Annotated in this window: 44 protein-coding genes (1 of these 44 running past the window's edge); 20 read left to right on the forward strand and 24 right to left on the reverse strand. The window is 44.8% G+C overall.

The genetic code is table 11. The features are described 5' to 3' along the window. The 11 genes from FHS57_RS18375 to FHS57_RS18425 all read left to right on the forward strand — a co-directional run. A partial coding sequence (locus FHS57_RS18375) for a T9SS type A sorting domain-containing protein (RefSeq protein ID WP_183976256.1) occupies positions 1-684 on the forward strand: 684 nt, incomplete at its 5' end. A gap of 3 nt (positions 685-687) precedes the next feature. Continuing rightward, positions 688-1155: a hypothetical protein gene (locus tag FHS57_RS18380; RefSeq protein ID WP_183976257.1), complete on the forward strand. Its 468-nt coding sequence runs from the start codon at positions 688-690 to the stop codon at positions 1153-1155. 71 nt (positions 1156-1226) lie between these two features. Beyond that, positions 1227-4178: a sensor histidine kinase gene (locus tag FHS57_RS18385; RefSeq protein WP_183976258.1), complete on the forward strand. Its 2952-nt coding sequence runs from the start codon at positions 1227-1229 to the stop codon at positions 4176-4178. A 147-nt stretch (positions 4179-4325) separates the two neighbouring features. Continuing rightward, positions 4326-4706 (forward strand): hypothetical protein, encoded by a 381-nt coding sequence (locus FHS57_RS18390; RefSeq protein ID WP_183976260.1) that lies wholly within the window; start codon positions 4326-4328, stop codon positions 4704-4706. Positions 4707-4732: 26 nt separating this feature from the next. Further along, on the forward strand, positions 4733-5044 hold the full coding sequence (locus FHS57_RS18395) for a LytTR family transcriptional regulator DNA-binding domain-containing protein (protein ID WP_183976262.1): 312 nt from the start codon (positions 4733-4735) through the stop codon (positions 5042-5044). Positions 5045-5115: 71 nt separating this feature from the next. After that, a complete protein-coding gene (gene aroQ / locus FHS57_RS18400; protein ID WP_183976264.1) occupies positions 5116-5535 on the forward strand; it encodes a type II 3-dehydroquinate dehydratase in 420 nt (139 codons plus the stop codon). Between the two features lie 62 nt (positions 5536-5597). Next, a complete protein-coding gene (locus FHS57_RS18405; protein WP_183976266.1) occupies positions 5598-5948 on the forward strand; it encodes a four helix bundle protein in 351 nt (116 codons plus the stop codon). Positions 5949-5990: 42 nt separating this feature from the next. Continuing rightward, the gene (locus FHS57_RS18410) at positions 5991-7073 is read left to right on the forward strand and encodes an aminotransferase class V-fold PLP-dependent enzyme (RefSeq protein WP_183976267.1); all 1083 of its coding nucleotides are present in this window, start codon (positions 5991-5993) and stop codon (positions 7071-7073) included. Positions 7074-7123: 50 nt separating this feature from the next. After that, positions 7124-7486 carry a winged helix-turn-helix transcriptional regulator gene (locus FHS57_RS18415; protein ID WP_183976269.1) on the forward strand — a complete coding sequence of 121 codons (363 nt, stop codon included), beginning with the start codon at positions 7124-7126 and terminating at the stop codon, positions 7484-7486. 111 nt (positions 7487-7597) lie between these two features. Beyond that, positions 7598-8371 (forward strand): NIPSNAP family protein, encoded by a 774-nt coding sequence (locus FHS57_RS18420; RefSeq protein WP_183976271.1) that lies wholly within the window; start codon positions 7598-7600, stop codon positions 8369-8371. A 128-nt stretch (positions 8372-8499) separates the two neighbouring features. Further along, entirely contained in the window at positions 8500-10623 is a 2124-nt protein-coding gene (locus tag FHS57_RS18425) for a T9SS type B sorting domain-containing protein (RefSeq protein WP_183976273.1), read from the forward strand. A 347-nt stretch (positions 10624-10970) separates the two neighbouring features. On the opposite strand, the gene FHS57_RS18430 is transcribed toward FHS57_RS18425, so the two are convergent. Continuing rightward, complete coding sequence (locus tag FHS57_RS18430; RefSeq protein ID WP_183976275.1) at positions 10971-12257, reverse strand: acetyl-CoA hydrolase/transferase family protein; 1287 nt, start codon at positions 12255-12257, stop codon at positions 10971-10973. Positions 12258-12471: 214 nt separating this feature from the next. On the opposite strand from FHS57_RS18430, the gene FHS57_RS18435 reads away from it, so the two are divergent. From FHS57_RS18435 to FHS57_RS18455, 5 genes are all read left to right on the forward strand, one after another. After that, positions 12472-14826 carry a prolyl oligopeptidase family serine peptidase gene (locus tag FHS57_RS18435; protein WP_183976277.1) on the forward strand — a complete coding sequence of 785 codons (2355 nt, stop codon included), beginning with the start codon at positions 12472-12474 and terminating at the stop codon, positions 14824-14826. 86 nt (positions 14827-14912) lie between these two features. Beyond that, a complete protein-coding gene (locus FHS57_RS18440; protein ID WP_183976279.1) occupies positions 14913-15725 on the forward strand; it encodes an RpnC/YadD family protein in 813 nt (270 codons plus the stop codon). A gap of 124 nt (positions 15726-15849) precedes the next feature. Continuing rightward, positions 15850-17727 (forward strand): CocE/NonD family hydrolase, encoded by a 1878-nt coding sequence (locus FHS57_RS18445; protein ID WP_183976281.1) that lies wholly within the window; start codon positions 15850-15852, stop codon positions 17725-17727. Positions 17728-17731: 4 nt separating this feature from the next. Then, positions 17732-18292, forward strand: coding sequence for a pyridoxamine 5'-phosphate oxidase family protein (locus FHS57_RS18450; RefSeq protein WP_183976283.1), 561 nt, complete (start codon positions 17732-17734; stop codon positions 18290-18292). A 140-nt stretch (positions 18293-18432) separates the two neighbouring features. Continuing rightward, a complete protein-coding gene (locus FHS57_RS18455; RefSeq protein WP_229601395.1) occupies positions 18433-19533 on the forward strand; it encodes a TlpA disulfide reductase family protein in 1101 nt (366 codons plus the stop codon). A 131-nt stretch (positions 19534-19664) separates the two neighbouring features. On the opposite strand, the gene FHS57_RS18460 is transcribed toward FHS57_RS18455, so the two are convergent. From FHS57_RS18460 to FHS57_RS18495, 8 genes are all read right to left on the reverse strand, one after another. Beyond that, positions 19665-22361: a c-type cytochrome gene (locus FHS57_RS18460; protein ID WP_183976284.1), complete on the reverse strand. Its 2697-nt coding sequence runs from the start codon at positions 22359-22361 to the stop codon at positions 19665-19667. A 179-nt stretch (positions 22362-22540) separates the two neighbouring features. Next, entirely contained in the window at positions 22541-24049 is a 1509-nt protein-coding gene (locus FHS57_RS18465; RefSeq protein ID WP_183976286.1) for a RagB/SusD family nutrient uptake outer membrane protein, read from the reverse strand. A gap of 46 nt (positions 24050-24095) precedes the next feature. Next, positions 24096-27191 (reverse strand): SusC/RagA family TonB-linked outer membrane protein, encoded by a 3096-nt coding sequence (locus FHS57_RS18470; RefSeq protein WP_183976287.1) that lies wholly within the window; start codon positions 27189-27191, stop codon positions 24096-24098. 284 nt (positions 27192-27475) lie between these two features. Further along, positions 27476-28414 carry a sugar ABC transporter substrate-binding protein gene (locus FHS57_RS18475; RefSeq protein WP_183976288.1) on the reverse strand — a complete coding sequence of 313 codons (939 nt, stop codon included), beginning with the start codon at positions 28412-28414 and terminating at the stop codon, positions 27476-27478. A 155-nt stretch (positions 28415-28569) separates the two neighbouring features. Beyond that, positions 28570-29514 (reverse strand): ABC transporter permease, encoded by a 945-nt coding sequence (locus FHS57_RS18480; protein WP_183976289.1) that lies wholly within the window; start codon positions 29512-29514, stop codon positions 28570-28572. 121 nt (positions 29515-29635) lie between these two features. Next, a complete protein-coding gene (locus tag FHS57_RS18485) occupies positions 29636-31132 on the reverse strand; it encodes a sugar ABC transporter ATP-binding protein (RefSeq protein WP_183976290.1) in 1497 nt (498 codons plus the stop codon). A gap of 106 nt (positions 31133-31238) precedes the next feature. Beyond that, positions 31239-31694, reverse strand: coding sequence for a lipocalin family protein (locus tag FHS57_RS18490; protein WP_183976291.1), 456 nt, complete (start codon positions 31692-31694; stop codon positions 31239-31241). A gap of 778 nt (positions 31695-32472) precedes the next feature. After that, positions 32473-33261: a PhzF family protein gene (locus FHS57_RS18495; protein ID WP_183976292.1), complete on the reverse strand. Its 789-nt coding sequence runs from the start codon at positions 33259-33261 to the stop codon at positions 32473-32475. Positions 33262-33491: 230 nt separating this feature from the next. On the opposite strand from FHS57_RS18495, the gene FHS57_RS18500 reads away from it, so the two are divergent. Further along, the gene (locus FHS57_RS18500) at positions 33492-33722 is read left to right on the forward strand and encodes a hypothetical protein (protein WP_183976293.1); all 231 of its coding nucleotides are present in this window, start codon (positions 33492-33494) and stop codon (positions 33720-33722) included. Further along, positions 33701-34105, forward strand: a complete 405-nt coding sequence (locus FHS57_RS18505; RefSeq protein ID WP_183976295.1) for a type II toxin-antitoxin system VapC family toxin — start codon at positions 33701-33703, stop codon at positions 34103-34105. The genes FHS57_RS18500 and FHS57_RS18505 overlap by 22 nt, the downstream gene beginning before the upstream one ends. Before the next feature lie 614 nt (positions 34106-34719). Here FHS57_RS18505 and FHS57_RS31680 read toward each other — a convergent pair. From FHS57_RS31680 to tsaD, 14 genes are all read right to left on the reverse strand, one after another. After that, positions 34720-35235, reverse strand: coding sequence for a hypothetical protein (locus FHS57_RS31680; protein ID WP_221225670.1), 516 nt, complete (start codon positions 35233-35235; stop codon positions 34720-34722). Positions 35236-35244: 9 nt separating this feature from the next. Beyond that, the gene (locus tag FHS57_RS31685; protein WP_221225671.1) at positions 35245-35688 is read right to left on the reverse strand and encodes an HTH domain-containing protein; all 444 of its coding nucleotides are present in this window, start codon (positions 35686-35688) and stop codon (positions 35245-35247) included. Between the two features lie 53 nt (positions 35689-35741). Next, positions 35742-36512, reverse strand: a complete 771-nt coding sequence (locus FHS57_RS18515; RefSeq protein ID WP_183976297.1) for an HNH endonuclease — start codon at positions 36510-36512, stop codon at positions 35742-35744. Positions 36513-36886: 374 nt separating this feature from the next. Continuing rightward, complete coding sequence (locus tag FHS57_RS18520; RefSeq protein WP_183976299.1) at positions 36887-38047, reverse strand: Gfo/Idh/MocA family protein; 1161 nt, start codon at positions 38045-38047, stop codon at positions 36887-36889. A 107-nt stretch (positions 38048-38154) separates the two neighbouring features. After that, the gene (locus tag FHS57_RS18525) at positions 38155-39186 is read right to left on the reverse strand and encodes a sugar phosphate isomerase/epimerase family protein (RefSeq protein ID WP_183976301.1); all 1032 of its coding nucleotides are present in this window, start codon (positions 39184-39186) and stop codon (positions 38155-38157) included. A gap of 138 nt (positions 39187-39324) precedes the next feature. Beyond that, entirely contained in the window at positions 39325-40545 is a 1221-nt protein-coding gene (locus tag FHS57_RS18530) for a cupin domain-containing protein (protein WP_183976303.1), read from the reverse strand. A gap of 67 nt (positions 40546-40612) precedes the next feature. After that, complete coding sequence (locus FHS57_RS18535) at positions 40613-41680, reverse strand: aldose 1-epimerase family protein (protein ID WP_183976304.1); 1068 nt, start codon at positions 41678-41680, stop codon at positions 40613-40615. A gap of 5 nt (positions 41681-41685) precedes the next feature. Further along, positions 41686-42498: an alpha/beta fold hydrolase gene (locus tag FHS57_RS18540; RefSeq protein ID WP_183976305.1), complete on the reverse strand. Its 813-nt coding sequence runs from the start codon at positions 42496-42498 to the stop codon at positions 41686-41688. A 144-nt stretch (positions 42499-42642) separates the two neighbouring features. Beyond that, positions 42643-43470, reverse strand: a complete 828-nt coding sequence (locus FHS57_RS18545) for a sugar phosphate isomerase/epimerase family protein (RefSeq protein WP_183976306.1) — start codon at positions 43468-43470, stop codon at positions 42643-42645. An 11-nt stretch (positions 43471-43481) separates the two neighbouring features. Further along, positions 43482-44555, reverse strand: a complete 1074-nt coding sequence (locus FHS57_RS18550; RefSeq protein WP_183976307.1) for a ThuA domain-containing protein — start codon at positions 44553-44555, stop codon at positions 43482-43484. A gap of 32 nt (positions 44556-44587) precedes the next feature. Then, positions 44588-45439 (reverse strand): sugar phosphate isomerase/epimerase family protein, encoded by an 852-nt coding sequence (locus tag FHS57_RS18555; protein WP_028522643.1) that lies wholly within the window; start codon positions 45437-45439, stop codon positions 44588-44590. Positions 45440-45760: 321 nt separating this feature from the next. Further along, a complete protein-coding gene (locus FHS57_RS18560) occupies positions 45761-46492 on the reverse strand; it encodes a 3-keto-disaccharide hydrolase (protein WP_229601400.1) in 732 nt (243 codons plus the stop codon). A 379-nt stretch (positions 46493-46871) separates the two neighbouring features. Then, positions 46872-49265: a gliding motility-associated C-terminal domain-containing protein gene (locus FHS57_RS18565; protein WP_183976309.1), complete on the reverse strand. Its 2394-nt coding sequence runs from the start codon at positions 49263-49265 to the stop codon at positions 46872-46874. A gap of 125 nt (positions 49266-49390) precedes the next feature. Beyond that, positions 49391-50392, reverse strand: a complete 1002-nt coding sequence (gene tsaD / locus FHS57_RS18570) for a tRNA (adenosine(37)-N6)-threonylcarbamoyltransferase complex transferase subunit TsaD (RefSeq protein WP_183976311.1) — start codon at positions 50390-50392, stop codon at positions 49391-49393. A gap of 42 nt (positions 50393-50434) precedes the next feature. Between tsaD and FHS57_RS18575 the strand changes: the two genes are divergently transcribed. After that, positions 50435-55024: a translocation/assembly module TamB domain-containing protein gene (locus FHS57_RS18575; protein ID WP_183976314.1), complete on the forward strand. Its 4590-nt coding sequence runs from the start codon at positions 50435-50437 to the stop codon at positions 55022-55024. A 305-nt stretch (positions 55025-55329) separates the two neighbouring features. Here FHS57_RS18575 and FHS57_RS18580 read toward each other — a convergent pair whose 3' ends face one another. Next, positions 55330-56838, reverse strand: a complete 1509-nt coding sequence (locus FHS57_RS18580; protein WP_183976316.1) for a TlpA family protein disulfide reductase — start codon at positions 56836-56838, stop codon at positions 55330-55332. 326 nt (positions 56839-57164) lie between these two features. Here FHS57_RS18580 and FHS57_RS18585 point away from each other — a divergent pair, with 326 nt between their 5' ends. After that, positions 57165-57671, forward strand: partial view of a tetratricopeptide repeat protein gene (locus FHS57_RS18585; RefSeq protein WP_183976317.1) — the beginning only. The gene runs 2043 nt beyond the window's last position; the window shows 507 of its 2550 coding nt (coding positions 1-507); the start codon lies at positions 57165-57167; the stop codon falls past the right edge of the window.

The raw sequence follows: 57671 nt of genomic DNA on the forward strand, positions 1-57671 counted from the left end.
GTAGGTGCGGGTGTAGTCGTTTATTCAGACAAAGGCTTAAGTGCATCGACGAAATATGGTTACCGTGTACGAGCGAAAAACACGGCAGGAGTATCAGACGCTAGCCCGATGAAAGTTGCGACGACGCAAGCGATTAGTCAAACTGCATTAGCTGCTCCGTCAAACTTAGCTGTCAAACCAACCCCAATGGCATTGACGCTTACTTGGTTGGACAACTCACCAGACGAAACAGGGTTTGAAATATCTCGTTCTGTTAACAATGAAACAAGCTGGGAGGTAATTAAAGCAGATTTAGCAGCCAATACGACCGAATTTGTCGATAAAAATGTGCGCCCGACTTTTATGTATTATTACCGAGTACGAGGATTTAAAGGAGGGACTTTCTCAAATTACACGTCGGTTGTAGGGGCAAATGGCCCTGTAATTACGGCTACAAATGTGGGGAGAAATCAAACCGAAACATTGGTGTATCCGAATCCTGCCTCAGATGTTGTGTACATCACACCTCCCAATGGCACATTGGCAACGTACCAACTGTTGACTGTTGCTGGCAAAGTAGTATCAAGTTCCATCGTAGAACAGCAATCTCCGATTAGCCTGACAGGTTTAGAAACAGGGACGTATTTGCTAAAAATACACCAAAGCGATGAGAAAGTAGTAACAATTAAATTGTTTAAACAATAGATTATGAAAGCGTTAACCGTTCTGTTGAAAGCTACTGTACTTGTGGTAGGTGTTTTACTAGCTCCTGTCTCCTGCCGCGTTCGTAACCTTGCTGACGTTACTAGCAATGCCCTTTTTTCGGGAAGTTTTGTTGCCAACGTCGTCAAAGAGGGTTCGGTGGTGGTTTACCGAAGAGGGACAACGGGGAATTACATCCCAGGGTATTCAAAATTCCGAATTGAGTTTGTGGCGGGTTCTGAAAATAGGGTTCGATTTACCGAATACACAGGCGAAACGTTCGATGGGATTTGGAACTATTCGGAAGATAATTCTACCCTATCTTTTCGACAATTGGTACCAGTACCTTCGGCAGGTAATAGTATTATTTTTAAAGTAGAGAAAAAAGAAAGAAATGATTTTGTTTTGAGTAGTATTTCGCCTAATCCAAAGACAGGAAGTACCCTGAATCAGTACGTTTTGATTAGTGAATAGGAAGTTGTATTTGCAAGATTCCAAAGAAATCCTAATTTTGGAATTCATTCGATATCACTTCCTTAAATCAGTTGCGCTCACTATTTGTACATCTTTGGAGAAGTTTTTTGGTACTAATCGGCTTGGGTGTAAGCTTTGGTTGGGCGCAAAAAAAGTACCTCGTTTCTATTCTTGACGCCGACAAAGAGTATATTTCTGGCTCCATTTTTTGCCTTCATAAAGATAAAAAAGGCTTTGTTTGGATGGGAACACCTGGGGGACTTTGTCGCTTCGACGGTACTCAAATGCACTTCGTGCGCGATTCGGCCATTCGTGCGGTGGATTTGGTCAGAACCATTGTGGAAGACCCCAACAGCAATTTTTGGCTGGGGGTAAATAGAATTCCAAGTTTTTTTGAGCGGTACTCGACCGTTGCGTATTTTATCCGAAAAACTGAACGCTTTGTTCACCTTAAAGAGAAAACCAAGGAAGGATGGAGGCCGATGAAAGGACAGCCGCTGGGACTGCTTGGAACCCGACTTTGGTGTATATCGCCTTCAAACCAACAGCTGTTTTATTTCGATGTAGCGACTCGGCGTAAAACCGTTGTGTTAACTCAAGTGCCGTTTTTTGAGGATAATAACTTTTACGATCATCAATCCATGTTTGATGGGAAACGTTACCTCTGGATTCACCTCTTGGAGGGTATTTTAAGGTTCGACACGCAGACATTGGAAAGCTGTTATATTTTCAGTAAACATCCGTTGAACAAACTGGGCAATCCCACCTTTTTTAGCCATTTTAAGTTGACTGAAGAAGGGATTTATGCGGCAACAAAAGATTTTTCAGGTAGGCTGATTAGTAATGATTTACGAACGGTGAAACCGACGACGAAAACGCAGGAGTTTTTTGCGCCTCATCATTCGGTGTTGGCTTTGCCGAAGGCGGTGTATCCTTATTACCCTCATTACAAAACCTTTGGCGATGGGGTGCAGTGGCTTTGGAATTTTAACTATGGCTATAAACTTAACCCGTTGATTCCCAAGTTTCAAAAAGTGACAGCGAGTACCCATGAGGTACCCATGAAGCTTTCAAATCGAGGCTTTTTGGTACTCAATGATAGCTTGCTGAGGGTAAATTTGGACGACTATCAAGTGCTGTTGTACAATAAAAAAACGGATGGTTTGTTTGCTCCCAATCCCAATGATAAACTCAACAATACAGGGGGACGTACCTTCCGAAGTGCGGATGGAAACGTTTGGATTATGGCAAAAAATGGACTTCGCGTGTATGACTCATTGAGGAAAACAATACGAACGTTTGTGAATCCCGACACGCTCCAAAACGAGTCTAAATTTGCCAATACCGTTCGAGATGTCTTTGAAACAACTCCTACGACATTGGTTCTGAATACCGAATCGGGGATGTTTGTGTTTCATCGAAAAAATCTGACTTTTCAACGGATTCCTTTTTTTGGAACCAATGGACGCGTGTGCCTGCATGACAAAGAAGGGCGGTTCTACGTGGGTTTTAATGGGAAACTACACATTGGCTACCTTCAAGATACGGTTTGGCGGGCCACTACTGCCCCGATTACAGGGGCGATTTTCCGCAATGGCTACGACGATGTAGCTCACAATCAGGTGTTAGGGGCAAGTGCAACGGGATTGTTTGTTATTTCTAAAACTACGTGGAAAGTCACCAAATGGACTGCGAAGGAAGGGCTTGCCAGTGAGTATGTGTATGATGTGTTGACGGATAAAAAAGGGCATTTTTGGGTAAGTAGTACGCGTGGAGTTTCGAGGATAGACCCTTATCGCTCAAAAGTCGAAAATTTTAAACTCACCGATGGACTGCAAAGCAATGATTTTAATTCGCGGACGGCCTACCTTGCACCCGATGGGGAAATGTTTTTTGGTGGAAGTCAGGGTTTTAACCGCTTTTACCCTGAGGATATTACAAAGAACACGTATGTGAGTCAACCGTATTTGACGCAATTGACGGTCAAAGAAGCTCCCTACAAATTGCCCATGGTTATAAGTGAAGCTACGTCCATCACGCTGCCGCCCGATAGCAATTCGTTTGCCATTCAGTACAGCGTCATAGATTACGTGTCGGAAGGGGTCAATAGCTACCAATTTCGGCTTTTGGGGTCGGATAGTACGTGGGTTAACGCCAATAAACAAACCATCGCACGCTTTATCCAAGTACCAGCGGGTAAGTACGTTTTTGAGTTAAAAGCAGCCAATAGTGATGGCGTCTGGAATCCGATTCCTACCCGACTTAAAATCGAGATTCGACCCTATTTTTGGCAAACGCAGTGGTTCAAAGCCTTGCTATTTTTAGGGATGGTAATTGGCTTGTATTTCTTTGATAAATACCGTGTTCGGCAACTTTTGGCGCAGCAACGAAAGGAAATAAAGCTAATGGTACAGACCCAAGAAATCGAACGAAATCGCTTTGCCAAGGAGGTGCACGACGGCATTGGTGCCAACCTTACCGCCCTCCGAATCATGGTAGGCTTGTTGGGGAATGTCGATAGTGCGATGCTCAAAGCGAAGTTGGAAAATGTGCTGGAAACTACCTTCGATGATTTACGAGGACTAATCAATGACATGAGCCCCAGAAGTCTGAAAACCAAAGGGTTGGTAGGTGTGTTGCGTGAGCGGGCTACCCTTATCAATCAAACGCAGAAGGTATATGTAATTGTCAACGTGAGTCGTAAGTTCCCGAAACACTTGGCCGAGGAGTACGAGGTGAATTTGTATCGAATTGCTCAGGAATTGCTTCAAAATACCCTCAAACACGCAAGTGCCACCGAGGCGACTTTTTACCTTGATTACATTGGTAAGTGTTTGATTTTGAGTTATAATGACAATGGCGTGGGTTTTGATGTAGCTCAAGCCAAACACAAAAATGGGAATGGCCTTTCTAATTTGCAGGCACGAACCCAACTGCTCCATGGTACGATGGAAACCCATTCGGCATTGGAGCAAGGAATGGAAGTAACCATTAAAATTCCGTACGATTTTACATTAGAGTAATAGTTTTCCGAATTCAGTTGACCCCAAAAATCATGGTTTTCCATGAGCCAATATCATGGGAAACTATGAGAAGGAGTGTGGTAAAATAATGGGAAGTTTGTACCGAAGTAAAACCCTATTGTTTAAACCTTTCAGACCTTTTATTGTATGAAAACGAACACTTTTATCCTGATTGTAACGATTTACAGCCTTTTATTGGGCTTGCCAGCGATTGTTGCTCCAATAATGGCTTCCGAATACTTTGGCCAAGTGTCGCCAAATGCCAACGAACTTTCTTTGTTCAATTTTTTAGGAGGCTACCAACTAGCCATGGGTTATTTGGGCTATGTGGCGTACCGCTCAACCGACAAAGCGACCCGCAGGGGCTGGCTGTTGTCCATCGTTTTTCTAACCGTTTTGGCGGAAGTAGTCTATTATTACAACCTGAATGTGAGACACATGGCGCCTCATAAAACGATTGCGATGGACATGGGTATTTGGGCTGTTATGGCCATTGGTGCTTTGTATTTTTGGAATAAAGAGAAGTAAACCTGGATTTTAACCCCTTGCCAATAATGAACGCTTTATCTCATTTACCAAACTCAGGAAATTATTTGGTACTGCTACGTGGGCGTTTACGATTGCGTATAGCTGACATCGTTCGACTCGAAGCTGACCGAAACTACACCCGTTTAGTGCTGGCCGACGGTCGAACGTTGTTGATGGCGCGCACGCTTGGTTCTTTCGAAAAGGAATTACCCAATGTATTTTTTCGGGCCAACAAGAGTGTTTTGGTGAATCGTTTGTACGTAAAAGTTCTGATGAAAGATTGGGTAGAGCTAAAGGACGGTTTTGGGGTGACGGTGGCGAGGCGTCGAAAAATTTGAGGAACCAAAACAAGTTTTGAATGTACCACTGGAAGGTCGTAATATTGCAATTGAATCAAAACGACCATCCAGTGAAAAAAATACTTATCATCAACGGCCCTAACTTGAACCTATTGGGCAAACGCGAACCCACCATTTACGGAAGCCAAACCTTTGAAGATTACTTCCAAACCCTTCAGCAACTTTTTCCTGAAGTAGAGTTGCATTACTTTCAATCAAACCACGAAGGCGCTCTCATCGACAAAATCCACGAAATTGGTTTTACCTTCGATGGAATTGTTCTTAACGCTGGTGCATATACGCATACGTCGATAGCCATCGCCGATGCTCTTTCGGCTGTCACAACGCCTGCGGTCGAAGTCCACATTTCCAACGTACACGCCCGCGAGGCTTTTCGTCACCACAGCTACCTCAGTAGCCGCGTAAAAGGTGTCATTGTAGGATTAGGACTCAAAGGATACGAATTAGCGATTTGGTACTTTACAAATTGAAAATCCAATTGAACCGAAAAATGTAAAACTGCAAAACCGAAAAATGTAAACGAAACTGTAAAATGCAGCATAGGAAATTTGACTTGGAAGAACGTTTGATTGATTTTGGGGTTTTGATTATCGACGTGAGCGAAAAACTTCCTAAAACCGCAGCAGGAAGACATTTGGCCGATCAGCTTCTTAGGTCAGGAACTGCCCCTGCTTTGCTTTATGGGGAAGCACAAGCCGCTGAGTCCCAAAAAGATTTTATTCACAAAATGAAGTTGGCTCTCAAAGAATTGCGAGAAACATCCATCAACCTTCGAATGTTGCAGAAAGCAAAAATGTACTCGGATGAAAATCTGCTAGGTGAAGCTCGCCAATTGGTCGCAATTTTTCAGAAAAGTATCGATACCGCACAAAGTGGCACTTAATTTTACATTTTTCGGTTCATCAATTTTACAGTTTTACATTTAATGATAACCTTCTACCCTGGTCCATCCAAAATCTACCCTCAAGTCGAACAGTACTTGCAGGATGCCTACCGCTCGGGGATTCTGAGCATGAATCACCGCAGCCAAGGCTTCATGGACGTGCTGAAAGAAACGATGCGGTTGATGCGCGAAAAATTGGCGATTCCTGCCGATTATTCTATTTATTTGGTATCGTCGGCTACGGAGGCGTGGGAGATAGTGGCGCAGTCGTTGACGCAGCAACACAGCGCCCATCATTACAATGGCGCTTTTGGCAAGAAGTGGTTTAGCTACGCTACTCACATCGTCCCGCAGACCTCGGGCTCATTGTTCCCAATTAATCAAACTTTGCCGTATCATTTGTTTCAGGAAGGGGAGGAGCGTGCGGCTTTCAATCGTCAGCGTCTGAGCGATTACGAAGTCCTGTGTTTGACCCACAGTGAAACCTCCAACGGCACACAAATACGGATGCAGGAGTTGGCCGAAATTCGTTCGTTGACCCCTGCCCTGATTGCCATCGATGCTACTTCGTCGATGGGAGGGGTGGCGTTTGACTGGACGCTCGGCGATGTGTGGTTTGCGTCTGTGCAAAAGTGTTTTGGTTTGCCCGCAGGCATGGGGATAATGGTATGTTCGCCCAACGCCCTCGAAAAAGCGCGCCAAGTCAACGATATTTTGCGCTACAACAGTTTATTGTTTGTGCACGAAAACTTTGAAAAGTACCAAACGCATTATACGCCAAATACGCTTGGCGTGTATTTGTTGATGCGGGTCATGGAGCAACTTGAGCCAATTGCAGCGATTGACCAACGGACGGTAGAACGTGCTGCACATTTTTATCAATTTCTTGAAAATGAAACCAGTTGGGAGCCTTTGGTGACAAACAACGCGACCCGTTCGGATACGGTGATTGCGGTCAAAGGGGAGCCACAAGCGATTGCTGCGCTTAAAAAAGAAGCGACTTTGGCAGGAATTACCTTGGGCAACGGCTACGGTGAATGGAAAAATAATACTTTCCGAATCGCCAATTTTCCTGCCATTGAGGACGAGGAGATCGAACAATTGCGGTCTTTTTTACGGAAATGATAAGGTAGGAATCCAATAACTGGTGACTTTTGCTAATAAAAAAGTGAGTCATGGCAGAACGTAAATTAAATTCGACCAACTACCAAAACCAAGTTTTTCTGGAGGAAAAATGTGCGCTCAACGAACTGATTCACTTGTTGAGCAAGCGCTGGTTGACGGAAGTAATGTTCAGTATCGAAGAGGGAAATGTTCGTTTTTCGAACATCAAAGAAGACCTTAAATACATCAGTGACAATGTGTTGGCTGACCGACTGAAATTGCTCGAAAAATATAAATTGATTGTCCGTACGGAGTTTGCCAAAGAGTCGCCTACGCGGGTGGAGTACGCCCTCACTCAAACGGGAGAGACGTTGAGCGAATGGTTGGGGGTATTGTGCAATTTTGCCGAAAAAGACATGGATTTTTCGACCTAGTGCCGAGATGCTTAGAAAATTGTGAGTACATAAAAAGTGAAAGCGCTATTGATTAGGGTGTAGAAGGGACGTTATTTTGAGCTTTCAAAATCACCTAATCGTTCATGTAAGATGTTTAAATCAGTTATTGCATTTTTGACGCTTTTGCTCATTGGATTTACGGCCAATGCCAAGCGCGATTTTTACCAAATTAAAGTATATCATTTAAAAACCGAAGAGCAGGAAAGAAAAGTAGATGATTTCCTAAAACAAGCCTATTTGCCTGCACTTCACCGCCTTGGGATTGCGCAGGTGGGTGTGTTTAAGCCGATTCCCAATCCCGAAAAACCTGCCGACGAAAAACTGATTTATGTGTTTATCCCGTTTAAGTCGCAAGATGATTTTTTCAAATTAGAACAAAAATTAGCCGCCGACAAGGCTTACTGGACCGACGGAAAAGCGTATTTGGATGCGGTTTATACCGAACCCCCGTACGACCGCATCGAAACCATTTTGTTAACGGCGTTTGAAAAGAATCCGCGCTACAATTTGCCACAGTTGAAATCACCGATGAAAGAGCGCGTGTACGAACTACGTAGCTACGAAGGGCATACGGAAAAGATTTCAAAAAATAAGATTAAGATGTTCAACGACGGCGACGAAGTGGGGCTGTTTAAACGCTTAAATTTCAACGCGGTATTTTACGGTGAAGTAGTAGCAGGAAGCCGAATGCCTAACCTGATGTACCTTACTACGTTCGAAAATCGCCCCGACCGCGATGCGCACTGGAAGTCGTTTAGTGCAGACGAATACTGGAAAAAACTTTCGGCGATGCCTGAGTATCAAAAGAATGTGTCAAAAAATGACCAACGCCTTTTGTACCCAACTGATTATTCGGATATTTAGTCGATAGCAGTGAGTCGGGTTGCTCACAACCCGACTTACACCTGTATTCAAAAAAACTAATTCGTTACACTAAAACTTTCTCTCAAACGTTTTAAAAGGAAGGTATCACTTCTTTTGAAACGTTGAATATGAAAAAACGATTACGTGAGTTGTTGTTGTGTAGCCTACTGTTTTCTACACCTTATTGGGCTTTTGCTATCCACATCGTTGGTGGAAATTTTGGAATGAAATCGTTGCCTCAAAGAGGTTTTTACCAAATCAATTTGACGCTTTTTTTTGATGTAGAAGGCAGTGTCACTATTTCAAATGCCGAGACAACCGCCAGTTGTAGTATTCGTTCGATTGCCGATGGGCGCATTGTCCGAAGTTTTACCATGACCCGTCAACGGTTTGAACCTCTAGTGTATAAAAATGCCATCTGCGTGCAACAAGGCAAATTACGAACCGCAACGGGCTATTTCTCCCAAGAACTTTTTTTAGACCCTGCCGTTTACAACCAGCCACAAGGGTATTTGCTTATTTTTACCAATTGCTGTCGTAATCAAGCGATTTCTAATATTCAAAATCCTATTAATTCTGAAGGGGTAATCACGTTACAATTTCCCGCTATTATGCAAAATGGCGCGGAATTTCGTAACTCTTCTCCCGATTTTGGCCTTCCAAACGGTGATTATATTTGTATCAATAAGCCTTTTGATTTTAATTCGATGGCGACCGATGCCGATGGCGACGAACTGCGGTATTCGATGGTCACTCCTTACGGAAAAATAGACATAAACAATAGTTTTCAGGAGGTACGATGGGCGGCGGGATTGGGTTTGTCCAACGTGATTCCTGGGCCACGGCCTCCCGTAGTTAACCCTCGAACGGGCCTGATGTCACTGACGGCTAATCGGCCAGGCTTGTATGTTTTTACTATTTTGGTAGAAGAATACCGAGCTGGAAAACGAATCGGTTTTGTTCGGCGCGATTTTCAGTTGCCAGTGGTTGACTGTCAGCGTAGTACACTTCCTGAGCCTCCTATTTATACTTCTACTTCCCCCAATCAAACGGTTCAAGAGTTAGAGCTGTGCGAAGGGGCTTCGGTCACGTTAGCTACTGCGGAAAAAAGCGATTATGCGTACCAATGGCAAAGAGACAATGCCAATTTGACGGGAGCCAATTCGACTTCATTGCTTGTCACTCAGCCAGGAGATTATCGTGTTATTGTCAGCTCGGCCCTTGTGTGTGCAGGAGATACCAATTCACTGATTGTAAAGGTAAAAAAAGCGCCTTCTCCCATCATCCAACTCAGTCCGACGGATACATTGCGTCTTTGTGCGGCTGAAAATGGTGAATTGCGCGTAACGGAATCCTCCAATTATCAATACAAATGGTATAAGAATGGCGAAGTGATTGTAGGACAAGAAAAGTCAACCTTGAATGTCCAATCAGCAGGGACGTATAGTGTTCAGGTTACTACCCAACTTCGACCCAATTGCCCTGTTTCTGCTTGGGATACCGTGCAGGTGGTCACAGCGGCAATTGTTACTTTTGATTCCTTGGGTACAGTGTGTTTTAGCGATTCGGGAGTGGTGCCGTTGCGGGTATCTCCTGCGGGAGGCATTTTTGTTGGAAAAGGAGTGGAAGCCAACAGTATGAAGGTCAAAGACGTTGGAGTAGGGACACATACGGTAAGCTACGAGCTCAAAGACCCTGCTACGGGTTGTATTGGTAAGCAAACCCGTTCGTTGGTTGTGCTGCCCCTTCCCGAAATCAACCTTGCGACCTCTCAAAGCGTTGCTCAAGGCGAAAATGTTACGCTAAAACCCCAAACGAAAGACCCAATCAATGAACAATTTCAATGGTCTCCTGCGGAAGGGCTGGATGACCCATTTTCTCCAACGCCAACTGTGTCGGTGCAACAAAATAGGACTTATAGCCTTCGAGTGACTGATAAAAACGGATGTGTCAATCAGGCAGCAATTAGGCTTGTTTTTTCCAATCTAATTCTAATCCCCGATGTGTTTTCTCCCAATGGCGACGGGGTAAATGACCGTTTGGAGATTAAAAAGAATGGTGATTTTCCCAGCCTTGAGCTGTTTATTTACAATCGGTGGGGGGAGTTATTGTTTTATGAAAAAGATGCCTACCAAAATTCGTGGGATGGTACCTACCGTGAGAAGCGGGTTCAAGCAGGCATCTACAGTTATGTCATTCAAAACGTGGAAAAGGGGGTGAAGCAAGCGGGTCGCCTTTGGGTGCTGTATTGATGTATCAAAAATCAATATGTTCGTAAACCTCATCCAAACGCAACGTAACGCCTAGCGGATAGGTTGAGTGCATTGAAATAAAAAGCTAGTATTGATTGCTCCAGAGGAGCTACATCTTCGTAGCAAAAATGAATCAGGCCTTAAATCAAGCCCCATCGGGGTGGCATCTTTCACTGAACATCGGCCGCATTCTACTACAAAGGTTTCGCCTCTCCGAGGCTGTTTTTAAAAATGTTTAACCTGCCTAATAAACAAGGTTCTTTCGATTAGTTGGTGATTTTGTTCTGAACAAAAATCGGGTTGTGAGCAACCCGATTCACTTGTTACTAGCAACCCGACTCACTTATTTACAACGCTTTAAATCGCTCAAAACAGGCTTTTTCAAGCCCTTCGCGGTCGTCAGGATGGGCAATGTCGATGAGGGCTTTGGCACGTTGACGGAGGTTTTTGCCAAACAAATAGGCCGAACCGTATTCCGTAATGATGTAGTGCGCATGGGCGCGGGTCGTGACCACACCAGCCCCTTGTTTGAGGAAAGGAACAATGCGCGATACGCCTTTTTGAGTCCGCGATGGCAGGGCAATAATGGGTTTCCCGCCCTGACTCAACGCTGCTCCCCGCATAAAATCCATTTGTCCACCCACGCCCGAATACTGATAAGTACCGATGGAATCAGAGCAAATTTGCCCCGTTACATCCACTTCCACGGCGCTGTTGATGGCTACTACTTTGGGATTTTGTTTGATGATGTGCGGGTCGTTGACAAAGTCAATGTCTAAAAAAGAAAAGGCAGGATTGTCATTGACATAATCATATAACCGCTTGGTACCCAAGGCAAAGCCCGTGACGGTTTTGTTGGGATTGATGACCTTGAATTTGTTGTTGATGATGTCTTTATCGAACAAATCAATCAACCCATCGCTGAACATTTCGGTATGAACGCCTAAATTTTTGTGGTGGTAGAGGCATTGCAAGACGGCATTGGGAATTGACCCAATACCCATTTGCAGGGTGCTACCGTCGTCAATCAATTCGGCGACATATTGGCCAATTTTTTGGTCCACTTCCGTCACTGCGCCTCCAAATTTTCCTTCGTGCAAAGCGTCTTCGCAATATACCATGGCGTGAAAACGACTGGCGTGAATCATGCCATCGCCGTGGGTGCGGGGCACGTTGGGGTTGACTTGTGCAATGACGTAGCGGGCGTTGTTGACGGCCGAACGGGCGATGTCAACCGATACCCCTAAGGAGCAATAACCGTGCTGGTCGGGCACCGAAACGTGGACGATAGCCACATCGACGGGTAGAATTTTTTGGTTGAATAGCTCAGGAATTTCGCTCAAAAAAACGGGTACATAATCCGCTCTACCTTCGTTGACGGCTTTGCGAATACTTTCTGAAACAAACAACGAATTGATGTGAAAATGCCCTTCAAATTCGGGTTTATCCACGTACACATCGCCATAAACGGTAATTGACACAATTTCTAAGTCGTGCAGACGAGGGGCTTCTTGGGCTAGATGACGAAGTAAAAACGTGGGCGTTTGGGCACTTCCGTGAACAAAGACACGGTTGCCAGACTGAATGCAAGAAAGGGCTTCTTGGGGCGAGACGTAACTGATTTTAGGTCGCAAGGTGTGAGTGAGTTGGTTCTTGGAACAATGCTAATTACCTATCGTTGCTAAAAAAATGATGTTGGTCAGAACTACTCTTTCCAAAGCCGTTTTTCGACTTTTTATCTACGCAAAGCCCAAGTAGGTCATCATTTTGTAAAAGAATGGGTAATTTTTGTTTGTTTTGGTAATTTAACGTCCCTATTCAAACACTAACTCTTCATCTAATAACCCTATGAGCCAAATTTTCCGCGCATTGTCACTTTGTTGCGCTGTTGTGGTGAGTTCATCTTCGTTGTTTGCCCAAAAACTCGCCCCCCTTTCTGTTGAAAAAATCATGCGTGACCCCAAATGGATGGGTGTAGCGCCTACCAACCCAGTGTGGAGCGAAGATGGTAGCAAAGTTTACTTTAGCTGGAATCCAGACAAGACCACCAGCGATTCGTTGTATGTCTATGAAGTCGCCTCAAAACAAACCCGCAAAGTAACGCCCCAAGAGCGTCGCGCTTTGCCAGGCCAATTTGGGGGAGCATACAATCGGGCGTTTACCCAAAAATTATATGCTAAAAATGGTGATTTATTTTGGTTGGATATCAAAACAAACCAAACTCGTCAGTTGACCAATACCGTTGAAAATGAGTCGGGTGTGACTTTTAGCGGTGATGAAACCAAAGCCGTTTTTCGCCGTGGATTAAACTTGTTTGCGCTGACGTTGACTACAGGAGAGTTGGTACAATTGACCAATTTTCAAGCAGGCAACAAACGTCCAGAAGCCGCAACTGGTGAGCAAGAAAAATGGCTAAAAGCTGACCAATTGGCGATGTTTGAGATTTTAAAAGAACGTTCAGACAAGAAGAAAGAAGGCGATAAAATTGCTAAAGCCGACCTGCCAAAACGCCCGAAAGAAATTTACACGGGAGAAGCCCAGGTCGATAATGTAACGCTTGCCCCTAAGAGTAACTTTATTACGTATCGTACCGTAAAAGCAGCGGCAGGAACGAAGCCGACGATTGTGCCCAACTACGTTACTGAATCGGGTTTTACCGAAGATATTTCTGCGCGGACGAAAGTAGGGGTGGCCCAACCAACGTCGCAATTGTTTGTCTATAACATCGCGCGCGATACGGTTTTGGAGGTTTCGACCAAAGACCTGACGGGTATCAACGATAAACCCGACTATTTGAAAGATTACAAACAAGACACCACCAAAGCGAAAAAGCCAGCGGCGCGCAAAGTGAATTTTATGAGCTTGTCGTGGTCAGAAGATGGCAAGTATGCGGTCGTGATGGTGCGTTCGCAAGACAACAAAGACCGCTGGATTGCGTTGTTGGATCCTGCAACGGCTAAATTAAAAACCCTTGACCGCGTTCGCGACGAAGCGTGGGTGGGTGGCCCAGGAAGTTTTTGGTTAAATTGGATTGACAATGAGACGATTGTGTTTCATTCGGAAGCGAATACTGGTTACTCACATTTATACAGCGTCAACGTAGCCAACGGTACGCGTAAAACGTTGACGTCGGGGAAATTTGAAGTGCAGCAAGCACAACTCTCGCGCGATAAAAAGTCGATTTATTTTACCTCAAACGAAGTCCACCCTGGCGAGCAGCATTTCTACAAAATGTCGGTAGCAGGAGGTGAGCGCACGGCACTGACCAAAATGACAGGCAGCAACGACGCAACGCTTTCGCCCGATGAGTCTAAACTTTTGATTCGTTTTTCGTCGAGTACACAGCCTTGGGAGCTGTATTTGCAAGATAACCAGCCCAGTGCGACTCCTGCCAAAATTACCAACTCCACTTCGGAAGAGTTTCGCAGCTATGCTTGGCGCGAGCCACAGATTGTGACGGTTAAAGCCACCGACGGTACCGACGTATATGCACGTTTGTACGTTCCGAAAAAGAAAAACGGCGCGGCGGTGATTTTCGTGCACGGTGCGGGTTATTTGCAAAATGCCCACAAATGGTGGAGCCAATATTTCAGAGAGTATATGTTCCACAACTTGTTGGTGGACATGGGTTATACGGTGCTTGACATGGATTACCGCGCTTCGGCAGGCTACGGCCGCGACGTGCGCACAGGGATTTACCGTTTTATGGGTGGAAAAGACCTTGACGATAACGTGGACGGCGCCAAGTATTTGGTTGAAAAACACGGTATCAATGCCAAACGCATTGGTATTTATGGCGGGTCGTACGGTGGTTTTATTACGTTGATGGCGATGTTTACCAAGCCTGGTGTTTTTGCGGCAGGCGCAGCGCTTCGTCCCGTGACCGATTGGGCAGCCTATAATCACGGTTATACGGCCAACATCCTAAATGAACCCCAAACCGATTCGTTGGCGTACCGTCGTAGTTCGCCTATTTACCATGCCGCAGGTTTGCAAGGACATTTGTTGATTTGCCACGGAATGGTCGATGTCAACGTGCACATTCAGGACTCGTACCGTTTGGCGCAGCGCTTGATTGAGTTGAAAAAAGAAAACTGGGAAATGGCCTCGTACCCGATGGAAGACCACGGTTTTGTAGAACCCACCAGCTGGATGGACGAGTACAAACGTATCTTGAAGTTGTTTCAGGAGAAGTTGAAATAGGGGTTCAAATTAGCCTCGGCGAGGCGCCACGTTTGTAGCATCTCGCCGAGGCACAACATTTCAATTATTTATGATAGTTTTGTTTTATGAATTCAAAACGTAAACCAAGCAGACGACAATCCTCACAGTACGATAAAGTTTTTAAAGAAAATATTGAGGCCGTAATATCAAGTATCATGCAAAACTTACTTGGCATTACGGCCGTTTCTTTAGAAGAGCTGCCCGACGATATTCAACATACCAAAGAAAGAAAGCCTGATGTACTCAAAAAAGTGACAGATAGTCAAGGGAATGTTTTTGTACTTCAAATAGAATTTCAGGTAGTTGATGAGCCTGAAATGGTTTATCGTATGCTTGAATATAAGGCTATGCTTTTGAGAAAATACAAAATTAATGTTGAGCAATTTGTTATTTATATTGGAAAAGGAGAGCCTAGAATGATGACTCAATTCAAAAGTAAAGGAATTGATTTTGAGTATCAACTTCGTTCAATTAAAGCGGTTGATTATCAACTTTTCCTAAAATCGAGTAAGCCAGAAGAAATTGTATTCGCTGTATTGAGCAATTTTGGCGAAGATAAGCCTAAAGTTGCTATCGAAAAGATAATTGAGCGGCTTGAAGAAACTATTGAAAACGATTTATCGTTAAAAAAGTACATCAATCAGTTACGGATATTAGCGGAATTGCGTAAATTAGACCTTAAGATAGATGAAATCATGGAAAGCATAGCCAAGTACTTGAATGAAGAAAATGACTACTTTGTCGTTAAAGCCAAAAGAAAAATGGTTGAAAAATTATTGACTAAAACAAATCATACAATAGCTGAAATTGCAGAGTTTGCGAGTGTGACGATAGACTTCGTAATTGGTATCAAGCAAAAACTCTCAGCCGATAAGTAATTGGCCTTGACAGCATTCTTCCTACTGGCTGTATACTTCTGATAGTAAATACACATTAAAATCGCTGGTACTTCATCTTTAAATGAGTGAAGTACCATTTTTGTTTTATCACCAAACTAATCACATGAGAAAACTCAATTACCTTCTCGTTGTCACACTTCTTGTTTCGCTTGGCACCAGAGCGCAGGATGAAATCTTAAAAAAACTCGAAGCCATAGCGGTCATCGACCAAAAAGTGATGATGCCCATGCGCGATGGCGTTCGGTTGGCAACCGACATTTATCGTCCCAAAGGCGATAAACCCGTCCCCATTATTTTTTCACGAACACCCTATAATTTTAACTCGTGGGGGAACGGTGAAATGCGTACAGGAACCTACCAAGCGGCCTACGAAGCTGTTCGCAGAGGATATGCGTATGTGGTTCAGAATGAGCGCGGTCGTTTTTTCTCGGAAGGTACGTGGGACATTTTAGGTACACCGCTGACGGATGGCTACGACGCTTTTGAATGGATGTCGAAACAACCGTGGAGCAATGGTAAAATCGGGACGTTGGGTTGTTCTTCTACGGCGGAATGGCAGATGGCCGTGGCGTCGCTCAACCACCCTGCTCATACCGCCATGATTCCCCAAGGATTTGGCGCGGGAGTGGGCAAAGTAGGAGAATTTTGGGAGCAGGGCAACTGGTATCGTGGGGGAGCGCAACAAATGCTGTTCACGGCTTGGTTGTACGGTACTCAAAACGACGTCATTCGCCCCGAATTTCCTAAAAATGCTACCCAAGAGCAGCTCGTGCGCGTATCACGCTATTTTGATTTAGCGACCGAAATGCCTCCCGTCGATTGGTCGAAAGCCCTGCGTCACTTGCCCGTTTCGGACATTATCAAAAACGTGAATGGACAACAGGGTGTGTATGAAAACATGATTCGCCGCAAACCCAATGACCCTGAGTGGTTTAAAGGTGGGTTGTATCACGATAATATGCCGTTCACTAAGCCAAGTTACTGGTTTGTGTCGTGGTACGATGTGTCGTCGAGCCCAAATTTGGCGTTGTTCAACCACGTTCGTAAAAATGCCAAAACCAAAGAAATTGCGGATAACCAGTTTTTAGTCATTGCTCCGACACTCCACTGTGCCTACAAACGCGCATCTGAAAACACCATCGTGGGCGAACGTAGCGTGGGTGATGCCCGTTTGGACTACGACAGCATGACCTACGGCTGGTTTGACCTTCATTTGAAAGGAGAAGCTAATGGTTTTGCCGAAAAAACGCCCCGCGTTAAGTACTACACCATGGGTTCAAACAAATGGCAATCGTCGGATACGTGGCCGCCTGCCAGTGCCGAAATGACGACCTATTATTTGAATAGCGGTGGCCGTGCCAATAGCTTGCACGGAGACGGGAAATTGACGACGCAGCCTTTGACGAAAGACGATAAAATGGACTCATTCACCTATGACCCAGCGTATCCAGTGCCTTCGTACGGTGGAAATGTGTGTTGTACGGGCAATGCCGTTCAGGGTGGTTCGTTTGACCAACACCAAATGGAATCGCGGAATGATATTTTGGTTTACACGACAGAACCGTTCAAAGATGGGGTAGAAGTGACGGGTTCGATCGAAACGACGTTGTACGTGTCTTCGGATGCGAAGGATACCGATTTTACGGTGAAAATCTTGGATGTATATCCTGATGGCAAAGCGTATAATTTGGACGAAACCATTTTGCGCGCTCGTTACCGTGAAGGTTTTGACAAAGAGGTAATGATGGAAAAAGGCAAAGTCTATAAACTTACCCTCAGCCCGATGTCCACTTCCAACTATTTTGCCCCAGGTCATAGCATTCGGATTGAGGTTTCGAGCAGTAATTTTCCTCGTTTTGAACGAAATTTGAACACAGGTGGTAATAACTATGATGAGAAACAAGGCGTGGTGGCGCATAACCAAATTCACCATTCTACGCTTTACCCGTCACAAATCCGTTTGCCAATCGTAAAAAAATAACAACGTGGGAAAGTTTTATCCAAAAATCGAAGAAGCGCATCGGGCGTTTGTCGATAAGCAGCACCTATTTTTTGTCGCTACGGCGCCGAGTAGCACAGAAGGTCATGTCAACCTTTCACCAAAGGGAGTGGACAGTTTTCGAATCCTCTCCGATACGGAAGTGGGATACATGGATTTGATAGGAAGTGGAAACGAAACGTCGGCGCATACCCTCGAAAATGGGCGGATTACGTTTATGTTTTGTTCGTTTGATAAAACACCCAATATTTTGCGCTTCTACGGTCGCGGAAAAGTCGTTTTACCCAATACGCCTGAGTGGGAAAAATACGCCCCGCAGTTTACGACCTATCCAAGTACGCGTCAGCTCATCGTTGCCGAAATCAACTTGGTGCAAACCTCCTGTGGGTTTGGCATTCCGTTGTTTGACTACGTGGGCGAGCGTTCGATTCACTTTGATTGGGCCGAGAAAAAGGGGGAAGAGGGATTACGGGACTACGTTGGAGAAAAGAACCTGATTAGCCTCGACGGTCTTCCCACTCATTGGGAGCAAGAATTGGGGAAATAGGGTTTGATTTATAGCTAGACCTTCCAAGTTTCAAAAACTTGGAAGGTCTTTTTTATTGATTATATATATTAAAATTATATATGTAATTTATTTATCTTTGTTGGTAGTCAAGGATTTAATGATTATTAAAAAAACGCACTATGATGAAACCTTTTCTATTTGCCGTACTTTTCTTAGCTCCCATCTTCCTTTGGGCTCAAAACAACTATCGAATTGAAGGAGAATTAAAGAATGTTGCCCCCAAAGCCAAAATTTATGTAGTTTACGGAATAGGGTCTGTTGGACATACGGATTCCGCGCAGATTTATAATGGGAAATTTGTTGTTACTGGAACCATAAATCGACCCTACTACGGATGGATTTCGACTGGGAAAGCTTCTATTAGGCTTTACATAGAACCAGGCACTATTACGGTGGTTAGTGCTGACTCCATTGAAAACGCAGTTGTAGTTTCACCCATGAATATTGACCATCAACGACTTAAAATGGTACTTAAATCCACCGAAGACCAGTTGAAACAAATCGATAAAGAATATCAATCAGCTACCCCCGAACAAAAAGCACAGCAAGCGTTTACTAAGGCGTTTGTGAAACAGCAGGATTTGCTCTACGATAAAATGTGGCAGATTAAAGCTCAGTTTATCAAGGAAAATACCACTTCGATGCTTAGCCTGTGTCTTTTGGAAGAATATTCAAATTTTACATATAGCGATATTTCTGAATTAGAACCGATGTACACCGCCTTGTCAGAAGAAATAAAAAGCAGTAAACTAGGAAAGGATTATGCAAAATTATTAACCCTTATTAAAACGGTTTCGGTAGGAGCAATGGCTCCTGATTTTACTCAGCCAGATACTTCGGGGAAATCGGTGACTTTAAGCAGTTTTCGAGGAAAATATGTATTGGTTGATTTTTGGGCAAGTTGGTGTGGTCCTTGTCGAGCGGAAAATCCAAACCTTGTTAAAAATTATCATCAATACAAAGACAAAAACTTCACCATTTTAGGAGTATCGTTGGATAGGCCCAATGGGAGGGAAGCTTGGTTGAATGCAATACACAAAGATCGTCTTGAATGGACGCATGTTTCGGAGTTAAAGGTATGGCAGTCAGACATAGCCAAACAATACAATATTCAGGTTATTCCTCAAAATTTCTTGATTAATCCTGAGGGAAAAATCATTGCAAAAAACTTACAAGGAGAGACCTTGAATAAAAAGCTCGCAGAAATTTTCAGTAAATAATTTTATCTGTGGGAATCTGCGACTTTAAATCTGCGCCAATCTGCGGGTAAAACTTTAAGCAAACTTCGCTCACACTTAAAAGAAAAGGGAGGCCACGTGGCCTCCCTTTTTGATATGGAAAGTTGTCAGTGTTACTTGTCACCTGACTTTTGAGTGAAAACTGCATTTTTCTCGTTTCCACCTGCCATCAAGTACGCCATCAAGTCTTTCAATTCCTCTTCGTTCAAGCTATTGATCAAGTTTCCAAACATGATAGAAACTGGAGAATATTTGTGCGAAGCGACGTTTTTCTTGAGCAACTTCATTGTTTTCTCAGGCTCATACGGGTTTTGAGACACGTAATACGCGTTGGCATCTTCGTTGGTCAAACGACCTACAATCGACTCGCCATTTTTGAGCGTAAAGTGCGTAGCCGCGTATTGGTCTGAGATGCTCTTACTTGGGTCAATGATGGCCTCTAACATGTCTTTGGTAGAGAAACGCGTACCCAACTGCGTCAAATCAGGTCCGATACTTCCACCTTCTCCGCGCATACTGTGGCAACGGTTACAAGTGATGGCTTCGTACATGTTTTTACCGTTTTCAAAGTTACGGCCTGTCAATTTACCCTCTACTGCCGCTACAGAATTGTCCAATTTCCACTGGCGACCTGGGCCTTTTGGATAAGTTACTTTTGCAATGTCATTTCCTGATTTGCTCAATAACTCACCACCCGAGAGCTTGTCGTAATAAGCCGTCTTGCCTTCTGGTACGTTTTTCAACGCTAGTTTACGCGCACGGTCGATAAAACCAACGTAGCTACGTCCACCTTTAAAGCTAAATGCTTTGTAGAACCACTTGAAATAACGCTCGTGGAGCTCAGGAGTCCATCCTTTTTTCGCTAAACTAAGCATGGTGGCATAGTACGTCTGCTGTGCAGGAGGCATACTTTTCAACATGTCAGCAATGTCCAAACCGTATTGGGGGTTACGCATGATCAACTCAGCCGATGCGGTTGCCGTTTCACCACCTGCGGTAAGGTTCGTAGGTTGTTCTTTGGCTTCCAACAAGGCCAATGTTTTAGGGATTACACCTGGAGCTTCTAAGTAAATCAGAATTTTGCTTAATTGACGGTTTAGGTCAGAGCTGTTAGCATTAGCGGGGAAAGATGGATTCAACGCTGCGGCAATTTTTGTGCCTGTAGCAGCATCGGGAGCTCCTGTGCGCAAGAACACCAACTCGTAGGCACGCAATAAATCAATTTGTTGAGGCTCAGTCAACGACTTGAAGTTGATACTCAACAATGAATTGAGCATTGCTCCTTTTAACTCAGTTTTGTTCTGACGAGCAAGCGCGATGATGGCGTTGATAGACGTAATTGGGTCTTTTTCGCTCACAGCCTTGTCTTGCCATTCAGCTACTGGCTGATGCTCCACGGCCAAACGTGCCGCATAACGAATGAAACGATCTGGGTGTTTCAAATAAGGCCAAGCCGTTGCCACTGCTTTTGCGTTTGGCTCACCGTGGAATTTCTCCAAACTACGGCGAAGCTCGTTTTCTTTTGTAATAGCCGTTGGGGCAGGAGAGGCTGTACTTTCTGTGCCTGTGTAATAGACACGATACACATCCGACTCAAGACGACGACCACCAGTCATAAAGTACAAAGCACCGTCTGGACCAACAACACCATCCGTAAGCGGAAGCGGAATACCCGAAATAAATTCTTCGTGTTCGCCAGTGTAAGTAGAGCCAGATGGTTTGAGGTGAATGGCGTGCATAATCCCAAAGCTCCAGTCGAAGGCCAACAAAGTTTTCTTGTATTTGGCAGGGAATTTGGCATCTCTCAAGTAAACAAGGTTCGTTGGTGATCCTTGACCGATGTTCATGAGTGCAGGCATGTTGTCAGGCCAAGTAGCCGACCACTTGCTGTTACCAGTTCTCCAACCAAATTCAGTAGCGCTAGTAGCGTGGCAAATACGGGTTGGGCGGTACCAAGGCAAACCAAAATCCCATTCCATATCGGCATCATACACAAACAAATCACCTACTTCGTTGAAGGCCATGTCAAAGGCGTTACGATAACCTGCACTAATCAACTCCCAATTTTTACCTTCGGGGTCAACGTTGGCAATCCAGCCACCTGGCGCCATACGGTCGTTGGCATGGCCGCGCGGGTCTTTGATAAGCGGGAAAAGGTTATCTTCTTGCCAAGTAGCAGGCAAACGATACGCATCCATTTTAGGAACGTCGGTATGGTTTCCCGAAATGACATAAAGCGATTGCTTGTCGGGTGATAAGATAATACTGTGAGGGCCGTGTTCGCCATCGCCAGCCAGTTCTTTTAGCAAGGTAAGCTTGTCGTATTGGTCATCATTGTCAGTATCTTGCAAACGGTACAAACCACTTTTACGTGGAAATGTTTTGTTGTTTTTACTGTTGTTAATCATCACATACAAGCTATTGAACGCATACAATAGCCCGTTTGCATACCCCATTCCGACTGTATCAATTGCGGCGCTTTTCCCAATTTTTAGCGGCTCTACTTTGGGTGCTTCTGTGCTGCCAATCGGCGGTAACTCAAGACGATAGAGGGTACCGTATTGGTCAGAAGCAATCATACGACCTTTGTTGTCAAAAGTCATGGCAACCCAAGAACCTTGTTTGTTTTCGGAGGGGCTGTACAAATGCTCTGCTTTGAAACCAGGCTGAAGACGAAGCTTCTCTACCTTCGGGTTGTCGCGGCCGTTGACAGCGGGCTCCGTTTTGTTGAGGATTGTAAAAGACGCCGCTAGTGTAAACAGGGCGGAAGCCACTAGAAATGCGCGGATAGAGCGGTGTTTAGTGAACATAGGAATAGAAATATGGATACAAATTTAAGTTCAACGTTCTAATGGGTGGAATAGTAATAGTACTGTAAAAGAGAGTTTCCTATCTTATTTTACCTTAGTCTTTGAAAAATAGGCTACGTAGCCCTCCATGAATCAAAAAAACTTCGAGCCGACTGCGGCAATCGGCTCGAAGGAATTGGTTAGAAATGCGGTGTAAGAGCCGATTCTACTGCAGGTAAGCCATAGTAATCATCCAACACTGTGAAAGCGTTTGGTGGAGGTACGGCGCCTTTAGGGAAATAGTAATCTTGTGGATTTGCTTTTACCTTAGCACCGTAAGCAGTAATAACCGCTTTGGCACGTCCAGTTCTTACGAGGTCAAACCATCTTTTGTTTTCAAAAGCAAGTTCTACGCGGCGCTCTTTGAAGATGGCTTCACGCATGTCTGCTTGAGACGTAGCTGTTGTTGCCGCAAGTCCCGCACGAGTACGAACTTGGTTAAGATAAGGAGCAGCTTCGGCCGTTTTTCCTTGCTCGTTTAAGGCTTCTGCCAAGAACAAAAGCACTTCTGAATAACGATAAACAGGGATGTTTTGGCCAGTATTGTTGTGCAACGAGTGAGCACGAGCAAACTTCTTGATGTAAGGATACACCTTGTTGTCGCGTAAGCTTTGACTCAATGTAACGTAGCCAATTGAGATGTCTTTGCGCTTATCGCCAGCCTCATAGGCTGCAATCACGTCAGGAGTAGGAATATTGTTATTTTCTCCCGAAAGCGATTGTGGGTTAGACGTTCCCGTGATTGGTTGAAGTTCTGCCGCTGTGATTGGCGTAGGTACAATACGGTAAATAAAGTTACCATTGTAGCCTGCCGAACCTTCCATGTATTGAACTTCAAATACCGACTCTGCATTGTTTTTGTTGCCTGTCGTTGTCGTAAACGCATCGTTGTAATCAGGCATTAACTTGTACCCATCGTTGGTTACGACATCTTTCGCTACGGCTTCGGCATTGCTCCACTTTTTCTGGATAAGGTAAAGGTTAGCTAACAACGTTTTTGCCGTTCCTGAAGTAACACGCCCTGCCTCTTGTTTTGACTTGTTAAACAATAGCTTTGAGGCTTCAAGCGCATCTTTTTCAATTTGCGCGTACAACTGTTCAGTCGTTGCCAATGGAGAAGCAGCTTCTTCACGGGTTGCAACTGGAGTAAGGTGCATTGGTACTTTACCGAACAATTGCACCAATTGGAAATAAGCGAAAGCTCTCAAATACAACGCCTGACCTTTAAGGTTGTTTTTTGAATCAGCGTTAAAATCCACTTTGTCGATCAATGCCAAAACCTGATTGGTACGAGCGATAATTTGGTAGTCGAGGCGATAGTGCTGGAGTACGTTATCGTTGGCAGTAACCCCACTTGCAGTAGGGATGGCAAAGTCTGCTACGTTTTCAGTACCATCTACCGCTCCGAAGAGGATGTTACGGGCATAGTAGGTGTTGTCTGAGTGCATTTCCGCCAAAATCCAGTGGCGGTCGTTGTAGATAGCTCTCAAAGGTACGTAGGCTGCATTTACTGCCTGAACAAAGTCAGCTTCTTTGCTAAAGAAAGTTGCCGAACTTAATGCGGTTTCTGGAACAACGGTCAAAAAGCTCTCTTTGCAGCTCGCCAGCCCGAAACTTAGAAGGAATGCCGATATTATTATTTTTTTCATTTGTGTAAAATCAAAAGTGAATTGGAATGGAAAGTCAACCTATGGCTTAAAAGTTGAGGTTCACGCCAAGAGTGAACGTACGTGGAACAGGGTAGTTCGACAAGTCGATACCTTGGCTCAAGTTACCACCGTCGCCGTTACCGTCGCCTTGTGCACTTGTTTCTGGGTTAGGTCCACCAGTGTATTTTGTGAATACATATACTTGTTGGGCCGAAGCATAAACACGAGCAGAGCGGAAGAACTTGTTAGGGCGATTGATGTTGTAGCCCAATGTGATGTTCTTGATGGTAAAGAATGACGCATCTTGGATGAAGTGGCTACTCATCCAGTCACGCTCAATCCCTGTGTAGTTACCACCACCCACGGTTGTTCCAAACACTCCTTTTCCTGGGTTAGCTTCTGAACGCCAACGGTATTTTACCCCTTCAACTAGGTTAAATACACCATCCAAGTTGGCAGTACTGTACAAGTGACGAACCAAAAGCTGATTTCCTTGTGAGCCCGAACCTACGATTGAGAAATCCCAATCACCGTATTGCAAGTTGTTAGTGATACCGTAAGTAAATTTAGGGAATGGATTACCGATGATGGTACGGTCGTCTTTGTCACCACCGTTTGTGATTACTCCGTCGCCGTTCAAGTCAGCAAATTTGATAGTACCTGGAGCCGAACGACCTGGGATGATAGGTGAGTTCTTCACGTCTTCCGCGTTTTTGTACAAACCAATTTTCTGCATTCCGTAGAACTGACCGAAAGGCTGTCCAACTTGTGTAATGTGGAAGGTTCCGTAAACGCGGTCAATACCATCGGCAAGGGCAACAACCTTGTTGCGGTTGAAAGAAATGTTCGCATTAGTTGTCCACTTCAATCTACCTGTGGTGTTACGAGTTGTCAATGCAAATTCATGTCCCCAGAATTTGATTTCACCGATGTTGTCATTGAAGTTAGTGAAACCAGCTTCTTGTGCAATCTGAACACTATACAACAAGTTGGTGGTACGTTTTGTATAGAAGTCATACACAAACTGGATGCGGTCGTTGATTAAACCCAAATCCAACCCTAAGTCGATTTGTTTGGTGGTTTCCCAGCCTAAGTTAGGGTTAGCCAATGAAGTTACAACGGCACCTGTCGCTACGGTGTTACCAAATACCCCGTTTACGGTATTGTTTACGAGAGCATACGAAGTATAGTTACCAATGTTGTTGTTACCAATGACACCATAACTAGCTCTCACTTTAGCAAACGAAATTTTTGAGAAATTCTTCATGAATTCTTCGTCCGAAACCAACCAGCCCAATGATGCTGATGGGAAAGTACCCCAACGGTTGTTGGCACCGAAACGAGAAGAACCATCGCTACGAATCGCTGCTGTGAACAAGTATTTGCCTTTGTAGTTGTATGTCAAACGAGAAAGGAATGAAGATAATGCCCATTCGTTTACGCCGTTTGTTGTTCCACCACGGTTTACGTTAAGTGCCCCTTGGATAGTTGGAAGGCGGTCGTCGGCATAAGTATCTGCTTGAACACGTGTACTTTCTTGACGGAAACGTTGGTTGGTAAAACCGCCCAAAATCTCAAAATTGTGATCTTTGACACTTTTGGTGTACGTAATCAAGTTTTCGTTCAACCAAGTAAGGTTATCGGTGCTCTGACGAATCGACACGGCCGTTGTTGGGATAGGCACGTTGATAGCACTCGTTGCCGTCGATGGGTTGAAGAAGAAGAACTTAGAGTTCAATAACTCTGCGTTAAACGTTGACTTCAATACCAATCCTTTGATTGGTTCGTACTGTAGATAAGCGTTTGTCAATACGTTGATGTTACGCGTTTCGTTTACAAGTTCGTTAGCCGCTCTTACCCAGTTTGGATAGGCAAAAATGTTACCTGTACTTCCTGGCAATTGGTTAAACTTAGTAAGGTCGCCGTTTGCATCATAGATAGGCATGATAGGCCAAGTGTGAAGGGCGTTGAAAAGGATACCTGTTCCACGGTCACCATCCGTACGTGGCGTGTTATCAAATACGTACTGAGGTGCAAGGTTAAAACCAATCTTCACTTTGTCAGAAATACTGTAGTCGGTGTTCAAACGTACTGAATAACGCTTGTACGTGTTGTTCAACACAACCCCGTCTTGCTGGAAATAACCAGCTACTACTGCCGTATTTACGCGCTCTTTGTTAGAAGTAAGCGAAAGGTTATAGCTTTGGATAGGAGCTGTACGAAGCAATGCGCCATACCAATCGTTGTTTTTGTCGCGGTATTGAGAGGGGTTTTGGAATTCTACGGGTACAGCCTGACCTGCGTCTTCGTAGTACTCTTTCTTAAACTGAGCAAACTCTTCGGCATTCAACATCTTGATGCGTCCGCGCTCTGGTACTTTTTGAATACCTACGAACGACGTAAAGCTCACGTTCGTTTGGCCGCTTTTACCACGCTTGGTAGTGATAAGTACTACCCCGTTGGCTGCCCGCGAACCATACAATGAAGTAGAAGAGGCATCTTTCAAAATAGAAATGTCTTCGATTTCATCGGGGTTGATGGCACCAATGCTTCCTGTGATAGGGAAACCGTCAACTACGTAAAGTGGCTCGCTACCTGCTGATACCGACAACTGCCCACGAATACGAACAGACATCCCTTGTCCAGGCTTACCAGTAGTTTGGTTGATTTGTACCCCTGCTACTTGTCCTTGTAGCTTTTGTGTGATTTGTGATACGGGAATGTCTTTGATTTCTTTTGCTGTTATGGTTTGAACAGCCCCCGTTACTTCTTTTTTCGTTTGGCTACCGTATCCCACAACCACGATTTCGTTGAGGGTTTTGTCATTAACATCAAGAACGACATTGATGGTTGATTGTGAACCCACAACCACCTCTTTTGTTAGGTAGCCGATGTAACTGAATACCAACGTTGCACCACTGTTTACGTCAAGTTTGTAGTTTCCGTCGGCATCTGAGTTGGTACCACGGGTGGTGCCCTTGATGGCGACGTTTACTCCAACAAGACTTTCTCCGTCCTTGGCAGAGACTTTTCCCTTGATGGCGTTTTGGGCAAATGAGCTGGTAGCTACAAGTAATAGTAAGGCAATAATGCCTACACACAAGTTGCCTCTACCCTGAAGTAGGATAAACTTTTTTTGCATGGTGTAAAAAATTAAGTGTTTATAAATAAATAGAATGGTATCAGGACTTTAAATAATTCTACAAATCCCTGACATTATACAAATATGCTTTGTAGGGCTGAGAGAACTATCCTATGCAATCCTGTATCATTGGTATAAAAAAAGGGGATAAACCGATTTTGCATGGTTTATCCCCTTTTGGAGTTTTGTTAAATCTTTATTTGTCAGATAGTTGTCAACTTTTAGCTAATAGTGTTGATTGAAAAAATGTAATTTTGTTTGTAAAAAATATTTCTTTTACAACACTATTTTAGGAACGTTTCTACGTTTTCCTTGGTCACGAGCTGAAAGGGAATTAAGGTTTGTTTTTCAAATTTTTCCCCTTTTACAATTTTAACGGCCGTTTCGAGGGCATTGGCACCTTGCTGTTGGGCGTTTTGGAATACAGTTGCGTTGAGTGTCCCTTTTTTGACGGCTTGTAGCGCGTCTGGAATGGCATCAATACTGACCACAATGACTTTGTCTTTCCTACCAGCAGCCGTCAGGGCATTCACGGCACCCATGCCCATTTCATCGTTTTGGGCAAAAACGGCGTTGACATTTGCACCGTAGGACTGAATCCAGTTTTCCATGAGCGACATGGCCTTGGCGCGGTCCCACTCGGCCGTTTGGTGGGCAAGTAGTTTCAAATTAGGGTTCTTTTGAAAGATTTCGCGCGCGCCTTGTTCCCGTTTGATTTGGGCGGCTTGTCCCATGTAGCCGTGCATCATCAGAATGTTGCCTTTTCCGCCGAGTTTTTCCGCAATATAATTCATCGCAATCCGCGCCGATTCTACGTCGTCCGAGCCCACAAAGGCCGTGGGGGCGGCACTGGTTTCCGAATTGACATTAACAATGGGGATTTTAGCGGCCAATGCCTTGGTCACTGCGGGCGAACTGGCTTCTACTTCGCAGGGGTTCATGATAATGGCATCGACTTTCTGCGCAATGAAGCTTTCGACTTGCTCTACTTGCTTCAAGGCGGAGCGCTCGGCATCGACAACAATGAGTTCAACGCCCATTTCTTGGGCTTTTTTCTCAATTTCATCGCTTACTTTCACAATAAACTCATTTTGCATACTGAGCATCGTCACGCCAATCTTCATTTTTTTGCCACCGTTGGCTTCTTTGTTGTCGCTGCTACCTTGCCCGCAACCTACCAATAATAAAGCGCAAAGCGCCGAACCAATTAATGTACGTTTCATTCGTGTTCTGTAATGTTTATAAATAATGTCAGTGAATAATAATAACCACAAAGTACTCAAAGAATGGCACAAAGTTCACAAAGGTTCTGCGTGTGCATTGTGGGCTAGAAGCCTAATAATAAATATCACGAACGGGACGTTCGCGCTATCGGAAACTATTTCTTCTGATTCCAACTATCAAGCACAACCGCTCCAATAATAATCGCCCCCATGACCACTTGTTGGTAATACGACGTGACGTTGAGGAGGTCGAGGCCGTTGCTGATGACGCCAATCAAGAGTGCGCCGATGAGCGTTCCTGTCATCGTGCCTGTTCCGCCTGAGGTACTGGTGCCACCAATAATGGCCGCTGCGATGGCATCAAGTTCAAAACCTGCGCCTGCGTTGGGCTGTCCCGTGGTGATGCGGGCCGTAAGAAGAATTCCCGCCAAACCTGCCAAGCCGCCACACAAAGTATAAACCGCCATTTTGACTTTATTGACCCGAATTCCTGAGGCTGTTGCGGCTTGTTCGTTTCCTCCAACGGCGTAAATATACCGTCCCAACACCGTTTTTTTGAGAAGAAGTGTACAAAGGATAAAAAAGACGACCAAAATGAGAATGGGAAAGGGAATTCCTAAAACACTACCTCCGCCAATGAAATTGAACGAATCGGAAAGGTTAGAAATGGGACGGCCTTTGCTCAAAATCAAGGCCAAACCGCGCCCAATGGTCATCATTCCCAGCGTCACGATGAACGGTGGAACTTTGCTTTTGGTAATCACCAACCCATTGAGCGCACCCATGGCTACGCCCGAAAGCACGCCAACGCCGATGGGGACAATGACGGGGTAGGTATCAGGGTGGGCCAGTGAAGCTGCCACGACGCCCGTGACGGCGACCATCGAGCCCAACGAAAGGTCGATGCCACCCGTAATAATGACAAACGTGACCCCAAAGGCTAAAAGCGCATTGATAGATACTTGGGTGATGATGATGGTCCAGTTGGAGACGGTCATAAACTGTGGATTGATGACGGCCAATCCCAAGCAAATTACCACAAAAGCCCCAAATATGCCGTATTGGCCAAGGTTTTTTGAACGAGCTAAAATTGTATTCATTTTTTTGTTTCGGGTTTTCTGTTTCCTGTTTGGGGTTTTTATACCGACGTAGGAGGTATCAACTCCCTTTGCCCCTTGCTTCTTGCGTCTTGCCCTTTGCTCCTTGCCTTTTCCCCTTCGCCTATTGCATTGCAAATTTCATAATCATGTCCTGCGTGGCTTCGGTAGTGGAGAGCAGGGCGGTTTGTTTACCTTTCGACAGTACTAGAATTCGGTGGCTAAGTCCAAGAATCTCGGGTAATTCCGACGAAATCATCACGACGGCGATACCTTGCGCCGTTAGGTCGTTGATAAGTTTATAAATTTCAAACTTCGCCCCAATGTCGATGCCTCGCGTAGGTTCGTCCAGAATCACTACGTCGGGAGCAGCCTGAAGTACCTTGGCGATGACCACTTTTTGTTGGTTTCCACCGCTGAGATGGCTTACTTTTTGAGCCGCGCCCGTGGCTTTGATACGTAAGTTTTGCATCATGCGCGTGGCAACGGTTGCTTCGCTGTCGGTCATTACCCAGCCTGCTTTGGCGTGTTGCGGGAGGCTCGAAAGCGTAATATTATCCTGAATGGTCATGGCAGGAATAAAGCCTAGCCCTTTGCGGTCTTCGCTGACGTAACCAATGCCCAAGGCAATGGCTTCGGCGGGAGACTGGACGCGAACGGTTTGTCCATTGAGTTGAATTTCGCCACTATCATAACGGTCTAGTCCAAAAATAGCCCGTGCCACTTCCGTCCGACCCGCGCCCATCAAGCCTGCCAAACCCAAAACTTCGCCTTTGCGTACCTCAAACGTGATGTCAGAAAATACCCCTTGACGTGTGAGTTGTTTGACCGAAAGCACTACGTCGTCCTTGGAAGGAACGATTTCGGGAAAAAGATTGGTGATTTCGCGCCCCACCATCATCGAAATCAAGGTAGGTTGGTCGAGGTCGGAAGCGGGTTTTGTTCCGATGTATTGTCCATCACGCAAGACGGTAATGGTGTCCGAAATCTGGAAAATCTCGTCCATTTTGTGCGAAATATACAGGATTCCGACGCCTTGTTGTTTTAAGTCTTTGATGATTTTGAACAAGGTGGCCACTTCTTTGTCCGAAATGGCCGAAGTAGGCTCGTCCATGATGATGACCTTGGCGTTGTTGGAAATGGCCTTGGCGATTTCGACCATTTGCATTTCGGCCACACTCAGGTGCTTGAGCAGGGTAGTGGGGGCAATGTCCACGCCCATTTGCTGTAAAATGGCTTCGGCTTGGGCGTTGGAGTGGGCGTCGTCGAGCCAAAAAGGGAGCCAATTGGTTTTTTCACGTCCCAAAAAAATGTTTTGAGCAACGGTCAATTCGGGCACGACAAGCATTTCTTGGTGAATCATCGAAATACCGCGTTTGAGCGTTTCGTTGACGTCGGCATTTTTTAGGATCTCACTTTCCAGCCAAATTTCTCCCGAATCGGGAGAGAGCAGTCCCATCAAAATCTTCATGAAGGTGGATTTCCCCGCTCCATTTTCGCCCATGACGGCATGGACTTCGCCTTTTTTGAGGTCGAGCTGGACTTGGTCGAGGGCCTTCACGCCCACAAACGACTTAGAAAGGTTGCGTACTTGCAGTAATTGGTCAGGTTGGCGGGTCATTAGGAGGAAAGCCCTTTGGTGGAAAACAGTGTACTAAGTCAAAAAAGGGCTTTCCTTACTCGTTTTTGAGGTGAAAAGTGGGGAGTTGTTGGCAAAAATGAAGGTTTTACGGATGCTCAAACAAGAGCCGATAGACGAAACCGCCGTCGCTGTATTGGAGTTGAAGCATGTGTTCAGATAGCTCGGTGACTTTGTATTCGTACAAACCCAAGCCTGAATCGCCCGTTTTAATGTTGATTTTGAGGGTGCTGCCATCCTCGCTCAACGACCATATACCTGTATGAATGACTTGTGCGTCGTTGGGGGCGCATTTGGTCGCGCCAGCGTTGTACTCGTATTGTTTTTTAGCCGTAAAAACGTAAATGTCGTCTTTGAGGCAATTGGGCATGGCCGAAAGCCTATCTTCGTAGCGGCTACCTAGTTGGACGGTGTAAGCCGTAACGTACCACGGTTTGTCACTCAAAAAACGCTCTTTGGGTGGTAAACTGGGTTCTTTGGTGCAAGAAACCAAGGAAGCAACGAAAAGAATGCCAAAAGCGAGGGATTTGAAGGGCGTGTTCATGGGAGTTGTGTTGTTTTTTGCTCAAAACAACGACACGCTCTTTTCCCTTTCAAGCCTCAATAGACGAACAGCCATTTTCTTCGACAGACAACGATTTTCGCCCCACTTTGTTAGGGGATTGTGGGTAGTTTGAGACTTTGGGCACCGCTTTTTGGAGCTAGGCTAACATGACTAGTATTTTTAGGTCGTGGGATTTTGTGTAGCTTGTTAGCTACAATAATCCATCAAAATAAAATTGGAGAAATGAAAAAGGTCGCGAAATACCAACTGACATTATTGGAACTAGAGAACATCTTGCGGCATCACAGGATATTTGAAACCTTTGGAATCACTCAGTTGGGGGTATTTGGGTCGTTTGCCAGAGGAGAGGAAGCCTTTACTGGTCATGTTGGAATCTGTTGAAAAGGTTTTATTGTATGCTAAAGGTTTCCAAACCAGGTTGAACGCATTAAAATGTAGAATGGCTATTGATTGCTCCAGAGGAGCTACATCTTAGTAGAAAAATGAATGAAATCCCCCCAATCCCTATCTGGGCGGCCGACGTTCGGTGAAAGATGTCACCGAACGTCGGCCGCCCAGACGGGGCTTTTGGATGTTCTTTACCTCTTTTTTCTACTAAGATTTAGCCTCGCTGAGGCTACTTTTTTTAATGCGTTCAACCTGTTTCCAAACGCGACTGAGTCTTTTGATAAAAGTGATTGTAAGGTGGCACAAGAAAGTGTTTTTTACAGGCATATTGATTTTGAGCGGCTTGTGTAAATTAGGGTCGTTCTATTCACTATTCTACCCAGAAACTTCCGACCGAATAGGTCTTGGCCTGGCCGCTAATGAGGACGCGCTCTCCTTGGTCTTCGCAGTATAATTTTCCTAAACGCTCAGACACTTGTTGGGCGTAGAGCGACGTTTTCGACAACCTTTTTGCCCAAAAAGGAATCAACGAACAGTGCGCAGAACCCGTCACGGGGTCTTCTAAAATAGAGGCTTGGGGGGTAAAAAAACGAGAGACAAAGTCGCAGGTATCACCTACGGCAGTGACGATGACACCGCCTGGGTCGAGGTTTATTTGGTCAAAAAAGTGCCTGTCGATGGTGATGCTTCTGATTTGGGTTTCATTTTCGTACACCAACACGTAGTCTCGGGCTTTGTAAATTTCTTGGGGTTGGAGGTTCAACGCCGCCGAAATCACCGAGGGCAAAGTGGCGGCTACGGGCATTCGGGAAGGGAAGTCCAGTTGGTATAATTCCTGCTGCACCGACACGCGTAAATCGCCGCTCAGGGTTTCAAAAATAAGGGTGTCTTTGGGGTAGTTCAGACTAGTTTTTAGGCAATGCGCCGTAGCCAAGGTAGCGTGGCCACACAAATCCATTTCAATTTCGGGCGTAAACCATCGCAAATGAATTTTTTCGCCTTTGTCCACAAAAAAAGCGGTTTCGGCTACGGCATTTTCTTTCGCAATTTTCAGTAAAAGTTCATCGGGTAGCCACGTTTCAAGCGGCACTACGCAGGCGGGGTTTCCTCCAAAAAGAATATCGGTAAAAGCATCAACTTGATAAAGAGGCAATTTCATGGGGGGCGTTGGTTAGGGTGGAAGGGTTGTTATTTCTACCTTTTGTCATGCCGTAGGCATCTAAAACCGCTGTTTTCACGGGAGAGTCGTTATTCGCAAGATGGATGCGAGCGACTGCGTGGATATTGCGAACCTGAGTTTGAAGATATGGAGAAAATTTGTAATAACTAGTTTTTTTGTATCTTTGGTTGTTGTATTAATTGGATAGGGTAAAAAATATCAATTGAGCCATGACTGAGTTTAGAATAAGTGTAAAAAATGCCAAAACTGCTTCGGCTTTGCGTAAATTACTGAACGAGATGGATAATTTGGAGGTGGAGGAAATTGAGAATGAAAGGGTCGTGAAAGGGGAGGGCGATTTGCACGTTTTCTCCAATTTATGTGGGGCGTGGGATGACAAGACTCCAAGACTATCGGCTGATGAAATTCGTAAAACTGCATGGCAAAGAAGAATAAGATAGTAATTCTTGATAGTGGTGTGGTGTTTGACTATTTGAAGGGGAGTGAGTCGGTGAGGTCTGAAATTTTTCAAGAAATTGGGCTTAACAACACTTTTGTCAGTACCATCACAATCCTTGAAACATATTATGGTATGTTAAAAAAGGAGGAAGCAGATACCCGAGCCTTCTTTCGTCAAATTAGTCATTTCGTGATAGATAAAGAAACAAGCCAAAAAGCAATTGAGTTGATGAATGGCTACAGAAGCCAAAAAATTGGTTTGCCTGATTGCCTTATTGCTGCTACCTGCATCGTGAATAATGCACAACTCTTCACATACAATACTCAAGATTTCGACTATATCGAGGGAGTGAAGCTGTATAAGCCTAAAAAGAGAAATAGATAATAAAATATGTCATCTTAGGTTTACAGTAAGAGAATATAATTTTTTCAGTCGGAAGTCATGCGGTTTTGTCATTGGGTATTTAAGCTGTTCGGCATGTTTAGTACCTCTCACCCAATGTCATGCCGTAGGTATCTAAAATCGCTGTTTATTTGAAGATGAGTGCGGAATGTGAGATACAATTTATGTTGGAAGCCTTTTGATAGTCGTCATGGCTTGGGCTGCCCCGTCTGAGTAATTGCGGGGAGTCGTGGCATCCTATTCTCCCAATTAGCGTTAATTAGGCTAGTCTATTAGCTGAATTAGCGTTAATTTGGAGAATGACAAAGTAAAACGCAATGGCTCACAGAAATTCCTACGAAATCAACTGGCCTTCCTAGCCCTCATCGTTTCTTTTTGTCATGCCGTAGGCATAGATTATCGGCTGATGAAATTCGTAAAACTGCATGGAATAATAATCATTGTCATGCCGTAGGCATCTAAAACCGCCGCGTTTTTGAAAATTATGATACACATGTCATGTGGGAACGTGCAATTCAGGGATTAGAATTAGAAGCCTTTTAATAGTCGTCACGGCTTGGGCCGCCCCCGTCACAGATGCTAGTTAGGGCGGGGTGTTAGATATTATTGATTCCTTTGTCATGAATGTATTTTACCAATTCGTCCATTTTTAAAACTTTATCATATTGGCTTTTTACTTTTCCAAGTTTACAATCTTCCGTAATTAATTTTAAAAAATCATTAAAATCTGTATTTTCATTTGCCAATCGGTTGACGGTATCCCAGTCAATTTCTTGGTTAATTTTTGAAGGAAATAGTATTTCACTTTCAAAAATATTCTCAGAATTGAGTTGGATTATACCAATTCCAAAAGCGTTATTAAGACGCCTAACTTCATCTTTAAAAGTCGGGTCATCATCGATGTTTAGGGTGACTAGATAGCCCTCATTGGCCCAGCTCGAATTTGAAACAGCTTGGAAGTAAGACTGTCTTAAATTCCCGAAGTTTAAAGTGACCTTTAACTCAAAAGAGAATAATTTTATAGAGGTGATGGATAACTGATTTTGGATTTCAAGAGTTTCGGGTTTATAATCACGAAATGGGAAATAAACCCCCACCAAACCAGGATGCAACCACTCATTTTACCCCTTAATTGCTTTGGTTGAAATTTCGTGAAAAATAGTCTTTAGATTTGCTTTAAAATGACTAGCACCATAGGCATAAGAAACCAATAAAGGATGTAAGTCTCGCTCGTTGAATCTTTTGGTTTCGATTTTGTCTTTTTGGGCAATTTCGGTATCCTTTTGTTTCTGGACTTTTTGAAGATCTACCTGATTTTTGAGACGTCTTAAAAAAAACTGAGCAGGCCGTTCACTGGTTTGAATAACCATTGAGTTTTCTGCGTTATTGTTTATGTCAGTGTAGCAATAGGCGGCGATGGTCGCCCAAGGAGTTTTGCCTGTGGTTGTAAAATCGCCTAACGTGCCAAGTTCATTGGCTTTGTCCCAAATTTCTTTTGCCGAAAGCGGTGTTCCAACTTTTTCAATCGTTTTATCTATTACGTCCCAAAAGGTTGTTTTTGCCATTTATTTATAGGGGTCTTTAAATGTAAAAATAGAGGCTAGAAGTCTTTCAATCGCTATATTTTAAATCGTTCTTCGTTATGATATTTCAAAAATTCAACGTCAGGTAAAAAACGTGAAGGAAGATTAATGGGTTGATTGTCAAACTTACCAATGAAATCAAAAGTATGTTGATTTTTGTCTTTTAGTATTAATGGTGAAACTTTTACCTTATAATCAGGGGTAATTGTAATATATCCTGCTTCAAATGCTTTGTCGTGTAAAGCGTTTATTGCTATTCCATTTCTTGGATTTAGCCTGTTCTTTTCATCAATTCCCCACGGACGAATGTGGCCTGCTATTAAAAACTCAGGTTTATTAATTCCTGTAATACAGCAAGTATTATTGTACGCGGCTAGTATTGACCTTCTAAAAAATGATTGGTTAACTCTTACCTTTACTACTTGCTCCCTTGTCTTTCCTTCTTTTAGTAGAGCATCTTCAGGAATCTCGTATAATTTTTCAACAGTTGTATGTTCAAATTGTGCTAACAATTTTTCGCTCTCATAGGGGAGTACATCCCAATTGTTGAAAAATTCATTCCAAATTTCATTATCGGCTTTACTTGCATTAGAAGCACCTTTTATACCTCTTGTTTTTAGACTTGGGTCTAAACTGGCAAAGTTTACTAATTTATATGCTACTGAACTTGGCGTTCTATTTATCAGGTTGGCAAGATTTATTACTTCTGAATTTAATCGATGCAAACGGCCAAAGGGTAGTGTGCAATACAAATTAATTGCCAATATTAATTCATCTCTTGTCCATAGTCTTTGCCCTTGTTTCATAATAAAGCTCCATTATCAAACTCTTCATCATATTGCATTTCAAACTCATGCACACATTTTATATTGATACACTTATGGATTTGAGTTTGATATTTTATTTGGGATAGTTCTAATATAATCTCTGACCTTGAACCACAATTTGGGCAAGTTACTGGCTGGTCAGAATAGATAAAAATCTCAGGGAAGGATTTCATTAGGAAGCAATGTTGGTCAAATTAGTAATTGCTTGAAAATCCTAAATGTAGAAAATTATTCAGAAGAATTAAAAAAACAGGGTTCTTTGACCGTAGAAACAATAATAAAACCCGATAAGTACAAAACTCGAATTTTTGTAAACCTTTCCAAGGTTCAAAACCTTGGAAAGGTTAGAATGATTACCCAATCGCCTCAGCACCCGTATCTTTCCAGCTACGAGAGTTGGCCGATTCAATGACCGCTTCGCATACTTTTTGAGTTTGGAGCGCGTCTCTGAACGTTGGGCCGCAAGGTGAACCGTCTTCGAGGCTTTTCAAGAAATCGGCTACTTGGTGGATAAAGCTGTGCTCGTATCCGATACCGCAGCCAGGAATCCACCAACGGTTCATGTACGGTTGGTCGCCGTCGGTAACGTGGATGGAGCGCCAGCCGCGTACGATAGATTCGTCCTTGTGGTCGAAGTATTCGAGGCGGTTCAAATCGTGCAAATCCCAACGAATCGAAGCGTGTTCGCCGTTGATTTCAAACGTATAAAGGGCTTTGTGGCCGCGTGCATAGCGCGTTGACTCAAACAAGCCCAACGAACCATTGGCAAAATGACAGTGGAAAAGACAAGCGTCGTCGATGCCCACAGGCTCTACCTTGCCCGTAAGCTGGTGCATACGCTCTTTGACGAAGGTTTCGGTCATAGCCGAAACGTCGGTGATGGCGCCGTTGAGCCACATTGCGGTGTCGATACAGTGCGCTAATAAGTCGCCCGTTACGCCCGAACCCGCCGAGGATACGTCCATGCGCCACAGCCCCGTTCCTCCTTGCGGTAGATCGGCGTTGATGGTCCAGTCTTGTAGGAAGTTGGCGCGGTAGTGAAAAATCTTGCCCAATTTCCCCGAATCAATGATTTGTTTGGCCAACGTCACGGCAGGAATCCGACGGTAGTTGTACCAAACGGTGGTTTTAACGCCCGCTTTTTCGGCTGCTTCCACCATGGTTTCGCCTTCGGCCAAGGTGCGTGCAAGTGGTTTTTCGCAAAGAATCATTTTGCCCGCTGCCGCTGCTGCCAACGCGATTTCGGCGTGGCTGTCGTTGGGCGTACAAATATCAACCGCGTCGATGTCATCGCGGGCAATCAATGCTTTCCAGTCGGTTTCGTACGATTCAAAACCCCACTGCTCGGCAAATGCCTGCACATTTTGAGGGTTACGTGAACACACCGCTTTCAAAACGGGGCGGTACTCCAATTCTGGGAAGAAATTGGCAATTCGATTATATCCGTTGGCGTGGGTACGGCCCATCAAACCCGTCCCAACTAATCCGATTCTGATTTCTTTTTTAGCTGACATAGTTTTATAGTATTTTGAACCCCACCTCCTGTCCTCCTCCCCTGTGAGGGAGGAGGTAACTCTACCCCTCCCTCACAGGGGAGGGGCAGGGGTGGGGTTAAGTTAATTTATTCTACCCATCCGTGTGCTTTGCGAACCTTAATCATGGCCGCGAGGATGTCGTTCCACGTTTGTTGGTTGTTCATGACCGCGTTCGGGAACATACAGCCATCCCAGCAAATGTGCTTGAATGCCTTGGTCAACTCACCGCTTTCGTTGCGAAGCCAAAGTCCCGCGTCGTTGGTGATGTCGAGTTTACCGTTCGGGTCGGTGGCTTGGCAGTGGCGACCCGTTTTGTCGTGTGAGCCTGAACCAAACACGGTGCCGTCGTTTTGGGCAACGTGGAAGTCGATGGTCCACGGACGCAAGGCGGCGGTCAATTTGCGCAAACCTTCGAGGAAGGTTTCGCGGTCGCCCCATTGGAAATCTTCGGGCAACACGCGGTGTTCTGGCGCATTGTAACCCAACAAATACAAAGTCGTGTGCGACATATCGGCTTGGAAACCAATATTTTTGCGGTCAACGGCCTCTAGCGTGTCGAGCATGTATTTCCACGAGTGCATCCCGCCCCAGCAGATTTCTCCTTCGGCGGCTAGGCTTTCACCAAAATCAGCGGCTACGTCGCAGGCTTCGCGGAACGTTTGGGCAATGAGCTTGGTGTTTCCTGCGGGGTCAAGTGCCCAATCGTGCGGGCTACTTGCTGAGTCGATACGAACAATGCCGTTCGGACGCAGTCCCCACTCGCGGAGTTTTTGACCGATGTGGCATGATTTACGCACCATTTCCACAAATTCGGCACGTTGTTCTTTGGTACCCATCGCAGGGCCACCCCAGATAGGTGCCACCAAGCTACCTACTTCGAGGCCGTGCTTGGCTACTTTGTCGGCGAGGCGCTTGATGCCGTCGTCCGATATATCGAGGTCGTAGTGAGGGTCAAAAAGACCAACGTCCACGCCGTCAAATTTTACGCCGTCCACTTCTGCTGCCGCAGTCATTTCGAGCATGGTGTCAAATGCGATTGCAGGCTCTGAATCTGGGCCTTTACCCACAATCCCAGGCCAAGTGGCATTGTGGAGTTTTGGAAAATTGTTTTCTGCCATTGTTAGAAAAGGTTTAATTTTGGTAAACCTGTAAGGTTTTCAAAACCTTACAGGTTTGATTAGTTTGCATTTAAAACGTATGAATAGAACCTAAAACCTATAAGATTTCAAAAACCTTATAGGTTTAGGGTAGTTTAATTACTTCACTACGACCAAATCAGGGTTATTAGGCCCGAAGTGCTTCAACATCACGATCGGATCCGTTGACGAGTAGTTGGTGATGGTAACACCTGCTTTCGCTGCGTTTTCAGTGACAAAAAACTCGTCGTTGGTCAATTGTCCGTAACGAATCAAGGCAGGAGTTTCGATGTTCCACACGCCCATTTTACCGTGTCCTTGCATCATGATTAAGCCGTACGCCGCGTTGTCGGTGATGGTGACAGTAGCGCCTGGCAAAACGGTTAGTTCTTTGGCACTGTATGCCTCAGATCGGTAACAAATCCAGTTTTCTACGTATCCTTGGGCTTGCATTTCTTCCAACGGATGCACGGGTCTAGGCATCATAAAGTGATTGGCGGCAAAATTGGGGTCAACATTGGCTTCCCAGTCAATCACCGAAACCAACTCATCATAATCACCCATTTTGTCTTGTGGTGTGCCATTCCAAAGCAATTCTTCTGGTACAATTGCTTCATTCACAAGGCTTTGGTACATGGCAAAAATATCGGAAGCCTTTTGTGGCTCGTAGGTGCACAAGCTACCTGGCGCGTGCAAAATTCCTGGAGGCACGTCCCAGCCTGTGCCTGGTTCTAATTTATAAGCCGACGAGAAATTGGTGATTTTGTTGTCACCTTTATTGAAGTCCATCAAGCATTGCTTGATTTGTTCTTTGGTGGTACCTGGCGTAATTCCGAAGAAAGTATAGGGGAAATCACCACCGTGGTTGTTGAGTTGAGGAGGGAAATAATAGGCTTCGGGTTTACCATTTTGCCCTACCAAAGCCGCCTTTTCGTCGTTGTGGTGGATATGGTGCGGTAGTGGCCCCATGTTGTCAAAGAATTTTGAATACATCGGCCAGCTTTGGTATTCGTCCCAAAGACGGTCGCCAACGATTTCGCCTTTTAATTCTTCAATGACGTCTTTCAACAACACTTGTTCGGTTTGTCCACCTTCTTCAAACACCACTTTGCTCAAACCTTCGTGTTCGCCCGTAAGTGGGCCGTTTTTGGCTGGGGTGGTAGAAGAAAGCCAACGCTCGTCGATACCACCACGAACACCACCTAATACATAATAATCGTCGGGGTGAAGTTTGATACGACGACCAGGAACGCAAAATGAGCGCGGAACCCACGTGGGGGCTAAACGTAAAATACCTTGTCCTTGCTCTAACGCTTTTGCTGCTATACTTGAATTTGCCATTTTTTCAGGGGGTGCAATTGCACTTGTTAAGAGTTAATTAATGAAAGTTGTGTGTGTATAATTAGGGTTAACCAACAAAGTCGCGAAGCGCGGCGGAGTCGGTAATGATTTCAATTTCAAGGGTGTAACTGCGCTTTTCTCCTGGCGCTAGTTCAATGAGCGTTTGTTGTGCTCGTGCCGCCGCTTGCCCAATCGGAGGGTGGGTGCCAGGTTCTAAGCCTGTGACGTACTCGCCTTTGCCCCAGTGCTGCCAGTTGGTGAGCCAAGGCAGTTGAGCTTTGGGAAAACGAACTGCTACGGCAAAACCGAGCGCTTCGTTGTAAACTCCGCAGCTTGCTTGTCCGTTGGCGTCAGCGTCGATGTCGATAAAGGCGGCCTCTTCGCCAAAACCACTGTGGGCTTCGAGCGGCGCGGGACAGCGGCGAAAATCGTTGTCGTTATTAAAAATAGGATTTTGCGGATTGCCATCGCGCGATTGCCATTTGCCTTGCCACACCAAGCGCGCTCCTTCGTCCACCAGTGGCCAACCAAAGTTGCAGTGGTAAAGTAACATGTGCGGAGCGGGAGTATTGGCGCGGTTGATGACTTCGTCGTGGATTTTGATGGTCGGTTGTCCGAGCGTTCCCGAAATCGTCCGACGCAGTTCTAACACGGGGCCAAAAACGCGGGCTTGTTTGATAATCCCCGTAATGCTCATGTCCAACATGCCCGCCGCAGGGTCGGGCTGAACGATGGATTCAATTTCGGCGGGAATATTGCTGATTTCGCCGTGAAGACCGCGCTGACCGTATTCGTCCGACTCAGGTCCACCGACGTGGCTCAAGCCGCACGTGGTAACTAAACCTCCGCCGAACGTCCGAAGCCAATCAATGCCACCGTCCGAAAAAGGCTGAGGCGGCGTAACGCCCGCATGACTCAACCAAGCCAAGCCGTGTTGGTTGTAGAACGCCTCGGCGATGTCCATGGCACGGTCAAGCACCACTTTGTACCGCAAACCCGTTCCCGTATTTATCCACGCAATGCGTGTACCACGTCCTGCGCCGTTGTCGAGTACGGAGGTTTCGATGCCTCCCCACTGCGCCGCGTGCGACAGTTTGTTGGTCCAAGGTTGCGTGTTTGTTTCGTTTGTGTTCATAAATATTACGTATGCTGACTTAACCAATTCTTCACCCGTGGGTTAAAGTCGTCCAAGTGCTCAAAATGGAAAATATGTCCCGCTTTTTCGTACAAATACAATTCAGCGTTAGGAATCGCATTGGTCACTTCTTCGGCCATCCAAACGGGCGTAAAGATGTCTTCGCGGCCACCAATCACAAGCGTCGGTTGTGTAACGTTCGGCAAATCGGCCAAGGCATTGTGCGAAATACAGGCGGCGGCTTGTCCTTCCAATCCGTGCAACGGCTGAGGGAACGGGTCGAGGCCCGCTTGGGCGCGTCCTGCTTCCAAGTCTGCCGCGATGGCTTCGTTGTCCCACGACGATTTTGAATAAATCAATTGCTGAATGTACAAGCTAAATTCCTCGGGACGGAAGCGCGCTTTGCAGTGCATCATGTGGGTAAAAATGGCTTTGGCCGCGTTGTCGCAGCGTGCCCACGGACACATCAGTACCAGCGAACGTACCTTTTTGGGGTGACGAACGGCGAGTTGTTGCGCAATCGTGCTTCCCATTGAGCAGCCCACAACGTGCACATTGTCCAGACCTAACGCGTCGAGCAGCCCCGCATAATCATCGGCCATTTGGGCGGTAGAATAGGGGCCTTGTGGCTTGTCGGTTTTGCCTACGCCACGGTTGTCACCAATGATGCACCGAAAATCGGTTGCCCAGTACGAGGCGTGGGGCTCCCACACACCGCCTGCTGCCGTGATTCCCATGATGAGGAGCAACGGCTCGGCGTTGGCCGCACCCCGTTCTTCGTAGTAAAAATTGATACCGTTGGTTTGAACAAAAGGCATATCGTTGACGATTGGTTACGAGACTTTGCTTTTTTACCACATAGCTCACAGAGATTTTTCACATAGAAAACCTAGGAGGATTTAGCTATCTGTGATTCTATGTGTTAATTCTATTGTGCTCTATGTGGTTAAATCAGTTTAAAGTTATTTTAGATTGGGGATTAAATCGTTTAAAATCCAACGTCCGTCGTGGAGGGTCACAAAATCGGGGTCGTCGAGGGCTTCTTCGCCTTCGTCTTCGCAGATAATCCAACCCGAATAATTGATGTCTTTCAACCACTGCGTAACGCCGAGCAAATCCACTTTTCCGCGTCCCATCAACGTAAATTCAGGATTCCCGTCCCAGTCTTTGTAGTGAACGTGGTTGATAAGCGGGGCGTATTCTTTCATTTTGGCGAGCGGGTCCATGTCACCATTGATAATGTGACCCACGTCTGGCGTCCAGCCCGTCACGGTAGCATCCAACGACTCCAACACGATTTTGTAATCTTCTTCAGTGCGGATGATGGACGAATGCGGCGAATTGGGGTGAAAACTGCAAGGAACGCCCAAGGCATTGGCGCGGGCCGAAACGGTGTTGACAATATTCACCAAGCTTTTCTGACGCGCAGCTAAGTCGTGGCGACCCGTCGGAATTTGTACAGTATTTAAAACCGCTCCAGGAAAACGTTGCAACAAAGCGATGGCGTTGTCGGCGATGCGGCGTTCGTCTTCGCTTTCTCCGTTACCGTTCCACTCCAAGGCCAGCGCCACGGCGGCTAGTTCGATGCCTTGTTCTTTCAATTTAGCTTCCAACAGGTCGGGGTTTACCAAATCGCCCATCCACGTAAAAATGGGCTGAATTCCCGTAAAACCTGCTTTAGAAATAATTTCAATCATGTGGCCCAAACGCCCTTGGTGGGTGGTGCCGTTTCCGCTCATAAACCAAGTATAAACCTCAGAACCGAAACGAAAAGGAAGTGATGCTGACATAAAATGATGGGTTATTTTTTCTTGAATAGTTCACCTGGCATGATTAGCGAATTCCAATCGGCCAAATCGGCTGGTTTTACTTTTGTTTTGTAACCGTCAAAATTGAATGGGGTTGGCTGGTAAGGGCCGACAAATTCAATGGGATTGTTGGCTTTGATTTCTTGCTCCATGCCTATTGCCCAAAGGGCGGCGTTGATTGCCATGCGACGGAATCCTTCATTCAATAAATCTTCAGAAGCTCCGTGGGTGGTAGTAAAAGCACGCCCCGTTGGCCCAGAATCGACTGAATAGTTTTTAATCCACGCAACAGGAAGCAACTCTTTGGTAGGGTCGGGTTCGGAAGTGGGCGTCATGCCATTAAGCACTTGCCCACGTGCCAAAGTGGTAGCTCCGTTGGGATAGGCGGTATAGCCACCCGACTGCACCCAAACGTCTTTGACACCGCGCAAAATAGGATGTTGTTTTTGGGCGTCTTCCAACAGTAGTTTTGAGGATTGTTTGTGGTTGGTGCCGTAGTGAGACACCCATGTTTCTCCCAACACCAATTCACCAAAACCGTCTTTCCACGCACTTTTCTCCCCTTTGTAGTTCCACGAATAATGCTCCCATTTGGCATTGCCTTTGTTGTTAAAAGCATGGGTAGATGTCCGAAAAGCAACAATAGGGCCTCCGCGACGAATGTAAGCGTCGAAGTGCTGCATTTCTTCGTCATCGAAATTAGAAAAGCGGGTAAACAACACCATCAAATCGGCCTTGTCCAACGCCGCCAATCCTTTGAGGTTGGAGCTGCCTGGTAAAATGTATCCGTTGTCGTCAAGTCCAAAAATAACCGTGCAAGTAAACCCGTAGCGTTTGGCCAAAATACGGGCCAAGGCAGGCAACGACTCTTCGCTGCGGTATTCGTGGTCGGTGGTAATAAAAACAATATTTTTTCCTCGCCCTGGGCCTTTTTCTCCCTTATAAACAATTTGGTAGGCCGACATTGGATGCGGGCCTTTGGCTGAGCGAGTGGGTTTGTCGAAGGTGAACCCAAATGCGCCGAAAAGCAAGCTGCACCAAACTATCAAAAGACCGCTTTTTTTCATAGTAAATAGCGTTTCAGGGCATTGTTTTTTAATTACAAATTATGCTTAATAGACATTTCTCGAATAAACGTCAGACCGTTTTCGGCAATGTGCCAAGGGTCGTTGTATTCGCGCCATACCCCAATCGCATTGGCAAAATCAGGGTCGTTACGAGAAAATGCTTCAATCGTCAACCAGCCTTTGTAGCCAACCGCCGCCAGTCCCGCAAACGCATTGTCCCAAGGAATGTGGCCATCGCCTGGTGTGCCACGGTCGTTTTCGCTAATGTGGACGTGACTCAAGTAAGGTGCGATGGTACGAATGGCCGACTCGTATTTTTTCTCTTCGATGTTGGCATGGTGCGTGTCGAACATGGCCCGTACGTTGGGGTGGTTGGTCAATTGCACCAAGTTGGCAAGGTGCTCCATCGTATTGCAGAGGTAGCACTCAAAACGATTGAGCGCTTCGGGCGCAAGAATTAAATTGGCTTGCGCGGCGTATTCGCCCGCGGCATGAAGTACTTCAGCGGCGCGCGCAAATTCATCTGCGGAAGCTGGACGAGACACAAAATGCGCGTGGGCTGAGTGAAAAGGTCCGCAAAGAACTTCGGCGTTTAAGTCGTGCGCGCGGTCAATCACCCACTTGAGTTGGTCGAGGGCTTGGGCACGTACCGTCGCCGATTCGCTCACGGGATTGGTATCGGGGCTAACCACCGTTACGGCTGTTACGCCTAAACCTAGTTCGCGCGAGCGATTTCCTACACGTTTGTAAGCGTCTTCGTCGGGAGCGCCAATAAAATATTCGACGCCGTCGTAGCCAATTTCTTTGAGGCGTTCGATGATAGGAAATAATTCGTCAGACATTCCCGCCGACCAAGCCAATACATTAAAGCCAATTTTATTCATAATTCTTTTTGAGCAGTTTTTTGTCTGTGTAATCGCAGGTTGAACGCATTAAAATAAAATGTGACTATTTATTGCTCCAGAGGAGCCAAATCTTCGTAGAATTTTACATTTTTCTACAAAGGTTTTGCCTCTCCGAGGCTCTTTTTTTAATGCGTTTAACCTGGTGTAATCGTTAACTGTTATTTGTATAACTGTTATCTGTTAGTCGTGTGATTACTAGGTATTTAACATTGATTATGGTATTGCGCTAGTGAAGTTTTTTGATAACTGTTAACGGTTAACAGATAACCAATCACCGATAACGGTTAACCAATAACAGCACTACAATTGCTTCAAACGCAGATTGCGGTATTGTACTTTCATTGGAGGGCCAACGTGTACCTGTACTCCCAAAAATCCTTTTGATTTACCATTTACTTGGTCATTGTCGGTGACATCGCTCATCAATACGCCGTTGACATAATGTTGTAAACGATTGCCTTTGATAACCAAGTGAAATTCGTTCCAATCTTCTGATTTGATTTTTGTTTTTAACTCGTCTGAAGTTCCTAATGAACCTGTTACTTGGAGGTCGGTCCAGGCATTGCGTTTTACTTTGCCACGAACTTGCTCAGGGGTCATTGGAGAAGACTGAGGGCTAATCGTCGTGATTTGACCACGGTAGGCGAGGGTCGTGCGTTTACGTTCCTCGTAGTTTTGACCTGTGTAATTGATTTGGCCGTCAATGTCAGCTTGGTAGCCTTTCAACGCAAACGGAACGTCCGTGAGGCGTTCGCTGCGATAATTGATGCCCGAGTTGCCCGCTTTGGCAATGTTAAATTCGCCTTTTAGTTCAAAATCAGCAGGTTCGCCACCTTTCCAGATAAGGAAGTTGTTGGCTTTGAGCAATGTGCTAGGAGTAATTTCGCCGATAAGTACACCGTTTTCGGCGCGCCAGTAAGTAGGGTCACCGTCCCAACCGTCGAGGTTTTTACCGTTAAAAATTTGTTTAAAGCCTTTTTCAGACGTACCCGTGCTTGTGTTAGAAACTTTGCAACCACTCAGTACTATCATAGCGGAAAGAAATCCTGCTTGTAGAAATTTAGCACTCATTTTGTTAAGCATGTAGATAACGATTTTATGTTTTAGGAATAAGTCTGGTGTTTAGCCACAAAAATGATTTGGGAACTAAGCAACGGACAAATTAATATTCAAATATTTCTAAAAAGAGTGTGAAAGACTATCCTACACCTACCTGCTCATTTGTATTATTTTTGACTGTATTTGCGCTATCTCCTGCGTTTTTTGACTTATACTCAGTTGTTTACCCATTCCGTTGGAATACAAAAAAAGAGCATCTCTGACCCCAAAGTCATGTTATTCTAAAGCAAAAAAAGGGGCATTATTACCCCTTTTTATTGATAAAATATGTGAAGATTGTGCAGAATTTGCGCTATCGAAGCAGTAAAACCTTACCCCGTCGAGCTACATTGTCGGACTCCGTGTTGGGCAAAATGAGGTAGGTATATTCGCCGATGGGTGCAGGGCTATTTTCGTAAAAACCATCCCAAGGCAAAGGGCGGTCTTTCGATTGGTGGTGAATGAGCTCACCCCAGCGGTTGTAAACAAATACCTCCGCGTCGGGGAATTTTTCAAGGTTTTTGATTTCCCACGTGTCATTGGTGCCATCGCCGTTGGGGCTAAATGCGTCGGGAATAAACATTAGATGTACCACCACTACTTTAATGCTAATTTCGGAAGTACATCCGTTGGCGGCGGTGGCGGTAAGGGTATAAGTCTCAGTGTTGGGAGTGGCGATGTTGGTTCGTAACGCAGTAGGGTCTTCAACGCCCGTTGGGGGTGTCCATTGGTATGTTTCGCCATTGGGTGTTTCACTTTGGACTTGCACTGTCACCGAAGCATCTTTTAGTTGAGTAACGCTGTTGGGCGCTTTTAAAACGGGAACGGGTTTGATTTCCAAAATGCGGGTTTTGGACAAGACACAATCATTGCCAAAGCTCACTTGATATTGAATAGGGTGAAGACCTGCCCCCGCTTTTTGAACATTTAAGTTGTTTGTTTCAACCCCATTTCCCACAAATATCCCGTTTGCGGGGCTACCTTGAAGCGCCACCCGAAGTGCGGGGTCATAACAAACCGCAAGCAGCGAGTCGAATCGGATGGTGTCTGCCAATACTTGGGTAATTCTTTTGGGGTCTGAAAGTGCCGAACAACTACCATTAAAAACTCGTACCTGATAAGTCCCCGCAAGTTGGACCGATAATTGGTTGAAACGCTGGGGCAAAACTTGGCCATTAAAACGCCATTCAGCACTTAAATCGGGGGTAAGCGCCGTTTGTAGTAGAATCGAATCACGGTGACAAAGCAAGGTTTTGGTTGAGGTAATTTCTGGCTTTGCGGGGGAAGGACGAAGCACAACGAAGGCGGTGTCGCGACTGATACAGGAATTGACCGTGCTCCGAACAGCGACCTGATAAGTGCCAATTTGAGTTGTGGCTAAACTAGAACGGGTTTCAGAAGGAAGTACTGCGCCATTTCTACGCCATTCATAAACAAAACCGTTTCCTTGGGTAGTTTGTACCAAAGCTGTGTCGCCATTACAAATTCTGACCGTATCAGACGGAGAAAAACGGATGGTAGGTCCTTTTGCTAACACAACCTTTACGAGTTGGGAAACCGTGTCGAGGGCGCATCGACTGGTATAACTAGCCGTCACTTGATACTCACCTGCTTGGCTGATGGTGACAGTTGTGCTTTTTTGGTTTGGAATGTTGATACCATCTTTTTGCCATTGGTACGAAACATTGGGTTGTGAGGTAAACTGTAGTGTCGCATTTGCCCCTTCGCAAATTTCGACAACCGAAGCGGGTAAAGCCGTATTGGTGTTATTGAATACGGTAGGGCTTGGTGGGGGAGCACCGCCACAGTCAATGACTTTTAACTGAAACTCCCGACGGGTTGAACCAATTTTGACCCCATTTCTAAACTCTTCTACCAGAATAGCAAACGCGAATCTGCCTAGTTGAGAGGCTCTTACCGTAAGGAAGCCCGTAGTCGGGTGAATTGCTAAAGCAGGGTTTCCTGGAATGGTATTAGAAAGTCCATAGCCTGCGGCCCACCTAACTTCGGGATAAGTGCTATGAGAATCTCCTTTTCCTATGGTATTGTCCGCATCATTAGTTGTATAGCCGTTTAAGGGCGTTACAAGTGAGTACCGCAATTCATCCCCATCGGCATCGGTGGCGTTCATGTTCATCCTAAATGGCCTATTAATACAAATGTATTCGCCGTTGGGGATACTGAGGTCGGGGGAAGAATTACGAAAAAAAGTGCCGTTTTGCATAAGGGCAGGAAATTCCAACGTAAAAACCATCCCGACGTTTTGACCTCTATTTTGGAGATTGTCCACCCCCGCCGTCCGACAACAACGTTCCCAAATGATGTAGTACCCTTGGGAATCGTTATAGCGTGCGGGGCTTAAACTAATAGCGCGACTATAAATTTGGGCAACGGTACGCAGTTGTTGATTTCCCGCACAAGCTTCATTTTGATAAATGATAGGTTTGTTTTGGTTTACTTGTTGTGGCAACTCAAAAGCGTCCATTCTCACATGGTCACTTTTACGAAAGATGTACACCTTCACACTCAGGTCGTCGTTTCCAGTACCGAGGGTATTGGCATCAGCATATATGGTAAGTGTTAAGGTATAATTACCCTGTGTAGGCTGCGCTATCATCCGAAAATCGCCTCCAAAAATATGGACAGCCCATCCATCAATTGAAATAGACAAGAAAAATACAAACACAAAAATCACTCGCTTCATCATCTTCCGCGCTCAAAACGTTAAGGGTTGTTTTAAAGGAATTATAAAGCTAGTGATTTTCTAGTTACGATGATAGATTATTGCTAGTCAATGATTTGAAATTTTAAAAAGATTTTATTAAACGGCCTCTAAAACGCCATGCGAGGCAAGGGGCTCACGGTTTGCTCACAGAAAGCGGCTTGCTCAAATTTGAAATGGGAGGCCATTGCAATCATCGCGGCATTGTCGGTGCAGTACTCAAAGCGCGGGATAAAAACATTCCAACGTTCTTTTTCTCCGAGTTCTAAAAGTGACTTCCGTAAACCTGAATTGGCCGATACACCCCCCGCAATTGCAATGTCAGAAATACCCGTTTGGCGGGCGGCTTTGCGGAGTTTTTGTAACAACATTTTGATGAGCGTATGCTGCACACTGGCACAAATATCGGCGATGTTTTCTTCGACAAACTGTGGATTTGTCTTGGTTTTACCCTGTAAAAAGTACAAAATAGATGTTTTGATGCCGCTAAATGAGTAATTGAGCCCAGGCATTTCGGAGAGAGGGAAAGTGTAAGCCAACGGATTTCCTTGTTGGGCGTGTTTGTCAACCAACGGCCCGCCTGGGTAGGGAAGGTTGAGCAATTTGGCGGTTTTGTCGAAGGCTTCTCCTACGGCGTCGTCCTGCGTTTCACCAATAATTTCCATGTCGAGGGGCGAGCGTACCAGCACAATTTGGGTATGCCCACCGCTGACCGTCAGGCACAAAAACGGGAAGGAAGGCGTTGGGGCTTCAATAAAGTGCGCCAATACGTGCGCCTGCATGTGATTTACCTCAATGAGCGGTATGTTTAGCCCCAAAGCAAAGGCTTTGGCAAACGATGCACCTACTAATAATGCGCCTAAAAGGCCAGGCCCGCGCGTAAAAGCGATGGCATTCAGGTCTTTTTTGCTTACTTTTGCATCCAGAAGCGCCTTTTCGACCACAGGAACAATGTGTTGCTGATGGGCACGAGAGGCTAATTCGGGGACAACCCCACCGTATTTTTGGTGAATCACTTGTGTCGCTACAATGTTGGAACAGATTTTGCCGTTAGAGATAACGGCCGCGGAAGTTTCATCACACGAAGATTCGATGGCTAAAATAGTTGACATTTGTTGGAAATTTACGTTACTTGTTGAGTAGTGACCCAGCCCATGAAGCGTATCCTTTGGCACATCTTGAACACACTCTTTATCCTCTTTGTCACAGTCGTGCTGTTGGCAGAGATGATAAGTCTATGTGTTCAATTTCCATTGATACAAACCTCGCTCGTAGGCTACGTTACCCAAAAACTTTCTAAAGAACTTCAGCACCCGACTTCCGTTGGAAGGGTAAGCATTAAATGGTTTAACGCCGTTTCGCTTGAAAAAGTTGAGATTCGCGACCGCAAAGGCCGCCCCATGATTCAAGTGGAGCGCCTCGACGTCAACCACGACTTTTTGGAGCTGGCGATTGGCAAAGATAAAAAGACTTTTGGGACATGGCTCGATGAGGCTACGCTTTACCGCCCCTCGGTATGGTTAGTGAAGAACCCCAAAACGGGCGATTTGAACCTAGACGAATTTATAGCCCGCATCGAAGAGCTGACTGCAAACCCCAATTCGCCAGGGGTAAAAGACCAAAATGTACCGTTTTATATCAAACAAGTGCATTTGATTGAAGGTACATTTCGTTTTGACGATCCTCGTGAGCAACGAATGTCGGGTAAAGCCTTCGATTACAATCACTTTACCTTGAAGGGCATAAGTGGCGAGGCCAAAAATTTTATGATTTTGGGGGATACCATCGCCCTGAAAGTTCGGGGGCTACATACCTACGATAAACGCACTAATTTGACGGTAAAAGGGCTGAATTCCAACGTGATGTACTGCCGTACCAAGCTGGAGTTGGCAGATTTGTACGCGCCCATTGGTAACTCAATCATTCGCAATTATATTTCCTTCAACTATGACAAACCATCGGCTTTTGGCGATTTTAATGCCAAGGTGTTGATGAAAGCCCACATCGACAGTTCGCGGGTGCGTTCGGAGGATTTGGGGTGGTTTGCTGATTATTTGTTTACCCTCAACGAAACCTGGAAAGTCCACGGGGATTTTCTGGGAACGGTCAATGATTTCAAATTGACAAACACCGATTTGCGTTTTGGGAAAAATAGCCGTCTCCGTGGAAAAATAGCTTTCAAAGGAGTCACTGAATTTGCGACCTCGTTGTTAGATTTTGACATGATTGAGACGCGCGTTGATGCTGCTGATTTGTACCAATATTATCCCGAAAAATCGTTCAATGATTTGGCGAAAAAATTCGGGGTTGTTGATTTCTCGGGTAAATACAAAGGCACAATCGACCGCTTCAACATGAGCGGGGATTTTAAAACGGCGATGGGGCAAATCAACGTCCGAGCGCTGGAAATGAACCTTGCCGCACCCGTTCCTACCTACGTGGCCGATATGAAAACCCAAGATTTTGATTTGGGGAAGTTGGTGGAAGACGACGCGTTTTCTCAACTTGATTTGGACGGAAAAATAAGCGGAAAAGGATTTGACGTCAAAAATGCGGGGTTACGCTTTGATGGTAAAATGCCGAAATTTACCTACAACGGCTACGTCTATAAAAATGTATATCTGAACGGTACGCTGCAAAATAAGCTTTTCAAAGGCTCGGTGATTGTCCGCGATACCAACCTCATTGCTGACGTGGACGGAACCTTCAACTTTAATAAAGAGAGGTACTCCTACCACGCCGAAGGTTTTGTACAACGCGCCGATTTGCGCGCGCTCAAGTTTATGAAAGACTCCCTGTTGATTCACACGGAGTTGAACGTAGATTTGGAGGGCAATACGATGGATGAAATGGTGGGAAAAGCGAAGTTTTTGAATAACTACGCTACTTTTAAAAACCGCAATTTGGTCGTTGATACCTTGTTGGTTGACTCTCGCTTAGAAGAGAAAAATCGTGACTTAGACATTCGCTCTGAGTTTTTTAATTTTAAAGCCAATGGACGCTTTGAACCCACCAAAGCGGTGGTGGACTTAGCACGTTTGTTTGATGAATACCAAATGTACTTTTTGGGAGACGAAGCTGCCCAAATCGCTTATTACGAAAACAAGCAACTCAAAAAGCCAATCGGGGAGCGCTACAGTGTGGCGTACGATTTGAAATTTAAGAAAATGGATCGCCTGTTGGCGTTTCTTTTTCCAGAAGGGTACGTCTCCAACGGTTCGCGTGTGGAGGGAGTGTTTACGGTAGATAATACCTCAATGTTTTCGATGACGGGGCAATTAGATACCCTCAAAATTGGAAATAACTCGTTTTATCATACTGAGGTGGATTTGAATACCTCAAAGTTTACCAACACTCCTCAAGTGCTTGCATCGGCGATTATTCGGTCTGACCAACAAAAATTGGTTGGCATTGCACCTACCGAAAACATGCAAATCGAAGCCGCTTGGAACGAAGATCACATTGCTTTTCGTAGTAACTTACGCCAACAAAAACTGCCTAACCGCGCTACGCTCAATGGCGAACTTCGGTTTGTGGGTGACTACATGTCATTGCAATTCAAAAAGTCGAAACTCCGCTTGTTGGAGGAAGACTGGAACTTGGATGCTAATAACCTGATTACAATCAATGGCTCAGAAGTACTTTTGAGCAATGTCAACTTAAAAGCAGATAAAAAAGACCAGTTGATTTCGTTGAACGGAAAAATGTCCACCAATGCCTCCGAAGAACTGGCTTTTGAAACCCATAATTTTGAACTAGCTACGCTTAATCCCGTCTTAAATGTGAACCTTGGGGGCGTGGCCAATGGCAGCCTAACCATGAGGGATGTATATCGTACGTTGATTTTTGACAGTCAACTTCAGATTAAAAAACTGACGTACAATAATTTCTTGATGGGCAACTTGATAGGGGATGGAGAGTGGGATCCTGTCGATAAGCACTTGCACGTTGACATTCATTTGGACAAAAACGAGAAACGCGAATTTACCGTAACGGGCACTTATACTCCCGACCGCACTGACAATGAGTTGGACTTAACGGCCGAATTTAACGAAACGAACCTCAATTTGATTGAGCCGTTTGCGCGGGGGTTGGTGTCGAATATCACAGGTAAGGCAGTAGGCAAAGTGTCGGTGAAAGGAGCGGCGTTGTCGCCCGTGTTGGATGGAACGGTGGATGTAAAAAAAGGACGTTTGACGTTCGACTATTTAAAAGCGGTATTGTCATTTGAAGACAAAGTCTATTTTGGAGAAAGTGATATTCGGGTAAAAAACCTTCGCCTGACCGACCCTGAAGGTAACGTGGCCAATTTACGAGGGGGCGTTTACCACGATGGATTTAGCAAGTTTTCGATAGGGTTTGATGCCGAAATGCGCAACTTCCGAATGCTAAATACAACGATTCGGGACAATGAACTTTTCTACGGAAATGCCTATACAACGGGTACAATGGAGATTTTTGGCCCCATTAATAATTTGAATATCAGTGCCGATTTGACCAGCAATAAGGGAACAAAAATCTACATTCCGCTCGATGGTGCGGCCGAAGTGGCTTCCGAAGATTTTGTCCAGTTTGTGGTGCCAGTGGAAGATACCACCACGCAAATCGCGAAAGAAGATAAGGTTATTCCCGCCCAAGAAAGTAACATCAAAATGGATTTTCGCCTCAACATGACGCCCGATGCGTACTGCGAAATTCAGTTTGACCGCCAAGGAGGAGATGCCATCAAAGCTTACGGACGAGGGCTTATTAATCTCAAAATTGATACCCGCGACGTGTTTGACATGGCAGGGTCGTACGAGATTCAAAACGGGGACTATTTGTTTACCTTGCAAAATGTCATCAACAAGAAATTCCAAATCCAGAAAGGAAGCCGAATTTCTTGGACGGGCGACCCTTACGGTGCAATTCTCGATGTAAAGGCAAACTATTTGTCCAACGTTTCGTTGGCACCTGTACTGTCAGCAAGTACCACTACGACTTCTACTTCCAACAACGATGCGCTCATGTCGCGCCGTTATCCAGTGGAAGTAACCATTGGCCTGAGCGAGCGAATGTTGTCGCCTCAAGTGACGTATGGTTTGAAGTTTAAAGAATATCCTGCGGCTTACTCGTACATTGTAACGGCTTTGGAAGAACGACTCAAGCGTGACGAACAGTCTCTGTCGCAGCAGGTGAGTAGTATGTTGTTATTTGGGCAGCTATTCTCTGACCAAAACAACATCTTGGCGCAATCGGCGACGGGTATCGGAAACAGCATTGGAGAAATGGTAACGAGCCAAATCAACAAATGGGGGTCGTCGTTGAACGAAAACTTAGAGTTGGGCGTGTCGGGCTTAAACTTTAATTTGAACGACCCTACCATCAACGCTCTCAACAACTTGCAGTTACGCTTTTCGTACCGTTTCCTAAACGACCGTTTCCGCATCACGCGCGACGGCCGCTTGTCGTACGGCCAAAATCAATACGATGCGACGAGTTTATTGTTGGATTGGACCCTAGAATACTGGCTTAATGACGACGGTAGCCAGCGCCTGCGGATGTACAACCGTAACGTCCAAAATCAGTATTTAGCATCTACGGGCACACCAATGGCCGTTTCCTATGGGGCCAGTTATTTGTTTACCCGTAGTTTCAATTCATTTAGAAATTTAGGGCCGAAAGAATCGCGCCCCGAAACGCTTCCCAAAACGGATTCAGGAAGGTTGACTACCTATCGTAATTCGGTAAACACCGAGAAATAACGTAAAAAGGGTTGCTCACATGTGCTGAGGGTTGCTCACAACCCGATTTTTTTTTGTGTGTGGTTGCTCCCGACCCGACGAAATCAGCGATTAGAGCGCTGGGAAGTTGTGTATTATATCACCTTTAACTTTAAAAAGTGTTAGCCAAGTTTCTTTAAAGTTTTACCCGCTGATTGGCGCAGATTAAAATCCGCAGATAAACGCCGATAATATGCTTTCATAAGTCATTTTTTAAGCGAAGATATGGGTTTATATTATTTCAAATGTATTCAAAAGACATACGTTTAATGGTTTAAATATACATTTTAATTTTCTTGGATTAGTTTATCTATTAAAGTTGTAAACTCTTTGATGTTTCTAACATCTGGAGCATACATTTTTAAAATTTTACCTTCTTGATTTAAAATAATATATCTGGGTAAATATTTTACATCAAATTTTTTAGCAAATTCAGATTTCATACCCCCAACAATCCAGTAAGAGTCTTCAGGTTTTAATTGTAATTTATTCGTACTTTTTCTCCAATTTTCTTCTTTATCATCCAAAGAGATTTTAAGAAAAGAAACCTTTTTTTCGGTAGAATAGTTTGTCATTAATGATTCAATTAAAGGAAATGTGTCAATGCAATTTCCGCACCAACTTGCCCATAAATCAATGACAGTAACAGGGGTTAGCTTTTTGTTGAGTACATATTCGTGATTAGAAGGTGTACTAATTTTAAATTCATCGATAAAATCTTTATCTGTGTACCTTGTTGAATTAGGGTCGATTTCAGTATAATATCGTTGTCGTATCAAAGTTCTTCTTTCTTCGCTTAGGTAGGAATCGTATAGCGTAATTAATGAATCTACTGATGGATAGTTAGGTGGGTAGTTTCTGGCTACGGAAGCTAAAAAATATAAGTTATTGGTGATGGCGTAATTGCGCTTTTCCCCATCGTAATTATTTGATACATAGTCTAATAGATAGGCGTAGTGACCAATTTTGTGGTACAAAGCGTTATCTTTTGATTCTCGTACCCTTGCCAAAATATAGTCAGGTAAATACGAGCTAAAAAAAAGGACACTACTTCCTGAGTTTAAATCAATTTCTTCTTTCAGGAGACTTGCTGGTTGGATATATTTATTAAAAAATTGTACTGCTTTATCTGCTTTGTAATTTCGGGCATTAATGAAATTAATCAAACGCCCCAATTTATGGTAAGCTAATTCTGTTTTTTGAGTTTTAAAAAACGATTTAATTGATTCGTCAGGCTGCGAGTTGCTTAAATTTTCATAGACAGAATAAACTGAATCTAATTTTTTGTAGTGACTTTCGATTTTTTCTAGATATTCTTCTTCAGTTATTGTTTTTCCTATATTTCTTAAAGTTGGTAAATTTCTGCTAATATTTATATTTCCTAAATAATCATTAGCAATTTTTCCAATTCCGAAATAGTCAAAAAATATAATTCCGTCTTTAGTGTTATTTTTATCAATAACAACGGTTAGTTGATGACGTGGCGCAATAAATATTTTACGCTGAATCCCATTTATTATCACTTCCATGCTTATTGGTTTTGCGAAATGATATTTCTTTTCGCAAACTCCATTACTTACTGCTAAAGTATCAGTAGAATAAGTTAGATAGTTTAAACTGTATCTTAATATAATATAAGGAGTTGGAAAGTTTTTTAGTTCGAAACGAACTGTTGATTCGATTTGCGTACTATCAGGATTCAAATGGGGATACTTATTTGAGTCCCAATGCCCATTTCCAAAGCAACCAAATACTTTTGTAATTACAATTAGTGAAGAAATGATGAGTGTTTTCATAGAAATAGTTGATTACTCTAGCCTATGCCAAAACTACAATTTTTTACTCAAGAGTACAATTAGTTTTTCTTTAAATAAAAAGCCGTAGCTAGCCAAAGCTAGGTAAGCGATAAATCACTGACCTGAGCATCGCCCTCAACGAAACCGTACAAGCCCGACAAAATTATGTGAATGGATTGAAGACATACTGGACTTCCTTTTATACCTTGCGGCGATTAACGCTTTTCGATTTTTTGAAGAACGAGAAAATAACCGTTTCGGAAGGACGTTTTTAGTAACACGTGGTTCAGGATCGCCTGATGACATTCAGTATTCATTCAAATTCAATGAGATTTCTTCTTTTTTGGCAAAATTGGAACCGTTCTGAGCGGTTTTTGTACCTTACTGCTTTAGGGCTTTTGACGTTTAGCTTGGTTTGTCTTCTCTTTTTTCACTACCGTGGTATCGAAAATTCGATTGAGTGGAAAGTTTTGAGCGAATTGGACGAAGTACCCGTAAAGCTCGATAGTTTGAAGGTGAGTGGGCAGCAGTTAGCAGATAGCAGTCAGCGGTCGGCAGATAGCGGACAGCAGTCAGAAGAAACCCTCTTTTTGTTGGGAAAAGCCTATATTTTAAAAGAGCAATTTGTACCTGTTCAAATCGACGTCCCCGAATGGCTGGGCTGGGGGTATTTGGGGGGCGTGTTGGCGGGTTTTGTGCTATTGTTGGCCGCAATTTCGGGCTTGCCACGTAGGTGGTACATTGGCGCGATGATGTTAGTCATTACGCTGCTTTCACTGTCTCATTTTGAAGTGCTGCAACTTTTTGGGACCGACAATTCAACGGGCTTTGTG

The sequence above is a fragment of the Runella defluvii genome, assembly GCF_014195535.1.
Lineage (GTDB): Bacteria > Bacteroidota > Bacteroidia > Cytophagales > Spirosomataceae > Runella > Runella defluvii.

Excerpts from the sequence above, each read along its gene's own strand:
- FHS57_RS18470 (WP_183976287.1), bottom strand. The coding sequence starts at position 27,191 with ATGCAAAAAAAGTTTATCCTACTTCAGGGTAGAGGCAACTTGTGTGTA.
- FHS57_RS18550 (WP_183976307.1), bottom strand. The coding sequence starts at position 44,555 with ATGAAAAAAAGCGGTCTTTTGATAGTTTGGTGCAGCTTGCTTTTCGGC.
- FHS57_RS18560 (WP_229601400.1), bottom strand. The coding sequence starts at position 46,492 with ATGATAGTACTGAGTGGTTGCAAAGTTTCTAACACAAGCACGGGTACG.
- FHS57_RS18565 (WP_183976309.1), bottom strand. The coding sequence starts at position 49,265 with ATGATGAAGCGAGTGATTTTTGTGTTTGTATTTTTCTTGTCTATTTCA.
- FHS57_RS18460 (WP_183976284.1), bottom strand. The coding sequence starts at position 22,361 with ATGTTCACTAAACACCGCTCTATCCGCGCATTTCTAGTGGCTTCCGCC.
- FHS57_RS18520 (WP_183976299.1), bottom strand. The coding sequence starts at position 38,047 with ATGTCAGCTAAAAAAGAAATCAGAATCGGATTAGTTGGGACGGGTTTG.
- FHS57_RS18405 (WP_183976266.1), top strand. The coding sequence starts at position 5,598 with ATGCAGCATAGGAAATTTGACTTGGAAGAACGTTTGATTGATTTTGGG.
- FHS57_RS18415 (WP_183976269.1), top strand. The coding sequence starts at position 7,124 with ATGGCAGAACGTAAATTAAATTCGACCAACTACCAAAACCAAGTTTTT.
- FHS57_RS18580 (WP_183976316.1), bottom strand. The coding sequence starts at position 56,838 with ATGAAAACACTCATCATTTCTTCACTAATTGTAATTACAAAAGTATTT.
- FHS57_RS18575 (WP_183976314.1), top strand. The coding sequence starts at position 50,435 with ATGAAGCGTATCCTTTGGCACATCTTGAACACACTCTTTATCCTCTTT.
- FHS57_RS18535 (WP_183976304.1), bottom strand. The coding sequence starts at position 41,680 with ATGAACACAAACGAAACAAACACGCAACCTTGGACCAACAAACTGTCG.
- FHS57_RS18480 (WP_183976289.1), bottom strand. The coding sequence starts at position 29,514 with ATGAATACAATTTTAGCTCGTTCAAAAAACCTTGGCCAATACGGCATA.
- FHS57_RS18410 (WP_183976267.1), top strand. The coding sequence starts at position 5,991 with ATGATAACCTTCTACCCTGGTCCATCCAAAATCTACCCTCAAGTCGAA.
- FHS57_RS31685 (WP_221225671.1), bottom strand. The coding sequence starts at position 35,688 with ATGGCAAAAACAACCTTTTGGGACGTAATAGATAAAACGATTGAAAAA.
- FHS57_RS18425 (WP_183976273.1), top strand. The coding sequence starts at position 8,500 with ATGAAAAAACGATTACGTGAGTTGTTGTTGTGTAGCCTACTGTTTTCT.
- FHS57_RS18495 (WP_183976292.1), bottom strand. The coding sequence starts at position 33,261 with ATGAAATTGCCTCTTTATCAAGTTGATGCTTTTACCGATATTCTTTTT.
- FHS57_RS18420 (WP_183976271.1), top strand. The coding sequence starts at position 7,598 with ATGTTTAAATCAGTTATTGCATTTTTGACGCTTTTGCTCATTGGATTT.
- FHS57_RS18485 (WP_183976290.1), bottom strand. The coding sequence starts at position 31,132 with ATGACCCGCCAACCTGACCAATTACTGCAAGTACGCAACCTTTCTAAG.
- tsaD (WP_183976311.1), bottom strand. The coding sequence starts at position 50,392 with ATGTCAACTATTTTAGCCATCGAATCTTCGTGTGATGAAACTTCCGCG.
- FHS57_RS18540 (WP_183976305.1), bottom strand. The coding sequence starts at position 42,498 with ATGCCTTTTGTTCAAACCAACGGTATCAATTTTTACTACGAAGAACGG.
- FHS57_RS18545 (WP_183976306.1), bottom strand. The coding sequence starts at position 43,470 with ATGTCAGCATCACTTCCTTTTCGTTTCGGTTCTGAGGTTTATACTTGG.
- FHS57_RS18530 (WP_183976303.1), bottom strand. The coding sequence starts at position 40,545 with ATGGCAAATTCAAGTATAGCAGCAAAAGCGTTAGAGCAAGGACAAGGT.
- FHS57_RS18455 (WP_229601395.1), top strand. The coding sequence starts at position 18,433 with ATGATGAAACCTTTTCTATTTGCCGTACTTTTCTTAGCTCCCATCTTC.
- FHS57_RS18435 (WP_183976277.1), top strand. The coding sequence starts at position 12,472 with ATGAGCCAAATTTTCCGCGCATTGTCACTTTGTTGCGCTGTTGTGGTG.
- FHS57_RS18555 (WP_028522643.1), bottom strand. The coding sequence starts at position 45,439 with ATGAATAAAATTGGCTTTAATGTATTGGCTTGGTCGGCGGGAATGTCT.
- FHS57_RS18500 (WP_183976293.1), top strand. The coding sequence starts at position 33,492 with ATGACTGAGTTTAGAATAAGTGTAAAAAATGCCAAAACTGCTTCGGCT.
- FHS57_RS18445 (WP_183976281.1), top strand. The coding sequence starts at position 15,850 with ATGAGAAAACTCAATTACCTTCTCGTTGTCACACTTCTTGTTTCGCTT.
- FHS57_RS18395 (WP_183976262.1), top strand. The coding sequence starts at position 4,733 with ATGAACGCTTTATCTCATTTACCAAACTCAGGAAATTATTTGGTACTG.
- FHS57_RS18490 (WP_183976291.1), bottom strand. The coding sequence starts at position 31,694 with ATGAACACGCCCTTCAAATCCCTCGCTTTTGGCATTCTTTTCGTTGCT.
- FHS57_RS18475 (WP_183976288.1), bottom strand. The coding sequence starts at position 28,414 with ATGAAACGTACATTAATTGGTTCGGCGCTTTGCGCTTTATTATTGGTA.
- FHS57_RS18465 (WP_183976286.1), bottom strand. The coding sequence starts at position 24,049 with ATGAAAAAAATAATAATATCGGCATTCCTTCTAAGTTTCGGGCTGGCG.
- FHS57_RS18515 (WP_183976297.1), bottom strand. The coding sequence starts at position 36,512 with ATGAAACAAGGGCAAAGACTATGGACAAGAGATGAATTAATATTGGCA.
- FHS57_RS18525 (WP_183976301.1), bottom strand. The coding sequence starts at position 39,186 with ATGGCAGAAAACAATTTTCCAAAACTCCACAATGCCACTTGGCCTGGG.
- FHS57_RS18390 (WP_183976260.1), top strand. The coding sequence starts at position 4,326 with ATGAAAACGAACACTTTTATCCTGATTGTAACGATTTACAGCCTTTTA.
- FHS57_RS18380 (WP_183976257.1), top strand. The coding sequence starts at position 688 with ATGAAAGCGTTAACCGTTCTGTTGAAAGCTACTGTACTTGTGGTAGGT.
- FHS57_RS18440 (WP_183976279.1), top strand. The coding sequence starts at position 14,913 with ATGAATTCAAAACGTAAACCAAGCAGACGACAATCCTCACAGTACGAT.
- FHS57_RS18505 (WP_183976295.1), top strand. The coding sequence starts at position 33,701 with ATGGCAAAGAAGAATAAGATAGTAATTCTTGATAGTGGTGTGGTGTTT.